The organism is Knoellia subterranea KCTC 19937 (genome assembly GCF_000768685.1).
Classification (GTDB): Bacteria; Actinomycetota; Actinomycetes; order Actinomycetales; family Dermatophilaceae; genus Knoellia; species Knoellia subterranea.
Genome location: NZ_AVPK01000007.1, coordinates 172,187 through 219,990, shown reverse-complemented (window position 1 = coordinate 219,990; position 47,804 = coordinate 172,187). Strand labels below are relative to the sequence as shown.

Here is a 47,804-nt window from a genome sequence, read left to right as displayed (position 1 = left end):
CCCTTGACCGCCTCCAACGCCGCCACACACGCCACCCGCTCCGCCGGCGTCACGCCTTCCGCGTCGATCCCGGCGAACGCCGCCACCACCGCGCGAACCCGCGCCTCCACGCCCATTCCACCGTCGAGCGGGGCAGTGTTCGCGTCCACCACAGCCTCACCAGAACCCTCGCTGGCGTCGCCGTCGAAGGTGGCTCCGAAGGCGCCACAGCGCGCGCCATCAGAATCCGTGGCGTGGATCGTGTCGGTCATCAGTGGCCCCCTCCCTTACCCCTTCATCGTACACCCGTTCGGCGACAATGATCACGTCATCCACAGCCCAATTCCATTGCAGCACAACCGAATTCGCGCCAATAGCACGTCTTCCGAGCATCCCGAGCGACCCCTCCCCGGGGCGACAAGAACAGTCCATCACCCACCACCGACAACGGGTTCACAGCCCGCCCGAGCGCAACGGCAACAACCGTCGAGAACGTGCGTCACGGCATACGGAATGAGCCCTTCAATCGGGGCTGACGCGACCCCGCCCGGACTTCAGTTCGCCACGACGCTTCTTGGCATCCAGGCGACGACGCTGCGAACCCTTCGTCGGTCGCGTCGCCCGCCGCGCAGGAGGTTGGGGCGCAAGGGCCTCACGCAACAGCGCACCGAGACGCTCACGAGCAACGGCCCTGTTCCGCAACTGGGACCGACGCTCGGAAGCCATCACGACGAGTCGCCCCTGGACGAGGCTCGGGGCCAACACTTCGAGGACCCTCTCGACCTGGGTGGGCGTCAACGACGTCGACGTCGCCGGTTCGAACGTCAACTCGACCCGGCTGTCGGTCGTGTTGACGCCCTGCCCTCCCGGCCCGGAGGACCGACTGAACCGCTCGCTCAACTCGCGCGCATCGATGACCAAACCGCGTGGCAGACCGGGACCGGGTGGCACCACGAGGTCGCCGCCCGGTCCGTTCATGCCGTCATCGTGACACGAGTACCACGCGTCAGCGCGCCGGCACTCCCGCCCGCAGCAGGCCATAGGTCACGGACTCGACGAGGGCCATCCACGAGGCCTCGAGGATGTTGGGCGCAACGCCGATCGTCTCCCACGTCGTCTCGCCGTCGCTCGTCTCGATGAGCACGCGCGTCACCGCATCCGTCCCATGGGCAGCGTCGAGGATGCGCACGCGGAAGTCGATGAGTTCGAGGTGCTCGATCTCCGGGTAGGCCGTCGCGAGCGCGAGCCGGAGCGCGTGGTCCAGTGCGTTGACGGGGCCGTTGCCCTCACCGGTGCGGAGGACACGGCGACCTCCCGCCATGAGCTTGACCGTCGCCTCGGAGAGCGCGTCACCGTCCGGGCGCGAGTCGGTGATGACCCGCCACGACTCGATCTCGAAGAACTCGGGCAGGCCGCCCTCGATCTCGCGGCGCAGAAGGAGCTCGAAGCTGGCGTCCGCGGCGTCGAACGTGTAGCCACGCAATTCCAGCTCCTTGACGCGCGCCAGCACCTTGGCGACCAGGGCACTGTCCTCGGCGTTCTGTGGGTCGAGCTCGAATCCCAGCTCGCGCGACTTGAGCTCGATCGACGCACGACCGGCCATGTCGGAGATGAGCATCCGCATGTCGTTGCCGACGTGCTTGGGGTCCAGGTGCTGGTAGAGGTCCGGGTCGACCTTGATCGCGCTCGCGTGCAGCCCTGCCTTGTGCGCGAACGCGCTCGCCCCCGTGTAGGGCTGGCGCGAATAGGCCGGCACGTTGGTGATTTCGCTGATGGCGTGGCTGATCCGGGTCGCGTCCTGGAGGTGGTGCGGCTCCATCACCTGCTGGCCGACCTTGAGCTGGAGGTTGGCGATGACGGTGACGAGGTTGGCGTTGCCGGTCCGCTCGCCGTAGCCGTTGATCGTCCCCTGCACATGAGTTGCGCCGGCATCGACGGCCGCCATCGAGTTCGCGACGGCGCAACCGGTGTCGTTGTGGCAGTGGATGCCCAGGCGTGCGTCGCCAGCGGCTCCGCCGTTGACCCCCGACCCGAGCCCCAGAGCCCCGACCACGTCGGTCACGACGTCCCACACCTGCCCGGGGAGCATGCCGCCATTCGTGTCGCACAGCGCCGCCACCTCGGCGCCGGACTCGAACGCTGCCCGCAGCGCTTCGAGGGCATAGGCACGGTCGACGGCATACCCGTCGAAGAAGTGCTCCGCGTCGAGGAAGACGCGCCGCCCCTCCCCTCGCAGGAACGACACGGTGTCGCGGATCATCGCGAGGTTCTCCTCGCGCGTGGTGCGCAGCGCCCGCTCCACGTGGCCGACGTGCGACTTCGCCACGAGAGTGACGACGGGCGCCTGGCTGTCGACCAGCGCGCGCACCAAAGGATCAGTCGCGGCCGAACTTCCCGCCCGTCGCGTGGCCCCGAACGCCGCGAGCGTGGCGTTCTTGAGTCGCAGGTCGGTGGCGGCCCGGGCGAAGAACTCGGTGTCCTTGGGGTTCGCCCCGGGCCAGCCACCTTCGATGAACCCGACGCCGAGGTCGTCGAGGTGGGACGCAATCGTGAGCTTGTCTGCGACGGAGAGGTTCAGCCCCTCCTGCTGGGCACCATCGCGCAGGGTGGTGTCGTAGACGTGCAGGTCGCTCATTCGGGTCTCGTCTCGATCGTTCTCGTGCTTGGGTTCTGCGTGTCTCACGTGCCATTGTCGGGGAGCGCTGCCGCCCAGAGCCGGGGGTGTGGCCGACTGAACGTTCTGCCCGGCCGACTCGGGGCGCCTCATCGACCAAACAAAAAGACCCCCCGGGTGCGGGAGGTCTGCGCGACGAACGGGAGTTCGTCGCGCTAGTCGATAATGACGGTGGCGGTGGCCACGGACATGAGAGTCACGGGGGAAGCGTGGCACGCGGTTCCACGGTTCGGGAAGGACCGTCCACATCGCGGTCACCCGCCTTCACACCATGGCGTATGCCGTCCGCTCCCCTTCCTCGCTAGTCTCACCTTCCATGGGAGAGACGTTGCACCTCACCGCCGTCCTCGAGCCGATGGGCCCGGCCGGTGGCTTCTCGTTCACCGACGAGCAGGTGGGTGCGCTGGGTGACGGAGCCAAGACGTTCCCCGTGGTGGTGACCATCAACGGCAAGGCGCACGCGCTGCGGCTGGCGCGGATGGGTGGCCAGAACCTCGTCGGCTTCAGCAAGGCCAACCGGGCGGCCGCGGGCATCGAACTCGGCGACGAGGTGACGTTCGACATCTCCGCCGACTCGGCGCCGCGCACGGTCGAGGTGCCCGATGATCTGGCCGCGGCGCTCGGCACCGATCCCGTTGTGGCACAGGCGTTCGAGGGGATGGCGTACTCCCACCGCAAGGAGTACGTCCGCTGGGTGACCGAGGCCAAGCGCGAGCAGACCCGGGCCGACCGGATCGCCAAGACGGTCGAGATGGTGCGGGCCGGCCAGCCCCGCTGACCGGGACCTCAGGCCCTTGGGCCGTGAGCGCCAGAGTCAGCCGGTGCGCCTCTTCCCCACCTCCCCCCGTCCCACTGAGCCATCGAGGTGCGCCTGATCGGCGGCCGAGCGACCCGCGTGCCACCCCTCTGCATCGGCCACGGACCGGGTCGTTCGTTGAGTCAGGGATGGGAACCAGTGGCTCATCGACTGCTCGACCTTTGCGTTGCGCGCAGCGAAGATCGGCACGAGTTGCTGCCCCTGCTGGCTGGCGGCCGGAGCCGCCGACTCCATCTCGGCATCGGCGACCTCGCGGAGGCGCTCACCGATGCGGTGGGCATAGGCGGTGAGGAACGAGGAACGGAAGGCGCGGGTGCGACTGCGGCCCCGATGGTCCGTGCGTGACCCCTGCGCCAGCATGCGGGCGTTGGCCTGCACGAGCAGCGAGGTGAAGAGCAGCTCGACGGCCTCGACGTCGGCCTCGTAGCCGATGACTGTGGCGAACCCGAGGTCCTTGGTCCAGATCGCCCGACAGCGGTTGGCCCGCGCCACTTCGGACAGGAGGGTCACCTTCGGGCCGTCGTAGGGCGTGTCGATGCCGATGCGATGCCCTTCGGGCTCGTCCTCGACGCCACCGGCGCTGCGGGCGTGGGCGGCCAGCAGAGCAGCGTCGATGCTGTGCCGGGCCATGAGCGCCTGAGCCCCTGCGGTGAACGTCTCTGCCTCGGCCTCGAAGGTCGTCGACTCCGCCTTGGCCAGCAGCATCCGCACTCGGGTGAGGATGCGCTCGTCGGGAGCCGGACCGGATCCGGGAGCCTGGGCGACCGAGGTCGGTCGGGGCAGCGCCTCACCGGGAAGGGGCGTGAGGCGCTGGATCCTCGGCAGCGTCCACAGGAGGTGGAGCACCGTGACCGTGTGCGACAGCAGGCTGAGCCAGTCGGCGCCCCGTGCGCGTCGCGCATCGAGCCAGGTCTGGGAGGCCGGCCACCAGACTCCTCCGTCGAGATCCGCCAGCTGAGCCGTCCACCGATGGTCCACGGTGGCGGCCGCGTAGCGCGCCAACTCGTCACTCATGGCATCAACGGCAACCGACTGCTCCTCCACGGACAGGGATCGCACAGCCATGCGGTGGACGTCGGCAGGCTGCCACCCGCGGTCCCAGGCCTGGGTCACTGCCGCGGCGACCTGATCGATCGTGCTCGTCACGACCTGGCGCTCCCCCTCGGGCGTGCCGCACAATTGCGCGAGCGCCACGGTCGCGTCATCGAAGGCCCGGACTCGGTGCGAACCCAGCGCGGACAGTGCCATCGCGATGAGAGCTGCTGCCGAGCGCCTCGACTCGCCCCCGCCATGGTTCCCGTCGGAACTGCCCTGCTGACTCATCTCGTCTCCTTCGTGATTGCGCTCGGTCAGCATGTCACCGGCCAACGTCCGTGCGCGCCCGCACTCTGGCGATCTGTGGACAACGAGGCGGCGAACGACCGAGTGTGGACAACCTCCACCCGCCATGCGGGTGCCCATCTCAACACCATGTCAACCACTGGTTGACATGTACCCGACGTCAACCTAACGTTGACGACATGGCTCCCACTCTTCAACCGCAGAAGCAGACCGCCCTCCCCGCCGGGACGGTGTTGATCGTGCTCGGTCTTGTCACCTACCTCCTCTCTCGCGGACGCGACGGGTTCGACAAGGGCCTCTTCACTGGCGCGACCGTCGCGTTCATGGTGCTCGGCGCCTACCTGCTCGGATCGACCTTCCGCCGCACCGCCGACGACCCCAACGACCGCACCACTGACACCAACGGCGACTCCGATGACGACCTCTGGCTCCCCAGTCGTGACGAGCACTGACCTGACCGCCGAGGCCGAGAATCCGACCTCAGCGCTCACCACAGCCATCGGCCGTGCCATCGTCGAGGGCACGGCCGAGAACCACCTCGCCCTGGTGCGCCGCGCAGCCGAGGCTGAGACCGTGACCCGAGACCTCCTGCGCCAGGCCGTGAATGCGGCTCGAGCCAGTGGCCACAGTTGGGCCACGATCGGCACCGAGCTCGGCATGAGCCGTCAGGCGGTCCAGCAACGTTTCGGCGACCGCCCGGCCGAGGATGCCGCTCCCCCGGAGCATCGGTGGCTCGGACCCGTGACCGCCTTCGACGAGATGGGCGAACTCGACCTCGCCGGCCGTCGCGGATGGCACACGGTGCGGGCCGGCATGCTCCGCCACCTCATGGTGCGCACGCCCACCCAGTGGGAGCACAAGCGGGTGGTGTGGACGGGTTCGCTCGCCAGGTACGAACGAAACGGCTGGGTCGTGGGGTGCCGCGCCCTGCCGTGGGTCTACCTCGTCCGCGACACGGGGCTGGCCGCAGAGGACTGACGGCGACGACTCTCGGGGCTCAGCCGTGGTCCGGGACACCGAGCGTCAGATAGGCGAACCCGAAGGCGTTGCGATATCCGTGCAACCACCGGGTGCGGTGTTCATCAGCACGGGCCCGAACCTCGGCGTCGTCGTGGTGCATGAGCCACTCCTCGAGATCGGCCAGATAGCCGGACTCGAAGGCGAACAGTTCGTCCTCGTTGGCCGTATCGGTCCACAGGGGCCGGAATCCCGCCGCGACCGCGACATCGACGAGTTCGGCCACCGAGGGCAGCGCCACCACGTCGTCCCAGACCAGTTCGGGCCGCACCGGACCCCGCACCTCCCACGTCCCGTCACCGAGGACAAGCCGGCCGCCGGGCCTCACCAGCCGCCGCAGCCCGGCGAGCGCCTCCCCCACTGTGTCGCCGAATGCGTGTGACGAACCGATGCAGATGACCACGTCCGCCGGACCCCCGATCACGTCACCAACCCGGTCGCCGGCCACGTTGGTGAACGTCACGCGATCCGACAGACCACGGTCCCGGGCTGCGGCGCGCGCGCGATGGAGGTGGCGCTCCTCCGTGTCCACGCCGAGGGCGCTCGCTCCCGGCACGCGCGCGGCGATCCGCAAGAGCAGTTCGCCCCATCCGCACCCGACGTCCAGCAGGCTCGTCGGCGATGCCGGAGCGAGCCGGTCGGCCATCGCGTTGGCACGCCAGTCCGACAGCGGCGCGTTGAAGTCGAGGTGCTCGTAGTAGCCCGGTCCGTCAGTCACACAGGTGAGTCAACACGAACGGTGAGCACCCGGCATACCGGATTGTCGGTCCGAGAAACGTTGGGAGCACCTCAGGTGACCGAACGCCACCAGAAGCCCGGTTCCGCAGGTAGCGACGCAACGTCGATCCGCTCGCCGGGCCGCGGCACGCTCACGCCGATCCCGCGGCGCTCGGCCTCGACGAGGACGCGCTCGATGGGTTCGGCCCAGGGGTGGAAGGCGAGGTTGAAGGTCGCCCAGTGCACCGGGACCATGACCGGCGCGCCGACGTCGAGCGCCGCCTCCACCCCGTGCTCGGGCGTCATGTGGATTGTCGGCCAGCCGTCGTCGTAGGCGCCGACCTGGACGAGCGCCAGGTCGAACGGGCCGTACTGCTCCCCGATCTGTGCGAACCCCACGAAGTAGCCCGTGTCACCCGAGTAGAAGACCTTGCCGATGGAACCCTCCAGCACCCAGGACGCCCAGAGCGTTCCGTCGCGGGACAGCCCGCGACCCGAGAAGTGCTGGGCCGGCGTGGCCACGAGGCGCACCCCGGCCACCTTGGTTTCCTCGTGCCAGTCGAGTTCGTCGATGCGGTCGGCTGGGACGCCCCACTTCTCGAGGTGCGCGCCGATCCCGAGCGGCACGACGAATCGCGTCTCGGGCCGCAGTCGGGCGAGTTCCTTGACCGAGCCCATGTCGAGGTGGTCGTAGTGATCGTGCGAGATGACGACCGCGTCGACCGGCGGGAGGTCGCGCAGCTCGACCGGCACCGGGTGCAGTCGCTTGGGCCCCACCTGCTGCGACGGGGAGCAGCGGTCGCTCCACACCGGATCGAGGAGGACGACCGCCCCGTCGATCTGGACGAGGACGGTCGAGTGGCCCAGCCACGTGACGTGCGTGCCCTCGGGTCGGGCGTCGAGGGGTTCGCGCACGAGCGGAACATCCCCCACCGGGTGCCGCTCCTGACGTCCGGCGACGAGCTCCCGGACGCTGCCGGCGAGCGAGCGCGACGACGGTTCGAAGCGCAGCTGCTGGTTGTGGAACTTGCCGTTCGACCACTCGGGCGACTCCGCCATGCGGGCCGCTCGGGTGCCGGTGGCGCGCCCGCCCATGGCCTCGGGCACCGGACGCCCCGCGCGCACGAGCCACGCGGCGAGACCGACACCTCCTGCTGCAATCGCCAGTCCCGGAATCTTCACCGGTCCAGTGTCACCCCTGCGCTGCGAACTCGCCGCACGTGGCCACGAACGCGTCGAAGAGTCGCGTGTCCGCGCCCGCCTCCGGATGCCACTGGACTGCCAGACGGAAGGGGTATGCCGTGTCCTCCATCGCTTCGAGCGTCCCGTCCGCGTGCCATGCCGTTGCCGCGTAGCCGGGGTGCGTGGACACCGCCTGGTGGTGGTAGGTCGGGACGTCGTGGACGCCGGCGCCGAGGATGGTGGCGAGCCGGGTGCCGTCCTCGATCGTGACGGGGTGGTGCGCATAGACGCCCGGCGCCGGGCTGTGCTCCTCGTGCCCGACCCGGACCGGGATGTGCTGCTCGAGCGTGCCGCCGGCGGCCACGGCCATGACCTGCATCCCGCGACAGATCCCGAGGAGCGGCAGCCGCGACTCCCCCGTCACCCGGGCCACGGCCAGTTCGAAGACGTCCCGGTCCGGGCGAGGTGACTGGACCCGGGAGTCGGGGACAGCGGCATACCGGACTGCTTCGACGTCGGCACCGCCGGCGATGACGACTCCGTCGAGGCGCGAAAGCAGCTGTGCCACAAGGTCATCCGACGCGTCGAGCCTCGGCGGCATCACGACCACCGTGGCGCCGGCGCGCTCGAGGTGCTGGACGTAGTTGTGCGGCAACACCGTGCTGAGCTGCCCGTCCCAGTCACCACGCACGACGGGTTCGACGTAGGACGTGATGCCGACGACGGGACGGGCGGACGCAGCCATGGCTCAGAGCGGGGTGACGTAGGCGCCTGAGATGCCGCCGTCGACGAGGAACGTGTTGGCCGTGATGAAGCTCGACTCGTCCGACGCGAGGAAGAGGACGGCGTTGGCCATCTCCTCCGGCTCGCCGAAGCGCCCCATCGGGACGTGGACGAGCCGACGCGCGGCCCGCTCCTCGTCCTTGGCGAAGAGCTCACGCAGCAGTGGCGTGTTGACCGGTCCCGGGCAGAGGGCGTTGACGCGCACGCCCTGGCGGGCGAATTGCACCCCGAGTTCGCGGCTCATGGAGAGGACACCGCCCTTGGACGCGCTGTAGGAGATCTGCGACGTCGCCGCGCCCATAACCGCGACGAAGGACGCCGTGTTGATGATCGACCCCTTGCCCTGCTCGAGCATGTAGGGCAGCGCCGCCTTGCAGCACAGGTAGACCGACGTGAGGTTGACCTCCTGCACCTTGCGCCACGCGTCGAGGTCGGTGTCGAGGATCGAGTCGTCCTCGGGCGGGCTGATGCCGGCGTTGTTGAAGGCGATGTCGACGCTGCCGAACTTCTCCTTGGCCGTGGCGAAGAGGGTGTCGACCTGGTCCTTGTCGGTCACGTCGCAGTGGACGTAGGCGCCGCCGACCTCCTGCGCGATCCGCTCACCGTTGGCGTCGTCGAGGTCGCCGATGACGACCTTGGCGCCCTCTTCGGCGAAGCGCCGGACGGTTGCGAGGCCGATGCCGGAGCAGCCTCCGGTGACGACCGCAACCTTGCCCTCGAGACGAGTTCCCATGTGTGCCAAGCCTTTCCGTGGTGGTGAGAGTCAGTTGTCCGTGCTGATGAAGACGTTCTTGACCTCGGTGAACGCGTCGAGCGCGTCCGGGCCGAGCTCGCGGCCGATGCCGCTCGACTTGAACCCGCCGAACGGCGTCGAGTAGCGCACGCTGCTGTGGCTGTTGACGCTGAGGTTGCCCGCCTCGACGGCGCGGCTCACGCGGATCGCTCGCCCGACGTCGCGGGTCCAGATCGATCCGGACAGCCCGTATGCCGTGTCGTTGGCTTTCGCAAGCGCGTCTGCTTCGTCGTCGAAGGGCATGACACCCACGACCGGGCCGAAGATCTCGTCGCGCCAGACACGGTCCCGGGTGGAGGTCGGGAGGACGACGGTGGGTGGGTACCAGTAGCCGGTGCCCTCGGGCGCGCTGCCGCGGAAGGCGATGTCGACGGTCTCGTCGGAGTCGTCGACGAAACCGCGCACGGTCTCGCGCTGACCGGCGCTCACGAGCGGGCCCATCTGGGTGCTCTCGTCACCGGGGTCGCCGACGCTGACGTCCTTGATGGCCGCCTCGAACCGCTCCATGAAGGCGTCAAAGACGGTGCGCTGCACGAGGATTCGCGTGCGGGCGCAGCAGTCCTGACCGGCGTTGTCGAGGAACGACATGGGTGCTGCGGCTGCTGCGGCCTCGACGTCCGCGTCGGCAAAGACGATGTTGGCGGACTTGCCGCCGAGCTCGAGGGTGACCCGCTTGAGCTGGTCGGCGGCCTTGCGCATGATCCCCTGGCCGACCGCGGTCGAACCCGTGAAGCAGACCTTGCGCACATCGGGGTGGGTGACGAACCGCTCCCCCACCACCGAGCCCTTGCCGGGCAGGACGGTGAAGACACCTTCGGGGATGCCTGCCTCGAGGGCGAGCTCTCCGAGGCGCATCGCCGTGAGCGGGGTGAGCTCGGCCGGCTTGAGGACGACGGTGTTGCCGGCGGCCAGGGCCGGGGCGAACCCCCACCCCGCGATCGGCATCGGGAAGTTCCACGGGACGATCACCGACACGACGCCGAGCGGCTCCTTGAACGTGACGTCGAGTCCACCCGCGACGGGGATCTGCCTGCCGAAGAGTCGCTCGGGCGCGGCCGAGTAGTAGGCGAGCACGTCGCGAACGTTGCCGGCCTCCCACCGGGCGTTGCCGATCGTGTGGCCGGCGTTCGTCACCTCGAGCTGCGCGAGTTCCTCGAGGTGCTCGTCGACGACCTCGCTGAAGCGGCGGAGGAGACGGCCGCGGTCGGCGGGTGCGAGGGCCCGCCACGTCGGCCCGACCTCGACGGCGCGGGCGACCGCCTCGTCGGTCTCCTCGACACCGACGAGGTCGATGCTGCGCACCGTCTCCTCGGTCGCCGGATTGATGACGTCATGCGTGGTCATGCTGCGTTGTCCTTTCGGAGGGATCAGAGCCGCTCGAAGCCGCGGACGCGCTCCCAGTCGGTGACGGCCGCGTCGAAGGCCTTGAGCTCGACGTCGGCGGCGTTGACATAGTGGTCGACGATGTCGTCACCGAAGACCTCGCGGGCGATGTCGCTGCCGGCGAGCAGGTCGCGGGCCTCGCGCAGGGTGGCGGGCACGGTATCGACGTCGGAGTTGTAGGCGTTGCCGATGAACTCCGGCTCGAGTTCGAGCTCGTGCTCGATGCCGTAGAGGCCGCCCGCGAGCATCGCGGCGATGGCGAGGTAGGGGTTGACGTCACCACCGGGGACACGGTTCTCCATGCGCAGACCAGCCCCGTGGCCGACGACGCGCAGCGCGCACGTGCGGTTGTCGCGGCCCCAGGCGACGGCCGTCGGAGCGAATGATCCCGGCTGGAACCGCTTGTAGGAGTTGATGTTCGGCGCATAGAAGTAGGTGAACTCGCGGAGCGTGGCGAGCACCCCGGCGAGGAACTGGTCGTGCAGCAGGCTCTGCCCACCCTCGCGCTCGTCGTCGGCGAAGACCGTCTCCCCCTCGAGGCCGCGCAACGAGAGGTGGACGTGGCAGGAGTTGCCCTCGCGCTCGTCGTACTTCGCCATGAAGGTGAGCGACATGCCGTGCCTGGCGGCGAGCTCCTTGGCCGCGGTCTTGTAGATGACGTGGTTGTCGCACGTGCGCACGACCTCGTCATAGAGAAAGCCGATCTCGTGCTGGCCGAGGTTGCACTCACCCTTGGCACCCTCGACGGTGACGCCCGCGGCATACAGCTCATTGCGGATCTCGCGCAGCAGCGGCTCGACAACCGTGCCACCCGTGATCGAGTAGTCGACGTTGTAGCGGTTCGCGCCCGTGAGGCCGACATAGCGCCGGTCCCACGCGGAGGTGTAGCTGTCCTCGAAGACGATGAACTCGAGCTCGGTGCCGGCGAGCGCCTGCCAGCCCTTCTCGGCGGCGCGCTCGACCTGGCCCTTGAGGATGCCGCGCGGCGACTGTCGAACCGGGCCCGACCCGTCGAGCCAGGCGAGGTCGCACTGGATCGTCACCGAGTTCGGTTGGCCGGGCGTCCGCCGCAACGTGTCCAGGTCGAGCACGAACTCGAAGTCGCCGTAGCCCTTCTCCCACGACGACATCGCATAGCCGTCGACGGTGTTCATGTCGACGTCAACGGCGAGGAGGTAGTTGCAGCCCTCGGCTCCGTGGTCGAGGACGTGGTCGAGGAAATAGCCCGCGTGCAGTCGCTTGCCCGTGAGCCGGCCCTGCATGTCGGTGAAGGCGACGATGACCGTGTCGATCTCGCCGGACTCCGCACCCGCGCGCAGGTCGTCGAGGGTGAACTGCTTCGGCCCCCCGGCGTGGATGGAACCACTCATGTGTCGTTCTCCTTCGTCATCCGATGAGTCCCCTGAGCAGGGCGGAGGTCGCATCGCAGTGCTCCTCCATGGCGGCGCGTGCGGTCTCGGCGTCTCCTCGGAGGATGGCGTCGACGACCGCGTCGTGCTGGTCGCACGAGTGCTCGATGTTGCGTTTCAGGACCGGGATGGCACCGAGCATCTCACCGAGCGCCGCCTGGGCCCGGGTCACCGATTCGATGAGCATCGGCGAGCCGGACACGGTGGCCACGGCGAGGTGGAAGCGGCTGTCCGCGATGCGGTGGGTTCCTGCGTCGGGAGCCGCGCGCACCGCCGCGGCTGCCTCGACGAGCCAGGACCTCTGGTCGCCGGCCAGGCTCTGCCGGGCCGCGAGCCAGGCAGCTCCCGGCTCGACCACCCGACGGAAGTCGAGCGCGTCGGCCATCGCAGCACCCCGGCGGGGCGGCACCCTTGAGGAGCCCGGTGACGATCCCGGCTGAGGTGGCACATGGGTGACGACGGTGCCTCCACCGCGACCACGCTTCGTCTCGACGAGACCGCTCTCGCGCAGGGCGGCGATGGCGTCGCGCAGGGTGTTGCGCGAGACCCCGAGCCGCTCCGCGAGATCACGCTCGGGCGGCAACTGCTCGCCGTCGACGAAGACTCCGAGCCGGATGGCCGTGGCCAGCTGCTCGACGGTCGTCTCGAACGCGTTGGCGGTCGCCGGACGAAGGACGGCCTCCGAGAGCCGCCCTTCGTCCGGCTGGTGTGCGTTCACGTTCACTCGAAGATCTCGGCTGCCGGCTTCGTGTCGTGGCCCTTGGGCACGTCGACCATGAAGTGCTTGCGTCCGCCGACGAACCAGGACACCGTCGCGAACACGAGCACGACGCCCACGGCCACCGGGGCGTAGTTGAAGGTCGAGTCACCCCACGTTCCGGGCGCGTAGGCCGGGAGCATGAAGAGGATGACGATGATGATGACCCACACGACGGCGATCCACCCGATCGGCGCACTCCACTTGCCGAGGTTCCACCGACCGACCCGGAAGTCGGGGTTCATGCGGCGCAGGAACACCGGGACGACGTAGGCGATGTAGAGCCCGATGACGGCGATGGACGTGACCGCCGCGTAGGCCGTGAGGCTCCACAGGGCGGGCAGCGCGACGACGATCGAACAGACGACGCAGAGCCAGATCGAGTTGGTGGGGGTTCCGGTGCGCGGGTGGACCTGCGACCAGAGGCGCGAACCAGGGAGGGCGTTGTCGCGCGAGAACGCGTAGGACATGCGCGAGTTGGCCGTCACCGATGCCATGCCGCAGAAGAACTGAGCGACCGCACAGATGAAGAGCATGGTCTTGCCGAGGCCGGCGCCGGCGGCGTCGATGAAGATCTGGGCCGGCGGGAGCCCGGTCTCGGTCGCCCGCTGCGCGTCATAGTCCTGGATCGCCGCCGTGACCGACACGAGGAGGATCCAGCCGGCGATGATCGACACCCAGACCGACATGACGATGCCCTTGGGCGCCTCGGTCGAGGCGTTCATCGTCTCCTCGGCGACGTGCGCGGAGGCGTCGTAGCCGGTGTAGGTGTACTGCGCCATGAGCAGGCCGACGAGGAACGCGTAGGGCAGGATGCCCAGGACGTGGCCGTCGAACCCGGTCGAGTTCTTGTATTCGGTGAACGTCCACGACAGGCTCTGGTGCTGGTCCGGGACGAGCCAGAGGATCGCGACGATGATCGCGACACCCACGAGGTGCCACCAGGCGCTGACGTTGGAGAGAAGCTTGACGAGGTTCACGCCGAACGTGTTGAGCAACCCGTGCAGGACGATGATGACGACGAACGCGACGAAGGTCGACGCGAGCGACACCTCGACACCGAAGACCAGGTTGAGCAGTGCCATCCAGGTCACGGCAGCGCCGTAGTCGATGGCCGCCGTGACGGCCACCTCGCCGAGGAAGTTGAACCAGCCGACGTACCACGCCCACACGCGCTTGTTGCGTCGCGCGAGCTTGCCGGCCCAGAAGTAGAGCCCACCTGCGGTCGGATAGACCGAACAGACCTCGGCCATCGCCAACGCGACGCAGAGCACGAAGATGCCGACGACGGGCCACCCGATCGAGATGGCCACCGGTCCACCGGCGTCCATGGCCAGGTAGTACGTCGTGATGCACCCGGCGAGAATCGAGATGATCGAGAACGAGACGGCGAAGTTGCTGAAGCCGCTCATCCCGCGATGGAGCTCCTGCTTGTAGCCGAGCTCGGCGAGCATCGCCTCGTCGTCGTGGTGGTCCCCGGGTCCGCCGGGCTGTGTGGTGCTGCCTGCCTCTGTCGCCATGAGCACTCCATCAAAGGTCTGTTCCCGAACCCCTTTGTCCCAGGAACGTCAGTGACAGGTACTCAACACCCACACGGCATACGCCGTCAATGGTCTGCTCCTGAACCATTTCTGCGTCCCCGCAGCGATGGAAGGGTGAGGGCGCACATCATCACGACGACGGGAGCGAAAACGAAGATGTAGCGGGAGCGCCCCTGGAAGAGGAGGGTGAATCCGGCCGCGCCGAGCAGCACGAGCGCGAGCAGCAGGACCTCTCGTCGGGGTCGCCCGAGCAGGGCGCCCAGTCCCGTGAGGAGAAGCACCGAGAGCCAGAGCGCCTGGGTGAGATCGGCGCGGGCGGGATAGGCCGCGCCCGACGGGTTGTCCACGGACCACATGACGTCGACGGCCGGTCCGCTCAGACGCGGGCTCGAGATGAGGAGGTCACCACCCTCACCCCAGGCCCAGAACATGCCGTCACCCCAGTTCCACACGGTCTTGGCGCCGTAGAACTGGGCCGTGCCCACCGCTCCGCGGCCCTCCCACCGGTCATGGATGAACGACCTCGCGTATGCCGTGGCCTCCTCGGGCGTTCGACCCGAGATCCCCTCGACCATGGCTCGGTCATAGGTTCCGTAGCTCGTGCCACCCCGCGGGTTGGGCTTGGAGTTCATCCCATTGGCCAGCCACCACATGACGGGGGGTGTCACGTCGGGACGCACCTGTGACGCATCGATCCCGGAGGTCGCCGTCGCCAGGCTCGTGAGCCCTGCCGAGCCGACCGCGAAGACGGCGCCGGCCCCGAGCGAGGCCACGACCGCTCGCACGAGGCGACGTCGGCGGGACGGGCGATCGCGGGTCGGCTCGAGGGCCACGACGAGCGCGAACAGCACCAGAGCCACGAGCAGCACGGCCGGCGTCGACTTGATGATGTAGGCCACTGCTACCGACAGGGCAGCACCGGACCAGAAGAGGATGCGCCGCCACGGGACCTCGACGTCGACTGCGCGCACGCCCAGTGCCACGGCCCCCACGACGAACGGCATCGCGGGAACGTCGGTGTAGGGCACGCTCATCCACGGCGACAGCCCCACGAGGGCGATGACCACGAGCTGAGCCAGGACCGCCCAGCGCAGCCCCACCCGAGGCCGCAGGAACCGACCCACGATCCACAGGGTGACCCCGAGGCAGAGGCCATTGACCGCGATCGCCACCGTCTGGGGTGTCACACCGAAGACATCGCCGAGTGCCAGGTAGCCCCGATCGATCGCCAACATCGCGATGGTGTTGGGGTAGAGCGACAGGTAGTCGTAGGCGTAGGGCTCGAGCACGAACCCCCCATGGAGCCTGCGGGCGAACTGCATGAGGGTGTGGGCGTCCCACCCGTAGCCGTAGGCGATCAGCCGGGCGGCCACCGTTGACGCGGCGGCGCCCAGCACAGCGACGCCGGGCACCACCCCGGCGTCCAGCCAGCGACCCCGGTCGGCGAGCCTCCGACCCACGGCCGCCGGGACACGACCCCAGAGGGCGACCACGACGATGACGGCCATCAGCGGCACGACGACCAGAGCGCGGAAACTCAAGAGTCCCATGTGCGGATGCACCGCCGCGGTGATGGACACCGCGACCAGTGCGCCACCCGCGAGCAGAACCAAACCCCTGGCCACCGGTCCGGCCAGGCTCACCCCCCGAACACCCATGGTCGCTCAGGCGAGGCGGGTCAGCCAGCCGCGTGAATCCTCGGCCCGGCCGTACTGGATGTCGAGGAGCGTCTGGCGAATCGCCCGCGTGACCTCACCACCCTCGGGACCACCGACCGCCGGGGCGGAACCGCCGGCCCAGCGCAGCTCACCCACCGGCGTGATGACGGCCGCGGTACCGCAGGCGAAGATCTCGACGATGTCGCCGGAGGCCGTGCCGTCCTTCCACTCCTGGATCGGCACCTTGCGCTCGACCGGCGTGAGATCGAGGTCCTTGGCGAGCTCGAGGATCGAGCTGCGGGTGATTCCCTCGAGGATCGATCCGGAGAGTTCGGGTGTGATCAGCTCGTTGTCCCTGGTGAGGAAGAAGAGGTTCATGCCTCCGAGTTCCTCGATGTATTCCTGCGACGCGGAGTCGAGGAAGACCGCCTGGTCGCACCCGTTCTCGATCCCCTCGAGTTGGCCGGCGAGCGACGACGCATAGTTGCCACCGCACTTCGCCGCGCCGGTGCCCCCGGCACCGGCCCGCGCGTAGTCCTGCGAGATCCAGAGCTTGACCGGCTTGAGGCCACCGGCGAAGTAGGGACCGGCAGGCGAGGCAATGACCGAGTAGGTCACCTCGTTGGCCGGCCGGACCCCGAGGAACGCCTCCGAGGCATACATGAACGGGCGGAGGTAGAGGCTGGCCTCGCTGCCGTCGGCCGGCGGCACCCACGCCTCGTCGACCTCGACCAGGGCCCGGAGCGACCCGATGAAGTCGGCCTCGGAGATCTCGGGCAGGGTCAGGCGGCGCGCGGAGCGGGCCATGCGGGCGGCGTTGGCCTCGGGACGGAACGTCCAGACGGAGCCGTCCTCGTGGCGGTAAGCCTTCATGCCCTCGAAGATCTCCTGCGCGTAGTGCAGCACGGCCGCACTCGGCATGACCTGGATCGGGCCGTAGGGCACGACCTTGCCGTCGCGCCAACCGCCGTCCTTGGTCCACGTCGCCGTGACCATGTGGTCGGTGAAGTGGACACCGAATCCGGGGTTGGCGTGGATCTGCGCGCGACGCTCGTCGCTCGCGGGGTCCGGACGTCGCTCGACACTGAACGAGAGGTCGGTCATCTCAAGGGGTCCTTCCACACGAATGAAGCGGGCGCGGGGGCTCGCTGCGCCTACGGCGACCGAGCCTATGACAGGCGTGACGCGACGGCGTCACCGATGGCGCTCGTCGTGCGTACCGCGCTGCCCCGCCCGGCGAGGTCGGCCGCGACCGCGGCCTCGACCCGCGCCGCTTCGTCGGTGCGCCCGAGGTGGTCGAGCAGCATCGCGACCGACAGGATCGTCGCCGTGGGGTCGGCCTTGCCCTGGCCGGCGATGTCCGGCGCGGACCCGTGGACCGGCTCGAACATGCTCGGCGCCGACCCCGTCGGGTTGATGTTGCCGCTCGCTGCGAGGCCGATGCCGCCGGCGATGGCGGCCGCGATGTCGGTGATGATGTCGCCGAAGAGGTTGTCCGTGACGATGACGTCGAAGCGCCCGGGATCGGTGGCGAGGAAGATCGTCGCGGCGTCGACGTGCTGGTAGGCCGTCTCGACGTCGGGGAACTCGGCGCCGACCTCCTCGACCGTGCGGCGCCACAGGTGCCCGGCGTGGGTGAGGACGTTGTGCTTGTGGACGAGGGTGAGGTGCTTGCGCGGGCGGGCCTGGGCGCGGGCGAAGGCCTCGCGGACGACGCGCTCGACCCCGAAGCGCGTGTTGACGCTCACCTCGGTCGCGATCTCGTGGGGCGTGCCGGTGCGCAGCGAGCCGCCGTTGCCGACGTAGGGACCCTCGGTGCCCTCGCGCACCACGACGAAGTCGATGCCGCCCGGGGCCACGCGGTCGACGGCGAGCGGGCTCTCGACACCCGGGAAGAGCTTGGCCGGGCGGAGGTTGACGTAGTGGTCGAGTGCGAAGCGCAGCGGCAGGAGGATGCCGCGCTCGAGGACTCCGCTCGGGACGCTCGGGTCACCGATGGCGCCGAGGAGGATGACGTCGTGACCGCGCAGTTCGTCGAGGACGCTGTCGGGCAGGGTCTCGCCGGTGGCGTTCCAGCGCTTCGCGCCGAGATCGTATGCCGTGCTGGTCACCTTGGTGCCGCTGCCGGCGGTCACGGCCTCGAGGACCTTGAGCCCCTCGGCGACGACCTCGGGCCCGATGCCGTCACCGGCGATCACCGCGAGGTCGATGCTCTCCCCGGCACTGTTGTTCGTCATGCTCTCCACCCTAGAAACTCATCTCGTCATCCGGGACACGCCGCCCACCATCCGGACTCCCAGAACGACCGTCCGAAAACAACTTTCCCGCCGGAAGTGGCTTTCTCTGACTTCGCTTGACCGAGGCGATCAGGCGAAGTGAGAGGAACCCACTTCCGGCGGGAAAGTTGAGATGGGTGGTGCGCGTCAGGCGTCCGTGTGGTCCTGGTCACGCAGGTCCATCGACTCCTGCAGTGCGCGCTGCGCCTGCTTGGCCTCTTCACTCATGGGAATGTCCTCCGGGTCACGTTCGTGGTGGGTTGGTGGCTCCAAGCCCCGGTGGGGGCGAGCCCGTCAGCAGACGTCGCGGGATCTCCGCGGCGAGGGAGCTGACTACCGAACCTCGCCGCGGCAGGCAATGAGAAGTACCTTCCGCTGCATGCCTTCGAGGTTAGGAGGACGTCCAACTATCGGGTAGACCCTGTTCATGAAATGAGACGCCGTCTCAGCGCGAACACGAGCCCCCGAAACACGGATGCCGCGCACCCACCGGAGGGTGGGCACGCGGCATCCGCGAAGAGCACTCAGCTCACTTGGCGAGCTTGCGCTTGAGCTCGGCGGCCGGCTTGAACGCGGCGGCCGTGCTGGCGGCGATCTCGAGAGCCTCACCCGTCTGCGGGTTGCGGCCGGTGCGGGCGGCGCGCTCGCGGGTCTCGAAGATGCCGAAGCCCGGCAGCGAGACCTTGTCGCCGGCCACGAGGGCCTCGGTGACGGCCTCGAGGACAGCGCCGATCGCGCGGTCGGCGTCGGCCGCGCTGAGCTCGGCCTTCTCGGAAACCTTGGTCTTGAGCTCCGTACGGTTCACAAACCCTCCTGAAAATGCGTGGTCACTTGACGGCCCAACGATAAGCACATGCCTGTGATTTCGCAGAAACCGCCCACCAACGCGTATGCCGTGTGGTCGCCTCGGGAGGCGACCACACGGCATACGCGAATCGGTCAATGACGTTGTGTCACAACCGGATTGGTCGATGGATCAGTCGACCAGGTCGACGGTCCGGACCTCGGCGTCGACCTCGGACGCGATCGCGCCGACGACCTCAGCCGGGATCTTGTTGTCGACCGTGAGGGCCACCAGAGCAGCCCCCGTCGACTCGTCGCGGTCGACCTGCATGCCGCCGATGTTGACGTCGGCCTCGCCAAGGAGTCGGCCGATGACACCGACGACCCCCGGACGGTCTTTGTAGGAGAAGAAGGCCATGTGGTCGCTGATCGGGACCTCGAGGTCGAAGCCGTCGATGCCGATGAGCTTCTGGACCATCTTGGGTCCTGTGAGGGTGCCGGCGACCGAAACAGTGCGTCCGTCGGCCAGCGTGCCGCGCAGGGTCGTCACGTTGCGGAACTCCTCGGACACGGCGTCGGTGAGCAGGCGGACCTCGCAACCGCGCTCCTTGGCGAGCAGCGGGGCGTTGACGTAGGTCACCGGGTCCTCGCTGATGTCGGTGAAGACACCCTTGAGGGCCGAGAGCTCCCACACCGAGACGTCGTGCTCGGTGATCTCACCGCGCACGTCGACGTCGAGCTGCACGGGGACTGAACCCGCCACGGCCGTGAAGATGCGGCCGAGGTTCTCGACGAGGTCGATGCCGGGGCGGACCTCTTCGTCGACGATGCCACCGGACACGTTGACCGCGTCCGGGACGAGGTCGCCGCCGAGGGCGAGGCGCACAGACTTGGCCACGGAGACGCCGGCCTTCTCCTGTGCCTCTTCGGTGGAGGCGCCCAGGTGGGGCGTCACGACGACCGACTCGAACTCGAAGAGCGGGCTCTCGGTCGTCGGCTCCGTCGCGAAGACGTCGATGCCGGCTCCGGCGACCCGACCCTCACGGAGGGCCTCGGCGAGTGCCTCCTCGTCGACGATGCCACCACGTGCGGCGTTGATGATGCGGACGCTCGGCTTGACCTTGGTGAAGGCCTCCTTGCCGAGGAGTCCGGCCGTCTCCGAGGTCTTGGGCAGGTGGACGGTGATGAAGTCGGACTCCGCGAGCAGCTCGTCGAGGGTCACGAGGCGCGCACCCAGCTGCCCGGCCTTCTGGGCCGAGACGTAGGGGTCGTAGGCGAGGATCTCCATGCCGAAGCCCTTGAGCCGCTCGGCCACGAGCTGACCAATGCGACCGAAGCCGACGACGCCAACCTTCTTCTCGAGGAGCTCGACACCGCCGTACTTGCTGCGCTTCCACGCACCACCCTTGAGGGCCTGGTTGGCGGGCGCGATGTTGCGCGCGGTCGAGAGGAGGAGACCGACCGCGAGTTCGGCGGCGCTGGTGATGTTGGAGGTCGGGGCGTTGACGACCATGACACCGGCCTGCGTTGCGGCGGGGACGTCGACGTTGTCGAGACCCACACCGGCGCGGGCGATGACCTTGAGGTTCTTGGCCGCAGCGATGGCCTCGGCATCCATCTTGGTCGCGGAGCGGATGAGCACGGCGTCGACGTCGGCCAGCGCGGGGAGCAGCTGGGAACGGTCGGACCCGTCAGTGTTGCGGACCTCGAAGTCAGGTCCGAGGGCGTCGATGGTGGCGGGGCTCAGTTCCTCGGCGATCAGGACGATCGGCTTGCTCACGTGCGTATCCTTTGGGTCACGGGGCGGGGTCCGCAGAGTCACGGGGGTGGGTGGCACGACGCTGTGCGCACGCCCGATTCTAGGGCCGCGTTCAGCATGTGGATGGTGCCGACCGGTATGTGACACACCACAGATGGGGCCTCGTGGCCCGTGCGCTCCTACGCGCAGGTCCCCAGCATGGATGCAAGAGCCGAGTACTCGGCCGAAGTCACGGTGAGGGCGTACTTGCGCTTGACCGCAGCCCAATCCGTCGCGTACCGGCACCAGGCCGAAACCAGCGGCGGCTTCCACGTCTCCGGGCCGCTGTCGGCCTTGGACTGGTTGACGTCTCCTCCGACGACCGCGAGCTCGGGTGCGAGGTGATCGTTCGCGAAGGCTTCCTTCTTCGCCGCGCTCCAGGCCCACCCTCCTGAGCGGTGCGCATTGGCGAGGGCAACGACGTGATCGATCTGCACGTCCGCTGCCTGGGTCCACGTCTGCCCCGAGTACGGATCCCGCCACACCCCGGAAATCACCGTGCACCCACTCGTGCTGAGCTGTGCCGGCTCCTGGGAGTGCGCGATGAGGACCTCGTGTCGAGTGTTCTGGCAGTCGGCATCCGCGTCGATCCAGTGGTTCCAACTGTCGCGCTCATAACTCACCGTGGTGTTCTGCGGTGCGATGACCAGACCCGACAGCGCGGGGTGGGTGGGCAGGACATCGCCGGTGAACCAGCCTGCGACGTCACCGAGGACGTGCGTGGCCCGCGACAAGTAGACGCTCGCCGCGCCACCGTTCCCCAGTTTGGTGAGGACGGCGTTGGCGATCGTCTGACCGGCGCGCTCCGTGTTGAGGTTGGACGACGAGCCCGGGACGCCCTCCCCGGTGGGGTACACCTGGAGGAAGCCCACCCCGGTCGCCTGAGTCGCGGTGAGGTTGAGCGCAATCGCCGTCGCCCCCGACGTGGGAACTCCGCCCTTGCCACCCGGAACCAATGACACTGTCGAGCCCGAGGCGGGCTTCATGCCCGAACGCGTGTCCTTGATGCGCGTCGGACTGATGGGGACGAAGAGCCCACGCCCGCTGGCTTCCTCGGATGCCCCTGTGTAGTAGCCCGCCACGTCCGCGAGGAGGTGTGTGGCGACGCTCGTGTAGATCGACGCCGCACCATTGGCTGCGAGCGGAACGGTGGCCAGGCCCGCTGCGGTCTGGCCAACCCTCATGAGATTGAGGTTCGAATAGGCTCCGGCGCTCGCGCGTCCGTCAGCAGGCATCACCTGCAGCCAGCCGCCACCAGCCGTTTGCGTGGCAGTGACATTGAGGACGACGGCCGACGCCCCAGCGGGAACGCCTCCACGTCCCGACACCTGGAACGTCGTTGTGGATCGGGCGGCCGGCTTGGCCGCCGGTGGCCGCTGCGCGGTGGCCGGCACACCCGCGAGGGTCTCGCACGGCACGAGGTCGTTGTCCCCGTCCAGCCTTGCCACGTCGCCGTAGTGCGGGTAATACGTCCAGAACCACGCGTTGGCCGCGGACCAGGAGGAGAAGTCCCCACAGTTCTTCGTGTCCCCGGGGTTGCCCGGTGCGGCCAGACCCGAACCCGTGCGAGTGTCGAGCAGCCGCTCCGGCGAGAGCGCAGCAAATCGCCCGTCAGCAACCGCCCCCGACGGCTCGTAATAGCCGAAGACATCGGCGAGGAGATGCCCACCGCCGGAGGTGTACAGCGTGACTGTGCCGCCGTCGCCGATCGGCACCGTCACCATGTTGGCGATGGTCTGCGCCGCGGACTCGACGTTCAGGTTGGACGAGGAACCGATGGTCGCCTGGCCCGTCGGGAACACCTGCACCCACCCGCCCCGCACCGCTTGGGTCATCGTCACGTTGAGAACCACGGCCGTCGCACCGGTCGCCGGAACTCCCGCACGGCCTGCGAGTGTCAGGCGGACCGAACCATTGGCCCCGACGACACCCTTGCGTGCCCCCAGGCCGGACCGAGTGTCGAGAACCCGATTTGGCGTGACCGCGACGAACCGTGAGGGCATGCCCTCGCCCGTCGTCGCAGGAGCAGCCGATGCCGTCTTCCCGCCGACGGTCGCCGCAGGAGCAGCCGATGCCGGACTCCCCACTCCTGCCGCTCCGAAGATCACCAGGGCGACCAGCCCGAGAATCGTCCGGACACTCCACCGCATGACGCCACCTCACAACCCCGACCGACCCTCGACCTCCGCGAAGTTTCTCTACCCGGAAGTCGCAGGGGCGAGGAATCGCCAAACCGGGGACAGCCATGCGGTGGAGCCGCGAGACTGATTGATTGGTCACGAACGAGCCCATCTCCTGGCGTCGTCGCCGACGATGGGGGCATGCGCATCGTCGTGACGGGTGGATCGGGCGACCTGGGTGGTCGGGTCGTACGGGAACTGGTGGCCAGGGGGCACGAGGCCGTCCCTGCGAGTCGCCGCTCCGGCGTGGACCTCTCGACGGGCGCCGGGCTCGACGCCGCCCTCGACGGCACCGACGCCGTCGTGCACGCCGCGACGTCGCAGACCAAGCCGCAGGACGTCGACGTCGCCGGCGCCCGTCGGATCGGCGAATCCCTGCGCCGTCTCGGCTCCCCAGCCCATGTCGTCTCGATCTCGATCGTGGGCAGCGACCGCATCCCCTACCCCTACTACCGCGCCAAGGTCGACTCCGAGAAGGCTCTAGAGGACGCCGGGGTGCCAGCAACGGTGCTGCGAGCGACCCAATTCCATTCCCTCGCAGCGTTTTTCGGCACGGCCGGTCGAATCGGCCCGATCTCCATGACGCTCGGTGACATGCGGATCCAACCGGTCGACATCGACTGGGTCGCCTCCCGTCTCGTCGACCTCGCGGTGGGACAGGCACCGGACGGCTACCGGCGCGCGACGGACATCGCCGGCCCCACGGCATACGGAATGAGCGAACTCTCCACCCTCCTCGCCGAGCACGACGGTCGGCGACCACCGCGGTTGGTGCGTTTGCCCGCGGTCGGCAAGGTCATGCGGGGGTTCGCCGAGGGGCACATCCTGCCGGGCCCGGAGGTCGAGACTGGGGGCATGACCTTCGAGGACTGGCTGGCCACGCAACCCGTGCCGATGCCGCGGCGCTTCCACTCACCGACATGAGTGACGACCACGTCCTCGGTCCCGAGCTTCTGCCCACACCGTTCTCCGCAGCCGAGATTCGCACCGGTTGCCCGGTGGGTCGAACCGTCGTCGTGAGGGTCGACGAAGCTGACGGAGTGCGGCACCGGCTGAGCCGGTTCGCGGCGGTCACCGCAGAGGGCGCGACGTATGAGCGCGCCGACTGCGACGCCGACGGCACGGTGCTCGGAGACGTGACGTCGATGCCGCTGACCTGGCTCGACCTCCAGCGGCACGCGGCGTTCCCCGCGGCGGTCACGGCGCGGGACGAGGCGACACTCGAGTACCCGCTGGGCGTGGCCGACTGCTGGCGCTACGTCGTCCGCGACGAGGCCGAGGTGACGACCTTCTGGTTCGCCAAGAACCGCGCCGGTATGCCGGTCAAGGTCACCTCCCAGCGGGGAGACGCGGTTCTGAGCACGACCGTCATGGTGTCGGACCGGGTCGTCGCACTGCCGCCCGACTGAGGACACGTGTGCTGACGGCGACGATGGCCACGGCCGCGGCGATGACGAGCAGCCACCACCACGCTCCCCCGGTGATCGCCTGCCAGAGAGCCGCGCCCACCGACGTGTAGAGCGTCGCCCAGAGCAACGAGCCGACAGCTGTCGCAGGCACATAGTGCGGCAACGGCATCCGCAGGGCACCCGCCGCGGCGTTGATGAGGGTCTGCACCCCCACGGTGAGGAAGCTCAGCGCGACGACAGGCGCGCCCCACCGGTCGACGAGGCCCTCGGTGCGGACCACTGCCGGACGGTCGAGATGGGACGCCATCCGCGTGTGGGCGCCCCCTGCGCGCAGGCCCCGTCCGGCCCAGTAGGTGCCATTGGAGCGGAGCATCGCGATGACCCAGAACGCACCGAACACGGCCCACACGGGCCACTCGTCGACGAATTCGGTCACGGGGACATTCTAGGTAAGGGCAACCTCACCCCTGTCGGCGGGTCCAGCCTCGATCACCCTCGACAGCACCTCGGTCGAGTACCTCCAGATCGGCCTCGGGGCCCTCGCCGGCATGGCTCTCGTGGGCGCCGTGGCAGCAGGGGTCTCGGCTCGCCATCACCGGCACGCGACACACCCGGCGTGACGTCGGGTGGTGAGCGGACGGCATACGGGATCGTCCGTCCGTTCACGAACGACCGGAGGAGACGTGAAGGGTCCGGAGGGCACATAACCCTCCGGACCCTTCACGTTCCCTCATGGGGAGCAAAAGTGGTGACTCAGCGCGCGGCCGAACCCTCGACGTAATCGGTGTCGGTCTCGCTCGACTTCACCCACGACATGAGCTTGCGCAGCTCCTTGCCCGTGGCCTCGATCGGGTGCTGAGCACCCTTCTCGCGCAGGGCCTTGAACTCCGGAGCACCGGCGTCCTGGTCGTCGATGAAGCGCTTGGCGAACGCGCCGTTCTTGATGTCGGCGAGGACGGCCTGCATGTTCTCCTTGACCGACGGGTCGATGACGCGCGGGCCGGAGACGTAGTCGCCGTACTCGGCCGTGTCGGAGACCGACCAGCGCTGCTTGGCGATGCCGCCCTCGATCATGAGGTCGACGATGAGCTTGAGCTCGTGGAGGCACTCGAAGTACGCAACCTCGGGCTGGTAGCCCGCCTCGACGAGCGTCTCGAAGCCGTACATGACCAGCTGGCTCGCGCCACCGCAGAGGACGGCCTGCTCACCGAACAGGTCGGTCTCGCACTCCTCGGTGAACGTCGTCCGGATGCCGCCGGCGCGCAGGCCACCGATGGCCTTGGCGTAGGACTTCGCGAGGTCCCATGCGGCACCGGACGCGTCCTGCTCGACGGCGACGAGCACCGGCACACCGCGACCGTCGACGTACTCACGACGCACGAGGTGGCCGGGGCCCTTGGGGGCGACCATGATGACGTCGGAGCCGGCCTCGGGAGCGATGTAGCCGAAGCGGATGTTGAAGCCGTGGCCGAAGAGGAGCGCGGCGCCCTCCTTGAGGTTGGGCTGGATCTCGTCGGCGTAGACCTTCCGCTGCACCTGGTCGGGCGTGAGGATGACGACGAGGTCGGCCTCGGCGGTCGCGTCGGCGACGGACTTCACCGACAGGCCCTCGGCCTCCGCCTTGTCCTTGCTCTTCGAGCCCTCGGCGAGGCCGACGCGCACGTCGACACCGCTGTCGCGCAGGCTGAGCGCGTGGGCGTGGCCCTGGCTGCCGTAGCCGATGACGGCGACCTTGCGGCCCTGGATGATCGACAGGTCGGCGTCGTCGTCGTAGAACATTTCAGCCATGGTTTCGCACTTCTCCTTGTGTGTATGCCGGGTAGTTGGGTCTGCGGTTCACGCGCCGCGCAGTGCGCGGTCGGTGATGGATCGGGGGCCTCGGCCGATGGCGACGATGCCGGACTGGACGAGCTCGCGCACGCCGTAGGGCTCGAGGACACCGAGGAAGGCGGTGAGCTTCTCGGCGTGGCCGGTCGCCTCGATCGTGACCGACTCGGTGGCGACGTCGACGACCTTGGCGCGGAAGAGCTGGACGAGTTCGAGGACCTGACTGCGTGTCGCCGCATCGGCCCGGACCTTGATGAGCATGACCTGGCGCTGCACGGCCGAGGCGGCGTCGAGCTCGACGACCTTGAGCACCTCGACGAGCTTGTTGAGCTGCTTGGTCACCTGCTCGAGCGGGAGGTCCTCGACGTCGACGACAACGGTGATGCGCGAGATCTCCTCGTGCTCGGTCTCCCCCACTGCGAGGCTGTGGATGTTGAAGCCGCGACGGGAGAACAGTCCTGCGATCCGGGCGAGGACACCGGGCTTGTTCTCGACGAGCACGGACAGGGTGTGCTGCGACATCTCAGTTCTCCTCGATGGGCTCGGCGTCGCTGTGGTCGGCATCCTCGGACTGCGGGATCGCCTCGGACTCCTCGCGGTCCCACTGCGGCGCGGTGTCCTTGGCGACCTGGATGAGGTCGTTGCTCACGCCGGCGGCCACCATCGGCCACACCATGGCGTCACGATGGACGACGAAGTCGACGACGACGGGCCGGTCGGTGATCTCCATGGCCTGGCGGATCGTCTCGTCGACGTCCTCGGGCCGCTCGCACCGCAGGCCGACGCAGCCGTAGGCATCGGCGAGCTTGACGAAGTCGGGGATGCGCTGGCCGTCCGCGGACGTGTGCAGGTCGGTGTTGGAGTAGCGCTTGTCATAGAACAGCGACTGCCACTGGCGCACCATGCCCAGGCTGCTGTTGTTGATCACGGCGACCTTGATCGGGATGTTGTTGATGACGCAGGTGGCCAGTTCCTGGTTCGTCATCTGGAAGCACCCGTCGCCGTCGATCGCCCACACGGTCCGGTCGGGCTCACCGACCTGGGCACCCATGGCGGCCGGGACGGCATACCCCATCGTTCCGAGACCACCGGAGTTGAGCCAGGCACGCGGGCGTTCGTACTCGACGAACTGGGCGGCCCACATCTGGTGCTGGCCGACACCGGCGACGTAGACGGCCTCCGGGCCGGCGATCGCGCTGAGTCGCTCGAGGACGTACTGCGGCGCGAGGGTGTCACCCTCGCCCTCGGTCCAGCCGAGCGGGAAGTCGCGCTTCCACCCGGCGGTGCGTGCGCGCCACGCGGAGTAGTCGCCGGCGCGGCCTGCATCGATGTCGGCGTCGACCGACGCGATGAGGTCGATGAGGACGTCTTTGCACGAGCCCACGATCGGGACGTCGGCGTGGCGGTTCTTGGAGATCTCGGCCGGGTCGATGTCGGCGTGGATGACCTTGGCTCCCGTCGCGAACGAGGAGAGCTGGCCCGTGACCCGGTCGTCGAAGCGGGCACCGAGCGTGATGAGGAGGTCCGACTTCTGCAGGGCCGTCACGGCTGCGACGGAGCCGTGCATCCCGGGCATGCCGAGGTGCAGTTCGTGGCTGTCGGGGAGGGCACCGCGCGCCATGAGCGTGGTGACGACGGGGATGCGGGTGAGCTCGACGAACTGACGCAGCTCCTCGCTCGCGTCGGCGCGGATGACACCGCCGCCGACATAGAGCACGGGCCGCTCGGCCGCGGCGATGAGCTTCGAGGCCTCGCGGATCTGCTTGGCGTGCGGGCGCGTCACGGGGTGGTAGCCGGGCAGGTCGATGCGCGGCGGCCAGGCGAACGAGGTCCGGGACTGGAGCGCGTCCTTGGAGATGTCGACGAGCACCGGACCGGGTCGACCGGTGGCGGCGATGTGGAAGGCCTCGGCGAGGACCCGCGGGATGTCCGCCGGGTTGGTCACGAGGTAGTTGTGCTTCGTGATCGGCATCGTGATGCCACGGATATCGGCCTCCTGGAAGGCGTCCGTGCCGATCGAGGCGCTGGCCACCTGGCCGGTGATCGCCACGATCGGGACCGAGTCCATGTGGGCGTCCGCGAGCGCCGTGACGAGGTTCGTGGCGCCGGGGCCGGAGGTCGCCATGCAGACGCCGACCTTGCCGGTGGCTGCGGCGTAGCCCTCGGCGGCGTGACCGGCACCCTGCTCGTGACGCACGAGGATGTGGCGCACCTTGACCGAGTCGAGCAGCGGGTCGTAGGCCGGGAGGATCGCCCCGCCGGGGATGCCGAAGACGGTGTCGACCTCGAGGGCCTCGAGGGCGAGGACGAGGCTCTGGGCCCCGGTCACGTCGAGGGGCGCCTTGGCCCGGGCCTGCTCGGCGAGCCGCGCCGGGGTGGGCGCAGGGGCTGCGTGGGTCTCGCTCACGTCGTCACCATCTTTGAGTCGGAGTTGCTCTTGTCACGTGCTGTGCGTGGCACAAAAAAACCCTCCCGTCCCACTGCGGGGGACGACGGAGGGAGGCGCCTGGCCGGACCTGTCAGAAGGGGCCGGGCGCCGGGGGAAGTACGAGAATTCGTGCCACAGGATGACTCTCTCGCTGCAGCCGCGCCGTGTCAACGTGTGAGACGACACATCCCATCATCCGGTCATTCGGCCCTCCGCGGGGAGTGCTACCCATGGGCAACGCGCACGACTGGCCCCTACTTTTCCCTTCGTCGGCTTCGGAGCCGACGGCGCCTCCCCCACAGGGGTGGCGACTCAAGGGCGGAAGCCCGAGACAGGAGGGACACGACCATGCGAATTCGACAATGGGTTGTCAGCGCAGCGGCAGCGGTGGGGCTGCTCGCGGTGTCGGCAGGATCCGCGAGCGCCGCGACGATCGCGAGTCCGTTGGGGGCGGCCGATCCGGGATTCAGCCGGATCGGCTCGTACTACTACCTTGCGGCCACGGGCAGCAGCCAGACGGGCACCATGCCGGTCTTCCGTCGCTCCACGCCGACCGGCACCTACACGAAGATCGGCAACATCAATGCGGCCCGATCGGGCTACTCGAAGTTCTGGGCCCCGCACCTGGTCAAACGCGGCAACTACTACTTCGCCTTCTTCAGCGCCAGCAAGAACGGGGCCGCGCCGTGCGTCTACTACGCCTCCTCGAGGACCGTGGTGAACGGCTACTCCGGCCCGCGGCTGCTCACCTGCGGCGGTGGCGGCGGTCGCGAGGCGATCGACGCGACGACCTACGTCACGACCGCGAACAACACCTATCTCACGTGGCGCAGTGGTGTGCACCGTCTGGGCTTCCCGCGCGGTGATTACGACATCATCGCCCGCATGCTGACGTTCAACGGCACCACCGGAACGGTCGGTTTCACCAGCGGCCAGTCCGCGGACAACCTCCTGCACCGGACGTCCGACTACGTCTACGAGGCGCCGAGCCTCGTGCGTCACGGCGGCAAGGTCTGGCTGTTCGTCTCGCGCAGCCGCTACGACACCAACGCCTACTACACGGCCGTCTACTCGGCCGACTCGATCCACGGCACGTTCACCTTCCGCAAGAACCTCATGAAGACCGGCCAGGGCTACGGCTACGGGCCCGGCGGAGCGGAGGTCGAGACGGCGGCGGACGGGTCGACCTGGATCGCGTACCACGTCTGGCAGAACAGCAAGCCGTACCCGAGCACGCCGGGCAAGCGCATCCTCAAGACGGCCAGGCTCGACTGGGTGAACGGTCTCCCCGTCGTCCGCTGAGCCCACTCACGGAACACGAGCACGCGGCATACCGAAAATTCTTCGGTATGCCGCGTGCTCTCGTGTGTGGGACCGCGCCGGGTTGCGCTGGGGTCAGTCGCAGACTGCGCCGTTGCTCGCCGAGCCGACGAGCTTGCGGTACTTGGCGAGGACGCCGCGGGTGTACTTGGGCTCGGGGTGGGTGACGCCCTCGTCGCGGCGACGCTGGAGTTCGGCCTCGTCGACGAGCAGGTCGAGCGTGCCGTTCGCGACGTCGAGGCGGATGCCGTCGCCGTCACGCACGAAGGCGATGGGGCCCTCGTCGACGGCTTCCGGTGCGACGTGGCCGACGCAGAGTCCGGTTGTGCCGCCGGAGAAGCGACCGTCGGTGAGCAGGAGGACGTCCTTGCCCAGACCGGCGCCCTTGATGGCTCCGGTGACGGCGAGCATCTCGCGCATGCCCGGGCCACCCTTGGGACCCTCGTAACGGATGACGACGACGTCCTGCGGCTTGAGGGTGCCCTGCTCGACGGCGTCCATCGCGGCGCGCTCGCCGTCGAAGACACGCGCGGTGCCCTCGAAGACCTCGGTGTCGAATCCGGCCGACTTCACGACAGCGCCCTCCGGGGCCAGCGATCCGGAGAGGATGGTGAGCCCACCGGTCTTGTGGATCGGCTGCGTGAACTCGCGAATGACACGGCCGTCGATGTGCGGTGGCTTGATCTCGTCGAGGTTCTCCGCAACGGTCTTCCCCGTCACGGTCAGGGCGTCACCGTCGAGAAGGTCGGCCTCGAGGAGCGTCTTCATGACGACCGGGATGCCACCGATGTGGTCGATGTCCTTCATGACGAACGCTCCGAACGGCTTGACGTCGGCGAGGTGCGGGACCTTCTTGCCGATGCGCTGGAAGTCGCCGATGGTGAGGTCGACCTCGGCCTCGTGTGCCATCGCGAGGAGGTGGAGGACGGCGTTGGTCGAGCCGCCGAACGCCATGACGACGGCGATGGCGTTCTCGAAGGCGGGCTTCGTCATGATCTGACGGGCCGTGATGCCGCGGCGGAGGAGCTCGACGACAGCCTCGCCCGACTTGCGGGCGTGGACGTCACGACGACGGTCGGTGGCGGGCGGGGCGGCCGACCCCGGGATGGACATGCCGATCGACTCTGCGACGGCGGCCATCGTGTTGGCCGTGTAGAAGCCACCACACGCACCCTCGCCCGGACAGATCGCGCGCTCGATGGCGTCGACGTCCTCGAGTGACATCTTCCCGGCGTTGCACGCACCGACCGCCTCGAAGGCGTCGATGATCGTCACTTCCTTCTCGGTCCCGTCGGAGAGCTTCGCGACCCCGGGAAGGATCGAACCGGCATACAGGAACACCGAGGCGAGGTCGAGGCGGGCGGCGGCCATGAGCATCCCGGGCAGCGACTTGTCACAGCCGGCGAGGAGGACCGAGCCGTCGAGGCGCTCGGCGCTCATGACGGTCTCGACGGAGTCGGCGATGATCTCGCGCGAGACGAGGGAGAAGTGCATGCCCTCGTGACCCATCGAGATGCCGTCGGACACCGAGATCGTGCCGAACTCGAGCGGGTAGCCACCGGCCGCGTGGACACCGTCCTTGACGGCCTTGGACAGTCGGTCGAGCGAGAGGTTGCAGGGGGTGATCTCGTTCCAGGAGCTGGCGACACCGATCTGCGGCTTGACCCAGTCCTCGTCGCCCATGCCTACGGCGCGGAGCATGCCGCGGGACGCGGTCTTCTCGAGGCCGTCGGTGACGTCGCGGGAACGGGGCTTGATGTCGATCGCGTCGCTCATGTGTCCAACTGTAGGACTCGCGTCCACGACGTGGGACGCCGATCTCGAAGTGCGGTCTAGCGGGTGGCGGCGTCGCGGTCCGCTGCCCGGGCGACGTGGAACCGATCGAGGCGAGCGACCCCCGGGGCGAGGTCGGCCCACGCCCCGGAGAACCGCAGGATCGCGATGCCCGTTGTGGGGAAGCCCTCGCTCATGAGGTCGTGCGCGCGGTCACTTCCCTCACCGTCCGCGAGGAGAGATGCCAGAACGGGTATGCCGGGTGCGTGCCCGACCATCATCACGACGTTCGCGTCGTGGTCGGCTTCACGAGCGATGTCGAGCAGCCGCTCGGCAGAGGCGTTGTAGATGCCGTGCTCGTGGCGGACGTCGGCCTCGGAGCACCCCGCCTCCCAGATGCCCTCGCACGTCTGCTGGGTCCGCGTCGAGGTCGAGCACAGCACCTCGTCGACGCCGATGCCCTGCTCGTTGAGCCACCGACCCGCTTCCGCCGCATCGCGATGTCCCCGGGGTGTCAGCTCGCGCTCGTGGTCGGCGTCGTAGCCACCCTGCTCCGCCTTGGCATGGCGCACGAGCACGAGCGTCCGGTCCTCGGCAGATGCGGTCATGGTCCGATTTTGCCCCGCTCGACTGGTGATGTCAGGTCTTGACAATCGGGCGCACGAGGTGGTGGGGCGAGTCCCCCGCTGCCAGTCCGGTGAGCTGCTCGCGCAGGAGCGCCGCCATCATCGGGACGAGCGCGTCGGTGTTGCCGCCGGCGTGCGGCGTGATGAGGACGTCCGGCGCGGTCCACAGCGGGTGACCGTCCGGAAGGGGTTCGGGATCGGTGACGTCGAGGGCGATCCGCAGGCGGCCGGCATGCTTCACGAGGGCATCGGTGTCGGCCACCTGGCCACGCGCGACGTTGACGAGCAGGGCACCGTCGGGCATCGCCGAGAGGAATGCGTCGTCGACGAGGCCGCTCGTCGAGGGGTTGAGCGGAACGATGACGACCACGACGTCCTGGTGTGGCAGGAGCTCGGCAAGCTCATCGATGCCGTGGACGGTGTCCACGAGGTCGTCTCCGGCCCTTGCCTTCGATGCCATCACCGTCAGGTCGACCTCAAAAGCGTTGAAACGACGGGCGATTGCCGTGCCGACCGAGCCGTAGCCGACGACGAGGACGCGCTTCCCGACGAGGGACGTGCGGCGCCCCAGCGCCTCCCACCGAGCCTCGTCGCCACGGCGCACGGCGTCGGGGATGCCGCGCAGGCTGGCGATCGTCAGGCCGATGGCGAGCTCCGCGGTCACGGCGTCGTAGACACCCGCTGCGTTCGCCACGGCCACGTGCTCGGGTACGACCTCGAGGACACCGTCGAAGCCGGCGGACTGCAGCTGGACCAGACGGAGGTTCGGGAGGTCCGCGACCGGCGCCAGCTTGTGGGCGGCACCGAGGTAGGGGGCGACGACGACCTCGATCCGATCGTCGGGGGCTGGACCGGTCCCCGGGTCCCACAGAACGGGTTCGATGCCCGCGACATCGCCCACGGCATCACGAAGCACGGCATCAGGGAAAGAGACGACCACCATGCGCCTGACGATAGGCGACCTCAGGCAGGGGTGAGCAGGGCGACGGGAATGACGCGCTCCGTCTTCTTCTCGTACCCCGCGAACGTCGTCCCCTCGGTGACGAACCGGTGCCACAACGCGTCGCGTTCCTCGCCCTCGAGGATGCGGACCGTGACCGGCAGGCGCCGCTCACCGATCTCGACCATCGCCGTGTCGGCCGCCCGGAGGTTGCGGAACCACTGCGGCTCCGCGTCAGCTCCACCAGCACTGCCGGTCACGGCGTAACCACCCGCGTGCTCGAGGTAGCAGACCGGCGACGTGAGGTCCTTGCCGCTGCGTCGTCCCCGCACAGTGAGGAGCAGGATCGGCAGGCCCGCGATCGTGCGCAGCTTCGGGGTGTCGAACCGGCGGTACAGCGCGGAGTGCACGTGCTTGGCGGCCACGGCCACCTTGTCCATGAGTCCCATGGGGTGAGTATCCGCCTCGGAAGCACTGGAGATCATGGTCGTTTCACGACAGGATCGGGTATGCCGTCCGCCCACCTGCCGCAGCCGTATCGCGTCCGCATCGGCCTCCTCGGGTTCGGAGCTGCCCTGGCCCTCGCCCTGTCGGGATGCAGTGGGTCGGGAGATGGGACGGAACCGTCCTCCACGCCGACGACCGCGTCGAGCACGCCGACAGGCACCCCGACCTCATCGACTCCGTCCGCGTCGTCCACTGGCCCTGCGCTCCCCGCGGGGGAACCGACCGATGTCGTCACCGGCCTCGACGTCCCATGGGCGATCGCCTTTCTCCCCGACGGTGATGCCCTCGTGACGCTGCGCGATCAGGCAGAGGTCGTGCGGGTGAGCCCCGACGGTCACAGGGCCACGGTCGGCACCGTCCCCGGCGTCGACGCGTCCGGGGAGGGCGGCTTGCTCGGCATCGCCGTCTCCCCGACCTTCGCGACGGACTCGATGGTGCATCTCTACTTCACCGCGGCCAACGACAACCGGGTGGTGCGGGCAACCCTCGGGGCAGGCGGGTTCGGTTCTGTCACACCGGTGCTCACCGGCATACCCAAGGCCGGGAACCACAACGGCGGGCGACTCAAGTGGGGACCCGACGGGTTCCTCTACGTCGCGACCGGTGACGCCGCGCAGCCCGAGCGGGCGCAGGACCGGTCCAACCTCGGCGGCAAGATCCTGCGCATCACCGCCGACGGGTCACCCGCGCCCGGCAACCCCTTTGCGGGGAGCCGCGTGTGGTCGATGGGGCACCGCAACGTGCAGGGGCTGGCCTGGGCCGCGGATGGAACCATGTACGCGAGCGAGTTCGGACAGAACACGTGGGACGAGCTCAACGTCATCGAGCCGGGCAAGAACTACGGCTGGCCCGAGGTGGAGGGCATCGAGCAGCGCGACGGGTTCGTCGCACCGATCGCTCAGTGGTCGACCGACGAGTCCTCCCCGAGTGGGATCGCGGTCGGAGGCGACGGAGCGGTCTATCTGGCAGCACTGCGCGGAGAGTCGCTGTGGAAGGTGCCGGTCAGCGGACCGCGGCGCGCTGGGGAGCCAATTCGCCTGCTGCACAGCCGATACGGCCGGATTCGCGACGTCGTGAGCGCACCCGACGGGACCCTGTGGATGCTGAGCAACAACACCTTCCGTGGCGACCCACGCCAAGGTGACGACCGCGTGGTTCGCGTGCCGATCGGCTGACATCGAGTCACGAGCACCGAGGTGAACGCCCCGCGTGCGCGAACGTGGTGGTTAAGTGGGGGTCAGAGGTGGGCGATCTAGCCCGCCGGACCCACGAGAGGTGGCAACACACGATGGCTGCAGTTGACGAGATCCTCCAGAGCCTGCCGATCGACCAGCTCGCCCAGCAGGTCGGCGCCGATCCCCAGGAGGTGCAGCAGGCCGCCCAGTCCGCCCTCCCCGCACTCCTCGGTGGTCTCCAGGCCAACGCGCAGGGTGGTGGCGCCGGCTCGATCCTCGAGGCTCTGGGCCAGCACGACAACGACCTCCTCAGCGGTGGGGTCGACCTCGGCCAGGTTGACCAGGCCGACGGCGAGAAGATCGCCTCGCACATCTTCGGCGACAACCAGGACCAGGTGTACTCCGCGCTCGGTGGCTCCGGTGCCGGCGGCGGTCTCGTCAAGAGGCTGATCCCGATCCTCGCCCCGATCGTCCTGTCCTACCTCGCCAACAAGGTCCTCAAGGGCGGCGGCCTCGGTGGCGGCACGGCGGCCCCGGCTCCCGGCGGCACCGACAACTCGGCCCAGGGTGGTCCGGGCTCGCTCGACTCGATGCTGCAGGACGTCCTCGGCGGCGCCCTCGGTGGCGGCACCGCGACCCAGCAGCAGGCACCCCAGCAGCCCCAGCAGTCGACGGGCGGCTCGATCCTCGACGTCCTCGGCGGCCTCCTCGGCGGCGGACGCCGCTGACCCGGCTCCCCACGCGACGAACCCCCGCTTCGGCTCAGGCCGAGGCGGGGGTTCGTCGTTTCTTGTGGCGGCGTCAGGCCTTGGGGAAGGTCGGCGGGTGGACCTTGGCCATTTCCTCGAGGACGCGCACGACCTGGCACGAGTAGCCGAACTCGTTGTCGTACCAGACGTAGAGGACGCAGCGGTCACCCGACGTGATGGTGGCGCGGCCGTCGACGATGCCCGCGTGGCGGTTGCCGACGAAGTCGGTCGAGACCACGTCGGGGCTGTCGATGAAGTCGAGCTGCTTGTGCAGGTCGCCGTAGAGCGAGGCCTGACGGAGGTAGGTGTTGAGCTCCTCGCGGTCGACGGCCTTCTCGAGGGTGAGGTTGAGGATCGCCATCGACACGTCCGGGGTGGGGACGCGGATCGAGTTGCCGGTGAGCTTGCCCTCGAGTTCGGGGAGAGCCTTGGCCACGGCCTTGGCGGCGCCGGTCTCGGTGAGCACCATGTTGAGAGCGGCGGAACGACCGCGACGCTCGCCCTTGTGGAAGTTGTCGATGAGGTTCTGGTCGTTCGTGAACGAGTGGACCGTCTCGACGTGGCCACCGACGATGCCGTACTCGTCGTTGATCGCCTTGAGAGCCGGGACGATGGCGTTCGTCGTGCACGAGGCCGCGGTGACGATGCGGTCGGCGTCGGTGATGTCGTCGTCGTTGATCCCGCTGACGATGTTGGGAAGGCCGCCCTTGCCCGGTGCGGTGAGCAGGACCCGCGAGACACCCTTGCTCTCGAGGTGCTGGGCGAGGCCCGCCTCGTCGCGCCAACGACCCGTGTTGTCGACGACGATCGCGTCGCTGATTCCGTATGCCGTGTAGTCGACCGTCGCGGGGTTGTCCGAGTGGATCACCTGGATGAGCGTGCCGTTGGCGAGGATCGCGTTGGCCTCCTCGTCGACCGTGATCGTCCCGGCGAACGAGCCGTGGACCGAGTCGCGACGCAGCAGGCTGGCGCGCTTGGCGAGGTCGTCGTCGGACCCCTTGCGGACGACGATGGCGCGCAGGCGCAGCCCGTGCCCACCGCCGGCGTGCTCGATGAGGATGCGAGCCAGCAGGCGCCCGATGCGACCGAAGCCGTAGAGCACGACATCCGTGACGGGGCGCGCCCCATCGCCGGCCAAGCCACCCTTGCCGACGACGTCGACCAGCTCGGCCCTGAGGAACTCCTCGAGCGACACACCCTCCCCCGCCTCGAGTCGACGGCGGTGCAGTCGGGCGATGTCGATCGACGCCGGACCCAGATCCAGCGCCGTCAGTGCCTCGATGACGGGCAGCGTGTCCGACACATCGAGCTCGATGTCGACGCGGCGGGCGAACCGGTGTGCCTTGAGAATGTCGGTCGTCGACTGACCCAAGAGCGGCCGGCCGTGGATCGACGTCACGACGCCGTTCTCCCGGTAGAGGCGGCCCACGAGGGGGATCATCGCCTCGGCCGAAGCCTGTCGTGCGGCCCAGTCGGCCAGGTGCTCGTCTGCTGCGGAATGCGTCTGCGTCGTCATCGTCACGAGCCGCCACCCTAGCCGCCTGCCGGACCCCCTCTAGACACACCCAAAGGGCAGTTGCCCACGCGATGTGGCCAACCTCACGACCGCAGCGGACCAGGCGGGCAAACGAGCGGCGCGTGGCGCACTCCCGAGGGTGCGTTGGGCCGCCGACTCAGGGAGCAAACCGCACCCGTGTGCGGAAGGATGTCGGCGGCCCACTGAGCGCCCGAGGGAGTGCGCAAGCGACGCGCCCTTCGCGCGCGGAGAGACCCGAGAGAGTCGAACCTCAGCTCGTGAGCTTGGACAGGATGATCTCGCGGGCCTTGCCCGCGTCCGCCTGACCCTTCATCTCCTTCATGACCTGCCCGATGAGCGCACCCGCGGCCTGGACCTTGCCGTCGCGGACCTTCTGCGCGACGTCGGCGTTGGCCTCGATGACCTTGTCGACGGCCGCCTCGAGGGCGCCGTCGTCCTGGACGAGCTCGAGTCCGCGGGCGTCAGCCACGGCAGTCGGAGTGCCCTCGCCGTCGAGGACGCCTTCCCACGCCTGGCGGGCCATGGAGTCGTTGAGGCGACCGGAGGTCACGAGGCCCTCGAGCTCGACGACGTGGGCGGGGGTGATCGAGCGCTCCGCGGCGTAGTCCGCGACGCTCACCCCACCTTCGGCGTTGGCGCGCCGGGCGATCTCACCGGACCACCACTTGCGGGCACCTGCAGGCGTGGCACCGGCCTCGACGGTCTCGCCGATGAGGTCGACGAGCCCGGCGTTGAGGACGTCACGCATCTCGAGGTCGCTGAAGCCCCATTCGCCCTGGAGGCGCTTGCGGCGCTGGGCCGGCGGCTCGGGGAGGGTGGCTCGCAGCGCCTCGACCGTCTCGCGCGACGGCGCGACCGGCACGAGGTCGGGCTCCGGGAAGTAGCGGTAGTCGTCGGCGTCGGACTTCGGGCGACCCGAGGTCGTGATGCCGGTGTCCTCGTGCCAGTGCCGCGTCTCCTGGAGGATCGTGCCGCCGGCCTGGAGGATCGCGCCGTGACGGCACATCTCGTAGCGGACCGCACGCTCGACGGAGCGCAGCGAGTTGACGTTCTTGGTCTCGGTGCGCGTGCCGAAGGTGTCGGAGCCCTTGGGCATGAGCGAGAGGTTGACGTCGCAGCGCATCGAGCCCTGCTCCATCTTCACGTCGGACACGTCGAGCGCCTTGAGCAGGTCGCGCAGCGTCGCGACGTAGGCCTTGGCGATCTCAGGCGCCCGCTCCCCCGCACCGGTGAGCGGCTTGGTGACGATCTCGATGAGCGGGATGCCGGCGCGGTTGTAGTCGACGAGCGAGTGCGTCGCGCCGTGAATGCGACCGGTCGAGCCACCGACGTGCAGCGACTTGCCGGTGTCCTCCTCCATGTGGGCGCGCTCGATGTCGACGCGGTACGTCGTGCCGTCCTCGAGCTCAACATCCAAGAAGCCGTTGAACGCGATCGGCTCGTCGTATTGCGACGTCTGGAAGTTCTTCGGCATGTCCGGGTAGAAGTAGTTCTTCCGGGCGAACCGGCACCACTCCGCGATCTCGCAGTTCAGCGCGAGACCGATCCGGATCGCAGACTCCACCGCGGTCTCGTTGACGACCGGGAGCGCGCCGGGCAGGCCGAGGCACACCGGGCAGACCTGCGTGTTGGGCTCGGCGCCGAACTCGGTCGCACAGCCGCAGAACATCTTGGTGTTCGTGCCGAGCTCAACGTGCACCTCGAGACCCATGACGGGGTCGAACGACGCGAGGACGTCGTCCCAGGCGATGGTCGCTTCGGTGTCAATCTGAGTCGATGCCATGGTGTCAGGCCCCCTTCGTGGTCGTGGAGAGTTCTGGCGCACGGCCGAGGAGCGGTCCGCCCCACGACGCGAGGAGACGCTGCTCGAGAGCCGAGCCCACGGCATACAGGCGTTCGTCAGCGGCTGCGGGTGCGAGGATCTGGAAGCCGGCCGGCAGTCCGTCCTCGTCGGCGAGTCCGCTCGGCAGCGACATGCCGGGCACGCCCGCGAGGTTGGCGGGGATGGTCGCGATGTCGTTGAGGTACATCGCCATCGGGTCGTCGATCTTGTCGCCGAACCTGAACGCCGTCGTCGGCGCCGTCGGCGAGACGAGGACGTCGGCGGTATCGAACGCCCGCGAGAAGTCGTCGGCGATGAGGCGGCGGACCTTCTGGGCCGAGCCGTAGTAGGCGTCGTAGTAGCCCGACGACAGGGCATAGGTCCCGAGGATGATGCGGCGCTTGACCTCGTCACCGAAGCCGGCGTCGCGGGTGGCCGCCATGACCTGCTCGGCGCTCGGGTCGTCGATGCCCTCGGGCAGCACCCGCATGCCGTAGCGCATGGCGTCGAACTTCGCGAGGTTCGAGGACGCCTCCGACGGGAGGATCAGGTAGTAGGCCGCGAGCGCCGCCTCGAAGCTCGGGCACGAGACCTCGACGACCTCGGCACCGGCGTCGACGAGGTGCTGGACCGACTCGTCGAAGCGTGCCTGCACCCCGGCCTGGAAGCCGTCGCCGGTGAGCTCGCGGACGATGCCGATCTTCATGCCCTTGACGTCGGCGCGGCGCGCGGCCTCGACGACGGCCGGGACCGGCGCGTTGATCGAGGTCGAGTCCATCGGGTCGTGACCGCCCATGACCTCGTGCAGCAGGGCCGCGTCGAGGACGGTGCGCGTGCACGGTCCGGCCTGGTCGAGCGAGGACGCGAGCGCGACGAGGCCGTAGCGCGAGACGCCGCCATAGGTCGGCTTGGTGCCGACGGTGCCGGTCACGGCGGCGGGCTGGCGGATCGAGCCACCGGTGTCGGTGCCGATCGCGAGCGGCGCCTGGAACGACGCGACGACCGCGCTCGAACCACCACCGGACCCCCCTGGGATGCGGTCGAGGTCCCACGGGTTGCGGGTCGGGCCGTAGGCCGAGTGCTCCGTCGACGAGCCCATCGCGAACTCGTCCATGTTGGTCTTGCCGAGGATCGGCATGCCGGCCTGCTTGATGCGCGTCACGACGGTCGCGTCGTACGGCGGGATCCACCCCTCGAGGATCTTGCTGCCGCATGTCGTCGGCAGACCCTTGGTCGCCATGACGTCCTTGACGGCGATCGGCACGCCGGCGAGACGGTGCAGCTCCTCGCCCGCGGCGCGACGCGCGTCGATGTCACGGGCCGTCGCCAGGGCACCCTCACGGTCGACGTGGAGATAGGCGTGGACGTCGCCGTCGACGGCGTCCGTGCGGTTCAGCAGCGACTGCGTCACCTCGACCGAGCTCGTCTCGCCCTGGGCGAGGAGGTCGGAGAGTTCGGCGGCGCTCGCGCGGGTCAGGTCTGTGGTCACGTCGGTCCTAGCGGTTGCGGTCTGTGTCGTGGACGAAAGAAGCGGTGAGGTATGCCGGGTGCTCGCCACCCGGCATACGCACGGCCTTCAGTCCTCGTCGAGGATGCGGGGAACGGAGAAACGCTGCTGGTCGGCCTCGGGGGCGCCCGCAAGTGCGGCCTCGGCTCCGAGGCTCGGGCGCACGACGTCGGGGCGGGTGACGTTGACGAGCGGCATCGGGTGGCTCATCGGCTCGACGCCCTCGATCGGCGACTGCTGGACAACAGCGACGGACTCAAGGATGACGCCCAACTCGCCGACCATCTTGTCGAGCTCGGCGTCGGAGAGGTCGATGCGGGCGAGACCGGCGAGGTGCGCCACGTCGTCGCGGGTGAGTTCAGCCATGGGGAGCAGTCTAGGCGTCCCCACGCCGGCCCCAGCACGAGCGCCCTGCCGATCGGCGCGCGGTCAGTGCCGCTCGAGGATCTCGAAGAATGACCGGGTGTCCTCGTCACGTGCGAGTTCCGGTCGGGCGCGCACCCACTCACGGAGGTTGGCCAGGACCTGCAGCCAGTTGCCCCGTTGAGCTTCAGTCACCGCGCCAGTATCCCCGAGGTCAGTGATTCGCGATGTACGCGATGTCCCGGATCGGCGCGTACGACAGGGCCGCGATGACCGCGAGCCCGATGCCATGGCGCACCGTCAGGCCCAGCGCTGTCCTGTGCTCCGGGGTCGGCGCGCGGAACGCGGCGAACCGCCGCGATTGGGCCATGAACGTGTAGCGGCCGTTGGGCTTGGGCTCGAACGGAAGCCAGGTGTCCCCGGCCCGAACTGCCCTCACCACGTGGAAGGCGTAGGGCACAGCGAACGAGGCCCAGAGCGTCCCGAAGACCGCGAGGGAGACGTACCAGATGCCCAGCCCAACCTCTGGAGCCGGTTCCATGCCGAGACCTCTCGTGATCGCCCACCCGCGGCCTGCCGAGCCGCCGACCTGATGTCAGGATGATGCCATGAGCTCCGACGACGTCGCGCAACCGATCCTCGCGCGCAGCCAGGTCCGGCCGACCGCGGTCGAGGAGCGTCCGCAACGGATCGCGCGGCGGCGGGACGGGCTGGCCGCGACCGGTCGTGGCACGGCGGCGGCAGGTCAGGTCGTCGCCGAGGTCGACGGGCAGGGAGTGCTGACCGGTCTTGCCGTGGGCGACATCGTTGCCCAGCGCGGTGGACAGGCAGTCGGCCCCGCCGTCCTGGCCGCCATCGCGGCCGCGCACGATGACCTGCGCCCAACGACCGAAGGGTCGTGGTGACCATGAGCACAGACCTCTCCCGACTCGTCGCACAGGCCCACGCGGCATCCCAATGGCGCACCGAGGTCGATCGGCTCTCGGGATCGGGTGAGTTCGAGGGTGTGACCGTCGAGGTCACGGGCAGCGGCGCCGTGTCCTCGCTCGACGTGAGCGACGCGGCCTGCGCCGATGGGGGTAGAACCCTGAGCCAGCGCATCGTCGCGGCCGTGCGTGCCGCCCAGGACGACCTCGCTGCCCAGATCCGGCGCTCGGCGATCGTGACGTTCGGTGAGGACTCCGAGCAGGTCCGGATGGCCACGGCCGGAGGTGAGCAGCGCCTCGGACGAACCGCCTCGGTCATCGACACCGACTTCGTCCAGACGGGCGACGGGCCGATCGGGGCGAACCGCTAATCCTGCGCTGCCGGCGGAGCGGCCATTGACGGATCCTGGCCGTGGCGGGCGAGCGCATCGGCCACCCATCCGGTGTCGATGAGCTCGACGACCACCGTGCGGACCCACTCGACCGTCGCGTCCGAAAGCCTTCGCGACACGGCGACGGCCTGCGGGATCTGCATGAAAGCCCCGTCGAGGACCCGCAGCCCCGGGTGCGCCTCGACGTAGGCCTCGATGGGCTGGCGGATGCCCGCGGCCACCTCGGTGCCCTGTTCGTCGAAGACGTGGACACCGCCACTCCCCCGCACGACTTCTGCCGCGGTCAGGGCACGCGAGAGGTGCAGGTCGTAGGCCGACCCCAGCTTCACGCCGACCCGCACTCCCGACTGGTCCACATCGCAAGCCGAGCGGAGGGGGGAATCGGAGCGGACGGCATACGCGCCCTCGATGAGGACGTACGGGGCAGTGAAGGCGAGCGCTTCGGCGCGAACGGGATCGACCGCGAGGAAGCACACGTCCGCGACTCCGTCTCGGACCGCGTCCACGGACTTGCGCGCGGCGTCCCAGAGGACGAGCTCAACGGGCACGCCGAGGCGCCCAGCGAGCTCGTGCGCGATGTCGATGCTGATCCCCGCGGGTTCGTCGAAGGAGCCGTTGGTGAGGACGGCGTTGCCGAGATTGATCGAGGCGCGCAGCACCCCGGTGGGTGCGAGGTCGTCAGCGGTCACGGCTCGACACTTTCCTCGGATACGGCCTCGGCAGAACCGTTTTCGAGCAGTGCCACGAAGCCGGCCTCATCGAGGATCGTCAGCCCGAGCTCGCGGGCCTTGGTCTCCTTGGAGCCCGCGCCCGGACCGACGACGACGTAGTCAGTCTTCTTCGAGACCGAGCCCGACGCCTTGCCGCCACGGGACAGGATCGCCTCCTTGGCCTCGTCGCGGCTGAAGCCCTCCATCGACCCAGTGACGACAACGGTGAGTCCGGCCAGCGTCTGTTCGATTGACTCGTCGCGCTCGTCCTCCATGCGCACGCCGTCGGCGGCCCACTGGTCGACGATGGCGCAGTGCCACTCGTTGCCGTCGCGGTCGAACCATTCGCGCACCGACTCGGCGATGACGCCACCGACGCCCTCCACGCCGGAGAGTTCCTCGACCGAGGCCTCGCGGATGGCAGAGATCGAACCGAAGTGCTGCGCGAGTGCGCGAGCCGCGGTGGGTCCGACGTGTCGGATCGAGAGCCCGACGAGCACGCGCCACAGCGGCTGCTCCTTGGCGGCTGCGAGGTTGGCGACGAGCTTGGCACCGTTGGCCGAGAGGACCCGACCGTCGACGACAGCATCCTCCGGGTCGGTCTTCTTCGCGGCGCGGGTGTAGAGCGGGACGCGAGCAATGTCCTTGTCCTGCAACCCGAACAGCGTCGACTCGTCGGTGAGCACACCCGAGTCCAGCAGGGCCACAGCGCCTTCATAACCCAGCGCCTCGATGTCGAAGGCACCCCGGCCGGCAAGGCTCGACAGCCGCTCGCGCAACTGCGCCGGGCAGGCGCGCGTGTTGGGGCAGCGGATGTCCTTGTCGCCCTCCTTCTCCGGGGCGAGGGTCGTGCCGCATGCGGGGCACTCGGTGGGCATGACGAACTCGCGCTCGGTCCCGTCGCGCAGGTCGACGACGGGGCCGAGGATCTCGGGGATGACGTCACCCGCCTTGCGCAGGACAACGGTGTCGCCGATGAGGACGCCCTTGCGCACGACCTCAGTCGCGTTGTGCAGGGTCGCGCGCTCCACGGTCGACCCGGCGACGACCACGGGCTCCATGACGCCGAACGGCGTGACGCGGCCGGTCCGGCCGACACCCACCTGGATGTCGAGGAGTTTCGTGTTGACCTCTTCGGGCGGGTACTTGTAGGCGATCGCCCACCGCGGCGCCCGCGACGTCGAACCGAGCTGGCGCTGCACCCCGATTTCGTCGACCTTGACGACGACGCCGTCGATCTCGTGCTCGACGTCGTGGCGGTGCTCGCCGGTGTGCGCGATGAAGGCGTTGACCTCCTCGATCGTGTCGACGACGCGGTAGTGCGTCGACACCGGCATACCCCACGCCTTCAAGGCGTCATAGGCCTCGCTCTGCCGCGTGAGCTCGAAGCCCTCGCGCTTGCCGAGACCGTGGACGAGCATGCGCAGATCGCGGGTCGCCGTGACGCGGGGGTCCTTCTGCCGCAACGATCCGGCGGCCGTGTTGCGCGGGTTGGCGTAGGGCGGCTTGCCCGCCTCGACGAGCTGGGCGTTGAGCTCGCCGAACGCCTCGATCGGGAAGTAGACCTCCCCGCGCACCTCGACGAGATCCGGCACCGGATGGTCCGTGGTCCCCTTGAGCTCCGTCGGTATGCCGTGCACGGTCCTGACATTGAGCGTCACGTCCTCGCCCGTGCGGCCGTCGCCACGGGTGAGGGCGCGCGTGAGCCGGCCCTTCTCGTAGAGGAGGTTGACGGCGAGGCCGTCGATCTTGAGCTCGCACAGGTAGTGGAAGCCGGTGCCGGCGTCACGGGCGACGCGCGCGTTCCACTCGAGCATCTCGTCGGTGGAGAACGCGTTGTCGAGGCTGAGCATGCGCTCGAGGTGGTCGACAGCCTGGAAGTCGGTGGAGAAGATCGCCCCGCCGACGGTCTGCGTCGGACTCTCGGGCGTGCGCAGCGAGGGGAACTCCTCCTCAAGTGCGTTGAGCCGCTTCATGAGTCGGTCGTACTCACCGTCGCTGACCGTCGGCGCGTCCTTGACGTGGTAGGCGAACTGGTGCGCCGCCGCCTGCTCAGCGAGGTCGGTCCACTCGTGACGGGCGTCCTCGGGCACCTCCTCGGCGGGTGCCTCGTCGCGGTCGATCTCCTCGGGCAGGTCGCTCTCGCTCACGCGCCCATCCTGCCGCACGCCACCGACACGCTGCTCGGGCGTGGTCTCGACGGCCGAAGTGGGCGTGTCCGAGCCGAATCCCCGCACGACATACCGAGTATGTGCCACAGTTCCCTCCACACGGATCACTCAAGCCAGGGGGCTCGATGACGGACTCACCCAGCGACGCCGGAATGCCCAACCGCAATCCGGTCGCCGACTTTCTCGCGTCCTTCGACGGGGACGTCGAGGCCGCCATCGCGGCCCTGCGCGCCCACCACGGCGGCTCCAGGGCCCCCGCGCTCCCGGCGCTCCCGGTCCGTCCGCCGCGGCCCCGCTCGGGCGACCACATCATCACCGTGTCCGACCTGCACAAGACCTATCGGATGGGACGCCAGAAGGTCGCCGCTCTCGGAGGCGTCTCGCTCGAGATCGACCGCGGCGAGTTCGTCGCCCTGACCGGGGCCAGTGGCAGTGGCAAGAGCACCCTGCTCCAGCTCATCGGCGGGCTGGACAAGCCCAGCGGCGGTTCCGTGCAGGTCGACGGCGTCGACATCGGCCGGCTCAGCGACGCCAAGCTGTCGCGTTTCCGCAACCAGACCATCGGCTTCGTCTTCCAGTTCTTCTACCTCCAGCCGTTCCTGCGGCTGACGACGAACACCGAGGTCCCCGGGATGTTCGCCCGCACCCCGCGCCAGCAACGTCGCGCCCAGGCGACGGCCCTCATCGAGGAGGTCGGCCTCGCCGATCGGTCCAAGCACCTGCCCAAGGAGATGTCGGGCGGTCAGATGCAACGAGCTGCCATCGCCCGCGCTCTGCTCAACCGCCCGCCGCTGCTGCTCGCGGACGAGCCGACCGGCAACCTCGACAGCGCCACGGGTGCCTCGATCATCGAGCTCTTCGAGCGGATTCGGGACGAGTTCGGGACAACGATCGTCATCGTCACCCACGACGAGAGCCTCGCCCGACGTGCCGACCGCACGATCCGGCTCAGCGACGGCCTCATCGTCCCTCAGGGCGTGGTCGCATGATCGGCTTCCGCGACTCCATCACCCTGGCGCGCACCAAGATTCGCTCCAAGCGCCTCCGCCTCCTCATCACCACCATCGTCTCCGGACTGCTCTTCGGCATCATCGGCGGCGGCGTCCTCCTCTTCTACGGCACGTCGGCGAGCATCGACCGGTTCGCCGACCAGAACCTCGGCGGCCGTTACCTCGTCCAGGGCACGCCGGTCATCCCGTCGGAGCAGCTCTACCCCTACCCGGGCGACCCCGCACTGGTGAAGGAAATGCAAGCCGCGCACACGGCATACCTTGCTGAGCGCAAGGCCGCGGCGGAGAAGTACGGCATTACCGACTACGACCCCAGGACCGAGGTCGCCGCCATCATCGACGACCCCTACGGCGACCCGAGCATCCCCGCATCCGAGCGCAAGATGGTCAACCAGGAGTCCGTCGTCTGGAAGCGGCGTATGGCCGAGATCGTGGCCACCGCGCAGAAGTCGTCCAAGAGCACGCCCGAGGCATTCGACACCGCCGCTCGGAGCGGCGGCGCCACCGAGACCTACCAGCCCAAGCACCTGCAGGGTCTCGGCATCGCCTATCTCAAGGACGGCCGCGAGGACCTCACCGGCACGAACGAGCCCACCCCCGGGAAGGAGGGGCAGGCGCCCGAGGAGGGCATGGAGTCGAGCATCGCCCAGTCGAACTTCACGGTCATGGACGACGACCTGGTCCGCTCCTTCATCGCCGAACCCAACGCGGCGCGGGCCACCCCCAAGGGCATCCCCGTCCTCGTCCCGGTCGACGACGTGGTGGCCACCCTCGGCAAGAATCTGGGCCTGACGAAGCGTCCCCGGGGCAGTGCGGCCCAGATTGACTGGTACCGCACCGTCCGCGACAAGGCCAACGGCGCGACGTTCACCTCCTGCTACCGCAACGACGCCGAACGAGCGCTCATCGACGAGGCTCGTCAGCAGGCCGCTGATCTTGCCGCGAATGCGCGAACGCCGGGTTGGGAGAAGCCTGCTCGCATCCTCGAACTCCCCACGACGCCCTGCGGAGCCGTGACCGTCGCGTCCGACACCCGCACCGAACGGGAGAAGAAGAAGGATGCCGACCGGGAGGCCTTCGACGCCCAGTTCACTCCTCGAACCGATCCGCGTGCCGAACTCCTGACGTTCCAGATCGTCGGCGTCCTCCCGACGCAGCAGTCGGGTGGCAGCACCCTCGACTCCGTCGTCTCCGGGATCGTCGGCACGACCTACGGCTACGGCGCACTCATCCCGGCGGACCTGCTCGCCGCGGTGCCCGCGCAGCTCCGGCACGCTGACCTCCTCACCAGCCCTCCCCCACAGTCGCCCGAGCAGATGATGATGTTCGGACCCTACGGGCCGGAGGCCGCCTACATCGCGTCGTTCCCGACCATCAACGACGCCAAGTCGTTCATCGAGTCGCAGGCATGCCCGGGGACTCCCGGCGTCTTCAGCGGCGACTACTACATCGAGTGCGGCCAGCCGTTCTCCGTGGGGACCTACGGCACGAGCTACCTCGTCGTCGACGACATCGCCCGCCAGG

General features: G+C 68.9%; 45 protein-coding genes and 1 pseudogene (1 of these 46 cut by a window edge). 12 read left to right on the top strand and 34 right to left on the bottom strand.

What is annotated here, in order from left to right; genetic code table 11:
• From N803_RS13060 to cimA, 3 genes are all read right to left on the bottom strand, one after another.
• Window positions 1–251: hypothetical protein (locus N803_RS13060; RefSeq protein ID WP_035905978.1), on the bottom strand; the 251-nt coding region annotated here is incomplete at its 3' end.
• Window positions 252–501: 250 nt separating this feature from the next.
• The gene (gene arfB / locus N803_RS13055) at window positions 502–957 is read right to left on the bottom strand and encodes an alternative ribosome rescue aminoacyl-tRNA hydrolase ArfB (RefSeq protein WP_035905976.1); all 456 of its coding nucleotides are present in this window, start codon (window positions 955–957) and stop codon (window positions 502–504) included.
• Window positions 958–985: 28 nt separating this feature from the next.
• Window positions 986–2,614, bottom strand: coding sequence for a citramalate synthase (gene cimA / locus N803_RS13050; RefSeq protein ID WP_035905974.1), 1,629 nt, complete (start codon window positions 2,612–2,614; stop codon window positions 986–988).
• A gap of 355 nt (window positions 2,615–2,969) precedes the next feature.
• On the opposite strand from cimA, the gene N803_RS13045 reads away from it, so the two are divergent.
• Complete coding sequence (locus tag N803_RS13045; RefSeq protein ID WP_035905972.1) at window positions 2,970–3,431, top strand: YdeI/OmpD-associated family protein; 462 nt, start codon at window positions 2,970–2,972, stop codon at window positions 3,429–3,431.
• Between the two features lie 36 nt (window positions 3,432–3,467).
• Here the strand turns inward: N803_RS13045 and N803_RS13040 are convergent, their stop codons facing one another.
• Window positions 3,468–4,793, bottom strand: coding sequence for a DUF2786 domain-containing protein (locus tag N803_RS13040; protein ID WP_169743092.1), 1,326 nt, complete (start codon window positions 4,791–4,793; stop codon window positions 3,468–3,470).
• Window positions 4,794–4,990: 197 nt separating this feature from the next.
• Between N803_RS13040 and N803_RS13035 the strand changes: the two genes are divergently transcribed.
• Window positions 4,991–5,263 (top strand): hypothetical protein, encoded by a 273-nt coding sequence (locus N803_RS13035; RefSeq protein WP_035905970.1) that lies wholly within the window; start codon window positions 4,991–4,993, stop codon window positions 5,261–5,263.
• Window positions 5,250–5,789: a hypothetical protein gene (locus N803_RS13030; protein ID WP_245617245.1), complete on the top strand. Its 540-nt coding sequence runs from the start codon at window positions 5,250–5,252 to the stop codon at window positions 5,787–5,789. The genes N803_RS13035 and N803_RS13030 overlap by 14 nt, the downstream gene beginning before the upstream one ends.
• Window positions 5,790–5,808: 19 nt before the next feature.
• On the opposite strand, the gene N803_RS13025 is transcribed toward N803_RS13030, so the two are convergent.
• From N803_RS13025 to N803_RS17625, 14 genes are all read right to left on the bottom strand, one after another.
• Complete coding sequence (locus tag N803_RS13025) at window positions 5,809–6,546, bottom strand: SAM-dependent methyltransferase (protein ID WP_035905969.1); 738 nt, start codon at window positions 6,544–6,546, stop codon at window positions 5,809–5,811.
• A 71-nt stretch (window positions 6,547–6,617) separates the two neighbouring features.
• Window positions 6,618–7,727: an MBL fold metallo-hydrolase gene (locus tag N803_RS13020; protein WP_052112267.1), complete on the bottom strand. Its 1,110-nt coding sequence runs from the start codon at window positions 7,725–7,727 to the stop codon at window positions 6,618–6,620.
• 10 nt (window positions 7,728–7,737) lie between these two features.
• Window positions 7,738–8,472, bottom strand: coding sequence for a gamma-glutamyl-gamma-aminobutyrate hydrolase family protein (locus N803_RS13015; RefSeq protein WP_035905968.1), 735 nt, complete (start codon window positions 8,470–8,472; stop codon window positions 7,738–7,740).
• A 3-nt stretch (window positions 8,473–8,475) separates the two neighbouring features.
• Window positions 8,476–9,243 carry a 3-oxoacyl-ACP reductase gene (locus N803_RS13010; RefSeq protein WP_035905966.1) on the bottom strand — a complete coding sequence of 256 codons (768 nt, stop codon included), beginning with the start codon at window positions 9,241–9,243 and terminating at the stop codon, window positions 8,476–8,478.
• Window positions 9,244–9,273: 30 nt separating this feature from the next.
• Entirely contained in the window at window positions 9,274–10,647 is a 1,374-nt protein-coding gene (locus tag N803_RS13005; RefSeq protein WP_035905965.1) for an aldehyde dehydrogenase family protein, read from the bottom strand.
• Between the two features lie 23 nt (window positions 10,648–10,670).
• The gene (locus N803_RS13000) at window positions 10,671–12,056 is read right to left on the bottom strand and encodes a glutamine synthetase family protein (RefSeq protein WP_052112266.1); all 1,386 of its coding nucleotides are present in this window, start codon (window positions 12,054–12,056) and stop codon (window positions 10,671–10,673) included.
• A 16-nt stretch (window positions 12,057–12,072) separates the two neighbouring features.
• Window positions 12,073–12,813, bottom strand: a complete 741-nt coding sequence (locus N803_RS12995; protein WP_035906040.1) for a FadR/GntR family transcriptional regulator — start codon at window positions 12,811–12,813, stop codon at window positions 12,073–12,075.
• 2 nt (window positions 12,814–12,815) lie between these two features.
• Complete coding sequence (locus tag N803_RS12990; RefSeq protein ID WP_052112265.1) at window positions 12,816–14,372, bottom strand: amino acid permease; 1,557 nt, start codon at window positions 14,370–14,372, stop codon at window positions 12,816–12,818.
• Between the two features lie 86 nt (window positions 14,373–14,458).
• Entirely contained in the window at window positions 14,459–16,051 is a 1,593-nt protein-coding gene (locus N803_RS12985) for a glycosyltransferase family protein (RefSeq protein ID WP_035905963.1), read from the bottom strand.
• A 6-nt stretch (window positions 16,052–16,057) separates the two neighbouring features.
• Window positions 16,058–17,155, bottom strand: a complete 1,098-nt coding sequence (locus N803_RS12980) for a branched-chain amino acid aminotransferase (RefSeq protein WP_035905961.1) — start codon at window positions 17,153–17,155, stop codon at window positions 16,058–16,060.
• Window positions 17,156–17,220: 65 nt separating this feature from the next.
• Window positions 17,221–18,288, bottom strand: a complete 1,068-nt coding sequence (locus N803_RS12975) for a 3-isopropylmalate dehydrogenase (RefSeq protein ID WP_035906037.1) — start codon at window positions 18,286–18,288, stop codon at window positions 17,221–17,223.
• Between the two features lie 568 nt (window positions 18,289–18,856).
• A complete protein-coding gene (locus N803_RS12965) occupies window positions 18,857–19,132 on the bottom strand; it encodes an HU family DNA-binding protein (RefSeq protein ID WP_035905959.1) in 276 nt (91 codons plus the stop codon).
• A gap of 171 nt (window positions 19,133–19,303) precedes the next feature.
• Entirely contained in the window at window positions 19,304–20,890 is a 1,587-nt protein-coding gene (gene serA, locus N803_RS12960) for a phosphoglycerate dehydrogenase (protein WP_035905957.1), read from the bottom strand.
• A gap of 158 nt (window positions 20,891–21,048) precedes the next feature.
• Entirely contained in the window at window positions 21,049–23,058 is a 2,010-nt protein-coding gene (locus tag N803_RS17625; protein WP_052112263.1) for a DUF1524 domain-containing protein, read from the bottom strand.
• 171 nt (window positions 23,059–23,229) lie between these two features.
• Here N803_RS17625 and N803_RS12950 point away from each other — a divergent pair, with 171 nt between their 5' ends.
• Both N803_RS12950 and N803_RS12945 read left to right on the top strand, forming a co-directional pair.
• On the top strand, window positions 23,230–24,012 hold the full coding sequence (locus N803_RS12950) for an SDR family oxidoreductase (RefSeq protein ID WP_035905956.1): 783 nt from the start codon (window positions 23,230–23,232) through the stop codon (window positions 24,010–24,012).
• On the top strand, window positions 24,009–24,497 hold the full coding sequence (locus tag N803_RS12945; protein ID WP_035905955.1) for a hypothetical protein: 489 nt from the start codon (window positions 24,009–24,011) through the stop codon (window positions 24,495–24,497). Before N803_RS12950 ends, N803_RS12945 begins: the two co-directional genes overlap by 4 nt.
• On the opposite strand, the gene N803_RS12940 is transcribed toward N803_RS12945, so the two are convergent.
• From N803_RS12940 to N803_RS12925, 4 genes and pseudogenes are all read right to left on the bottom strand, one after another.
• Complete coding sequence (locus N803_RS12940) at window positions 24,457–24,933, bottom strand: DedA family protein (protein ID WP_245617244.1); 477 nt, start codon at window positions 24,931–24,933, stop codon at window positions 24,457–24,459. The two genes, N803_RS12945 and N803_RS12940, sit on opposite strands and share 41 nt — an antisense overlap.
• A gap of 317 nt (window positions 24,934–25,250) precedes the next feature.
• Window positions 25,251–26,306: pseudogene (ilvC, locus tag N803_RS12935) on the bottom strand (ketol-acid reductoisomerase); the annotation flags it as partial.
• 27 nt (window positions 26,307–26,333) lie between these two features.
• A complete protein-coding gene (gene ilvN, locus N803_RS12930; RefSeq protein WP_035905953.1) occupies window positions 26,334–26,846 on the bottom strand; it encodes an acetolactate synthase small subunit in 513 nt (170 codons plus the stop codon).
• Window position 26,847: 1 nt separating this feature from the next.
• Window positions 26,848–28,731 carry an acetolactate synthase large subunit gene (locus N803_RS12925; RefSeq protein ID WP_035905952.1) on the bottom strand — a complete coding sequence of 628 codons (1,884 nt, stop codon included), beginning with the start codon at window positions 28,729–28,731 and terminating at the stop codon, window positions 26,848–26,850.
• A gap of 369 nt (window positions 28,732–29,100) precedes the next feature.
• Between N803_RS12925 and N803_RS12920 the strand changes: the two genes are divergently transcribed.
• Window positions 29,101–30,054, top strand: coding sequence for a family 43 glycosylhydrolase (locus N803_RS12920; RefSeq protein ID WP_084764488.1), 954 nt, complete (start codon window positions 29,101–29,103; stop codon window positions 30,052–30,054).
• Window positions 30,055–30,147: 93 nt separating this feature from the next.
• Here the strand turns inward: N803_RS12920 and ilvD are convergent, their stop codons facing one another.
• Genes ilvD through N803_RS12900 form a run of 4 tightly spaced genes read right to left on the bottom strand, consistent with a single transcriptional unit; the run spans window position 30,148 to window position 33,860 of the window.
• Window positions 30,148–31,848 (bottom strand): dihydroxy-acid dehydratase, encoded by a 1,701-nt coding sequence (gene ilvD / locus N803_RS12915; RefSeq protein WP_035905950.1) that lies wholly within the window; start codon window positions 31,846–31,848, stop codon window positions 30,148–30,150.
• Window positions 31,849–31,904: 56 nt separating this feature from the next.
• On the bottom strand, window positions 31,905–32,453 hold the full coding sequence (locus N803_RS12910; RefSeq protein WP_035905949.1) for a SixA phosphatase family protein: 549 nt from the start codon (window positions 32,451–32,453) through the stop codon (window positions 31,905–31,907).
• A gap of 31 nt (window positions 32,454–32,484) precedes the next feature.
• Entirely contained in the window at window positions 32,485–33,414 is a 930-nt protein-coding gene (locus tag N803_RS12905) for a 2-hydroxyacid dehydrogenase (RefSeq protein WP_035905948.1), read from the bottom strand.
• 20 nt (window positions 33,415–33,434) lie between these two features.
• A complete protein-coding gene (locus N803_RS12900) occupies window positions 33,435–33,860 on the bottom strand; it encodes a nitroreductase/quinone reductase family protein (RefSeq protein WP_052112262.1) in 426 nt (141 codons plus the stop codon).
• Window positions 33,861–33,920: 60 nt separating this feature from the next.
• Here N803_RS12900 and N803_RS12895 point away from each other — a divergent pair, with 60 nt between their 5' ends.
• A complete protein-coding gene (locus N803_RS12895) occupies window positions 33,921–35,093 on the top strand; it encodes a PQQ-dependent sugar dehydrogenase (RefSeq protein ID WP_084764484.1) in 1,173 nt (390 codons plus the stop codon).
• Window positions 35,094–35,206: 113 nt separating this feature from the next.
• Complete coding sequence (locus tag N803_RS12890; protein ID WP_035905947.1) at window positions 35,207–35,821, top strand: DUF937 domain-containing protein; 615 nt, start codon at window positions 35,207–35,209, stop codon at window positions 35,819–35,821.
• A gap of 73 nt (window positions 35,822–35,894) precedes the next feature.
• Here N803_RS12890 and N803_RS12885 read toward each other — a convergent pair whose 3' ends face one another.
• The 6 genes from N803_RS12885 to N803_RS12865 all read right to left on the bottom strand — a co-directional run bounded on the left by N803_RS12885 (window position 35,895) and on the right by N803_RS12865 (window position 41,612).
• The gene (locus tag N803_RS12885; protein ID WP_035906030.1) at window positions 35,895–37,358 is read right to left on the bottom strand and encodes a glyceraldehyde-3-phosphate dehydrogenase; all 1,464 of its coding nucleotides are present in this window, start codon (window positions 37,356–37,358) and stop codon (window positions 35,895–35,897) included.
• A 271-nt stretch (window positions 37,359–37,629) separates the two neighbouring features.
• Window positions 37,630–39,162: an Asp-tRNA(Asn)/Glu-tRNA(Gln) amidotransferase subunit GatB gene (gatB, locus tag N803_RS12880; RefSeq protein WP_035905946.1), complete on the bottom strand. Its 1,533-nt coding sequence runs from the start codon at window positions 39,160–39,162 to the stop codon at window positions 37,630–37,632.
• Between the two features lie 4 nt (window positions 39,163–39,166).
• The gene (gene gatA, locus N803_RS12875) at window positions 39,167–40,690 is read right to left on the bottom strand and encodes an Asp-tRNA(Asn)/Glu-tRNA(Gln) amidotransferase subunit GatA (RefSeq protein ID WP_035905945.1); all 1,524 of its coding nucleotides are present in this window, start codon (window positions 40,688–40,690) and stop codon (window positions 39,167–39,169) included.
• An 87-nt stretch (window positions 40,691–40,777) separates the two neighbouring features.
• Window positions 40,778–41,074: an Asp-tRNA(Asn)/Glu-tRNA(Gln) amidotransferase subunit GatC gene (gene gatC / locus N803_RS12870; protein WP_035905943.1), complete on the bottom strand. Its 297-nt coding sequence runs from the start codon at window positions 41,072–41,074 to the stop codon at window positions 40,778–40,780.
• A gap of 63 nt (window positions 41,075–41,137) precedes the next feature.
• Window positions 41,138–41,266 carry a hypothetical protein gene (locus N803_RS19045; RefSeq protein ID WP_281175010.1) on the bottom strand — a complete coding sequence of 43 codons (129 nt, stop codon included), beginning with the start codon at window positions 41,264–41,266 and terminating at the stop codon, window positions 41,138–41,140.
• A gap of 19 nt (window positions 41,267–41,285) precedes the next feature.
• Window positions 41,286–41,612, bottom strand: coding sequence for a hypothetical protein (locus N803_RS12865; protein ID WP_035905941.1), 327 nt, complete (start codon window positions 41,610–41,612; stop codon window positions 41,286–41,288).
• Window positions 41,613–41,679: 67 nt separating this feature from the next.
• On the opposite strand from N803_RS12865, the gene N803_RS12860 reads away from it, so the two are divergent.
• Together N803_RS12860 and N803_RS12855 are read left to right on the top strand one after the other, a co-directional pair.
• Complete coding sequence (locus N803_RS12860) at window positions 41,680–41,976, top strand: hypothetical protein (RefSeq protein ID WP_035905937.1); 297 nt, start codon at window positions 41,680–41,682, stop codon at window positions 41,974–41,976.
• 2 nt (window positions 41,977–41,978) lie between these two features.
• Complete coding sequence (locus N803_RS12855) at window positions 41,979–42,368, top strand: YbaB/EbfC family nucleoid-associated protein (RefSeq protein WP_156969782.1); 390 nt, start codon at window positions 41,979–41,981, stop codon at window positions 42,366–42,368.
• On the opposite strand, the gene N803_RS12850 is transcribed toward N803_RS12855, so the two are convergent.
• Complete coding sequence (locus N803_RS12850; RefSeq protein WP_245617243.1) at window positions 42,365–43,078, bottom strand: transporter substrate-binding domain-containing protein; 714 nt, start codon at window positions 43,076–43,078, stop codon at window positions 42,365–42,367. The genes N803_RS12855 and N803_RS12850 overlap by 4 nt on opposite strands.
• On the bottom strand, window positions 43,075–45,249 hold the full coding sequence (gene ligA, locus N803_RS12845; protein WP_211253517.1) for an NAD-dependent DNA ligase LigA: 2,175 nt from the start codon (window positions 45,247–45,249) through the stop codon (window positions 43,075–43,077). Before ligA ends, N803_RS12850 begins: the two co-directional genes overlap by 4 nt.
• 146 nt (window positions 45,250–45,395) lie before the next feature.
• Between ligA and N803_RS12840 the strand changes: the two genes are divergently transcribed.
• A complete protein-coding gene (locus tag N803_RS12840) occupies window positions 45,396–46,259 on the top strand; it encodes an ABC transporter ATP-binding protein (RefSeq protein WP_211253516.1) in 864 nt (287 codons plus the stop codon).
• Window positions 46,256–47,804 carry the 5' portion of an FtsX-like permease family protein gene (locus N803_RS12835; protein WP_035905931.1) on the top strand. It continues 443 nt past the right edge of the window, so 1,549 of the gene's 1,992 nt are visible here — the first part of the coding sequence; it begins with the start codon at window positions 46,256–46,258; its stop codon lies off the right edge, out of view. The genes N803_RS12840 and N803_RS12835 overlap by 4 nt, the downstream gene beginning before the upstream one ends.

What these genes read in the sequence shown, in the direction of transcription:
- arfB (WP_035905976.1), bottom strand. Translation starts at nt 957, where the DNA reads ATGAACGGACCGGGCGGCGACCTCGTGGTGCCACCCGGTCCCGGTCTG.
- cimA (WP_035905974.1), bottom strand. Translation starts at nt 2,614, where the DNA reads ATGAGCGACCTGCACGTCTACGACACCACCCTGCGCGATGGTGCCCAG.
- N803_RS13045 (WP_035905972.1), top strand. Translation starts at nt 2,970, where the DNA reads ATGGGAGAGACGTTGCACCTCACCGCCGTCCTCGAGCCGATGGGCCCG.
- N803_RS13040 (WP_169743092.1), bottom strand. Translation starts at nt 4,793, where the DNA reads ATGAGTCAGCAGGGCAGTTCCGACGGGAACCATGGCGGGGGCGAGTCG.
- N803_RS13035 (WP_035905970.1), top strand. Translation starts at nt 4,991, where the DNA reads ATGGCTCCCACTCTTCAACCGCAGAAGCAGACCGCCCTCCCCGCCGGG.
- N803_RS13015 (WP_035905968.1), bottom strand. Translation starts at nt 8,472, where the DNA reads ATGGCTGCGTCCGCCCGTCCCGTCGTCGGCATCACGTCCTACGTCGAA.
- N803_RS13010 (WP_035905966.1), bottom strand. Translation starts at nt 9,243, where the DNA reads ATGGGAACTCGTCTCGAGGGCAAGGTTGCGGTCGTCACCGGAGGCTGC.
- N803_RS13005 (WP_035905965.1), bottom strand. Translation starts at nt 10,647, where the DNA reads ATGACCACGCATGACGTCATCAATCCGGCGACCGAGGAGACGGTGCGC.
- N803_RS13000 (WP_052112266.1), bottom strand. Translation starts at nt 12,056, where the DNA reads ATGAGTGGTTCCATCCACGCCGGGGGGCCGAAGCAGTTCACCCTCGAC.
- N803_RS12990 (WP_052112265.1), bottom strand. Translation starts at nt 14,372, where the DNA reads ATGGCGACAGAGGCAGGCAGCACCACACAGCCCGGCGGACCCGGGGAC.
- N803_RS12985 (WP_035905963.1), bottom strand. Translation starts at nt 16,051, where the DNA reads ATGGGTGTTCGGGGGGTGAGCCTGGCCGGACCGGTGGCCAGGGGTTTG.
- N803_RS12980 (WP_035905961.1), bottom strand. Translation starts at nt 17,155, where the DNA reads ATGACCGACCTCTCGTTCAGTGTCGAGCGACGTCCGGACCCCGCGAGC.
- N803_RS12975 (WP_035906037.1), bottom strand. Translation starts at nt 18,288, where the DNA reads ATGACGAACAACAGTGCCGGGGAGAGCATCGACCTCGCGGTGATCGCC.
- N803_RS17625 (WP_052112263.1), bottom strand. Translation starts at nt 23,058, where the DNA reads ATGCGGTGGAGTGTCCGGACGATTCTCGGGCTGGTCGCCCTGGTGATC.
- N803_RS12950 (WP_035905956.1), top strand. Translation starts at nt 23,230, where the DNA reads ATGCGCATCGTCGTGACGGGTGGATCGGGCGACCTGGGTGGTCGGGTC.
- N803_RS12945 (WP_035905955.1), top strand. Translation starts at nt 24,009, where the DNA reads ATGAGTGACGACCACGTCCTCGGTCCCGAGCTTCTGCCCACACCGTTC.
- ilvN (WP_035905953.1), bottom strand. Translation starts at nt 26,846, where the DNA reads ATGTCGCAGCACACCCTGTCCGTGCTCGTCGAGAACAAGCCCGGTGTC.
- N803_RS12920 (WP_084764488.1), top strand. Translation starts at nt 29,101, where the DNA reads ATGCGAATTCGACAATGGGTTGTCAGCGCAGCGGCAGCGGTGGGGCTG.
- ilvD (WP_035905950.1), bottom strand. Translation starts at nt 31,848, where the DNA reads ATGAGCGACGCGATCGACATCAAGCCCCGTTCCCGCGACGTCACCGAC.
- N803_RS12910 (WP_035905949.1), bottom strand. Translation starts at nt 32,453, where the DNA reads ATGACCGCATCTGCCGAGGACCGGACGCTCGTGCTCGTGCGCCATGCC.
- N803_RS12905 (WP_035905948.1), bottom strand. Translation starts at nt 33,414, where the DNA reads ATGGTGGTCGTCTCTTTCCCTGATGCCGTGCTTCGTGATGCCGTGGGC.
- N803_RS12900 (WP_052112262.1), bottom strand. Translation starts at nt 33,860, where the DNA reads ATGGGACTCATGGACAAGGTGGCCGTGGCCGCCAAGCACGTGCACTCC.
- N803_RS12895 (WP_084764484.1), top strand. Translation starts at nt 33,921, where the DNA reads ATGCCGTCCGCCCACCTGCCGCAGCCGTATCGCGTCCGCATCGGCCTC.
- N803_RS12890 (WP_035905947.1), top strand. Translation starts at nt 35,207, where the DNA reads ATGGCTGCAGTTGACGAGATCCTCCAGAGCCTGCCGATCGACCAGCTC.
- N803_RS12885 (WP_035906030.1), bottom strand. Translation starts at nt 37,358, where the DNA reads ATGACGACGCAGACGCATTCCGCAGCAGACGAGCACCTGGCCGACTGG.
- gatB (WP_035905946.1), bottom strand. Translation starts at nt 39,162, where the DNA reads ATGGCATCGACTCAGATTGACACCGAAGCGACCATCGCCTGGGACGAC.
- gatC (WP_035905943.1), bottom strand. Translation starts at nt 41,074, where the DNA reads ATGGCTGAACTCACCCGCGACGACGTGGCGCACCTCGCCGGTCTCGCC.
- N803_RS12865 (WP_035905941.1), bottom strand. Translation starts at nt 41,612, where the DNA reads ATGGAACCGGCTCCAGAGGTTGGGCTGGGCATCTGGTACGTCTCCCTC.
- N803_RS12860 (WP_035905937.1), top strand. Translation starts at nt 41,680, where the DNA reads ATGAGCTCCGACGACGTCGCGCAACCGATCCTCGCGCGCAGCCAGGTC.
- N803_RS12855 (WP_156969782.1), top strand. Translation starts at nt 41,979, where the DNA reads ATGAGCACAGACCTCTCCCGACTCGTCGCACAGGCCCACGCGGCATCC.
- N803_RS12840 (WP_211253516.1), top strand. Translation starts at nt 45,396, where the DNA reads ATGACGGACTCACCCAGCGACGCCGGAATGCCCAACCGCAATCCGGTC.